Consider the following 57,671-nt stretch of genomic DNA (forward strand, 5'->3'; position numbering starts at 1 on the left):
CGGCTTCGTGCAGAACCTGACGAAGAACAACGGCATCACCGGGCAATATGTCACCGACCAGTCGTCGGGCCTGTTCACCAACATCTTCACGATCGAGCCGCGCCGCTATGGCCTCGCCGCCGGGTTCAAATTCTGATCGGTGGAAGTCTTTGGCAGCGGTGCAACCGTTTGACGGGTCTGCGCGCTTTTCGCGCACGCACCTCAACGGGAGACGGATGATGGCAGAGCTCAAGGCCGGCGACAAAGTGACGTGGAAGAGCCACGGCGGCACCGCTCATGGCAAGGTCGAGAAGAAGCAGACGAGCGACACGCATATCAAGGGCCATACGGTCAGGGCATCGAAGGACGATCCGCAATACATCGTAGAGAGTGACAACGGTGGAAAGGCGGCGCACAAGGCGGGCGCGCTCAAGAAGGCGTGATTTTCAAGCGTCCGGTATGGACCGGACGCCAGCAGGAAGGAATGCGATGGCTACGACTACCAAGACCGGCGGCATCCACGCCCCCGTTCAGCCCTCCGAGGAACTGGGCGCGATCGTCGGCAACGAGAAGCTGCCGCGCAGCCAGGTGATCAGCAAGGTGTGGGAATACATCAAGTCCAACAACCTGCAGAACCCCGAGAACAAGCGCGAAATTCTCGCCGACGAAAAGCTGAAGAAGGTTTTCGGTCGCGACAAGTGCACCATGTTCGAGATGAACAAGTACATTTCGCAGCATGTGAAGGCCTGAGCCCGATCGATATCCCATCGGGAGCATCGCGCCGTCCGGACGCCGGTGCTCCCGAAAGGATATGTCGATAAGCGTTAGATGGCGATAGCGTTCGCCAATCCGTACCGTCAGCGTCCGCGCGCACCGACAAAGGGCAGGATGACGATCGAGACCATGATCATCGTCACACCGGCGGCGACGTAGATCCAGAACGACAGCGGCTTCATGCCCGCCGCGCTTGCGACGTAACAGCCGCGCCATGATCGTTCATAACCGAACATCCCGTCGACCAACACCGACTGCATCTTAGCAGCGCTATGTTGCGGGCCTCTTTCACATTGACGGGGTGGCACGGCGGGAGCAGCGGGGGGAGACCCGGAACCGCCGTACCATCCGCTATGTGGGCTTGACCTATAGGTAAGGCAAGTGCCGCGCCGGGATAGATTTGCAGGGGCATGCCTGCGCCCGGATGTGGTGCCGCGGCGGGATCGTGTGACGAGCACGAATTTCTGTTTCCCGCCGCGACGGTTTCATAACGCATCGGCAACGCTTTTCGTCCAGTCCCAGCGGCCGCAAAATAGGACGATGAGAGAAACACCGCAGACGTACGGGCGTCGTAAGGATCATGAGACGCGTTCGGCAGGAGTGATCGTGTCCCTCCCACTCGCGCAATTCTGCCCTCGCGAAGCCGGACGCGGCCGAGAAGCTGACGGGAGAAAGGCCGGTGGTGTCCCTGATCGGAGAGCCTATCGCTGATCCGATCGACGTCAACGCGCTGCTTCACGACTGCCAACGACTTCATCGGCAGTCAGAAAACGTGGTGACCCCGGCGCGATTCGAACGCGCGACCTACAGATTAGGAATCTGGCGCTCTATCCTGCTGAGCTACGGGGCCGTCGACCCGAATGATACCGGGCGGTGCCAAGCGGGTCTAGGCCGGATCGACATTCGTCACCGGAGATCGATGCGTCGCATTCCTTAAAAGCGGCCTCGAACCTCTCTGCCCGTCACCAAACGAGGCTGCCGGCCAAACGATCTTCAGTTCGCCTTTTCGGGCGGCACCACCGGCAACGGCAATGGCGCGACCGGAACGCCATCGTCGATCAGCGCCTTCGCCTCGGCAAGGCTGGCCTGACCGTGGATCGGCTTGGTGGCCTCGTCGCCCGCATGCATAGCGCGGGCCTGGGCCGCGAAACCGGTGCCGACCCACGTCGATCCCTCCAGCGCCTTCGCCTGCCCTGCTGCAAGCATGCGCAACGCCTGCTTGACCACTGCCGGTGACGGCGGTTCGCTGCGCCGGTTGCCCTTAGCCGGTATGCCGGGCGCCATCGCCGCCTTGACGACCTCGGGGTTGCCACACATCGGGCAGGCGACCTGACCGGCGGCCGATTGCGCTTCGTAATCGGCACTCGATCCGAACCACGCCTCGAATACGTGGCCGCCGCCGCAGCGCAGGTCAAACACGATCATACGTGCGTGATCGGCGGGATCGTGCGGCGATGCGACAGGACGGGAATACGCGACCGGACATCGGCGACGCGCTCCGGATCGATCTCGGCGAATCCCAGCCCGCGCGCGTCGCCCATATCGAGCAGCACCTCGCCCCAGGGATCGACGACCAGCGAATGCCCATAGGTCAGACGGCCGTCCTCATGCGCCCCGGCCTGCGCCGCCGCCACGACGAAGCAGCCGGTTTCAACCGCGCGCGCACGCAGCAGGACGTGCCAGTGCGCCGATCCGGTCGGGCGGGTGAAGGCCGCGGGAATCGACAACACCTGTGCTCCAGCCGCCGCGAGCCCAGCGTACAACGCCGGGAACCGAAGATCGTAGCAGATCGACAATCCCGTTGCCCCGACCGGCGTATCGGCGACGATCGCCGCCTCACCGGGAGCATAGGCCGCCGATTCACGCCAGCTTTCGCCCGTGGGCAAATCGACGTCGAACAGGTGCATCTTGTCGTAACGTGCCCGGATGGCGCCTGTCGCATCGATCACGAAGCTGCGATTGGCCCAGCGCCCGTCCTCACGCCGGATCGCCAGCGATCCCAGCTGGACCCATATCCCGGCCCTGGCGGCGGCATCACGGACGCTCGCGAGCACGGGGTCATCCGCCTCTGCGTGGATCGATGCGGCGGCGCGCCCGCGATCGCGATCGATCAGGCCCGCCATCTCCGGCGCGAACGCCATGACCGCGCCATTGGCGGCGGCAGCGGCGATGCCGTGACGCAAATCCGCGGCATTGACGGCGGTATCGATCCCGCTCGTCATCTGCAGCAGCGCGATCCTCATACGGCGAGCAGCGGGTCGAGCTCCCCACGCGCGTCCAGCGCCGCAAGATCGTCGGATCCGCCGATATGCCGACCGTCGATGAACACCTGCGGCACCGTCGTGCGGCCGTCCGCCCGCTGGATCATCTCCTGCCGCTGGGCGCCGCCCATCGTGATGTCGTATTCCTGCGGCGTCACGCCCTTCGAGCCCAGCAACCGCATCGCCCGCGAGCAATAGGGACAGAACGCCTTGGTGTAGATTTCGACCTTTGCCATAACCACGAGGTGTGGGTTCGCACCCCTCTTGTCAATCGCCCGGGGTGTCGTCCGCGATGACCCGCGCCCAGCACAGGATCGTGACCGACACCGCGCCCGCTGCGATCAATGCACGGGTGCAGGCAGCTGTGGTCGAGCCGCTGGTGTACACATCGTCGACCAGACCGATCGCCTTGCCAGCGACGCGGCTACGATCCGGCACCGCGAAGGCGCCGCTGACCGCCCGACGTCGCCCGCGCCTGCCGAGACCGCGCAACACGATCGTCTGCCGCCGCCGGACGAGAGCGAAGGGATCGTGCGCCACGCCGCATCGGCGATGCAGCGCATCCCCGATCAGTCCCGCCTGATTGAACCCGCGCGACCACAGGCGCCAGCGATGCAGCGGCACCGGCACCAGCAGATCGAGTCCCGGCGGTACGACGACGGCGATCCGCGCCGCCATCGTATCCGCGATGCCGATGCGCCGACCGTATTTCAGCTGCAAGGCGAGCTGCCGCGCGACCGCACCATAAGCGACGGCGGCGCGCACGCCCGCGTGACGCGGCGGATCGGCCAGGCACGGCCCGCACATCGCACCCTGCCCCCGATCATAATCGAACGGCAGATTGCATCCGGCGCACCACGGCGGGCCGATCAGATGCAGGCCCGCCCAGCACGATGCGCAGAACCGGTGATCCGCCGCGACGGGCGTTCCGCAACCGGGGCAACGGGGTGGCAGCGCCAGCGCAACGATCGACGCCCCCGCCCGCGCGACCAATCTGCCCAGCGATGCGACGTACGGTCCCATGGCCGCTTGTCGCGCGCAGTCGCAGCGGGCACAAGCCGCCGCGTGAGCGCACCCGACATCTTCGACCGCGTGGCCCGCAGGCTGCGCCGTGACCGCGCTGCGGCGCATGACTATGCCGCGCACGCGTTCCTGCGTGACGTTATGGTCGAGGGCATTCTGGAACGGTTGGATGCCGTGAAACGCGATTTCACCGATATTCTCGATCTGGGTGCCCCCGATGCCGGGATCGCAGTACCGAATGCACGCATCGCCCGCGCCGATCCGGGTTTCCGCTTCGCGCAGCGCACGGGCGGAGTCCAGGTGGATGAGGATCGTCTGCCCTTTGCGGACGGCAGCTTCGACGGTGTTCTGAGCGCGGGCGTTTTGGATCAGGTCAACGATCTGCCCGGCGCTTTGTCGCTGATCCGCCGTACGTTGCGCCCGGATGGCCTGTTCCTGGGTGCCTTTCTGGGGGCGGGCAGCTTGCCCGCATTACGGGCGTCGCTGCGCACGGCGGAAGGCGACCGGCCGGCCGCGCGTCTTCACCCGCAGATCGACGTCCGCTCGGCTGGCGACCTGCTGGTGCGCGCCGGTTTTTCGCTGCCGGTGGCCGATATCGAAACGTTCGACGTGCGCTATGCCAGCTTCGGCCGGTTGCTCGACGATTTGCGTGGAATGGCCGCCAGCAACGTGCTGGTCGATCGTGTGGCGATGTCGCGCGAGACACTGGCGCGCGCCGCCGCCGCCTTCGCTGCGGCCGCCGCTCCGGACGGGCGAACCACCGAACGGTTCGTCATCGTGTTCCTGACCGGCTGGGCGCCCGATGCCTCCCAGCCGAAACCGGCGCGCCGGGGCAGCGCAACCGCGTCGCTCGCCGCCGCCCTGAAGCCGGGCGGCTGATCCTCAGACGATCATACCGCCATCGGCGTCACGCGCGAGAATCCGGCCCATCGCCTCGAACAGGGCATCCATCGCTACCGGCTTGAACAGCACCTCGTCGGCACCCGCAGCGATACAGCGCTCGCGCAAGTCCAGCGCCGTATCCGCGGTGATGACGATGATCGGGACGTTCGCCTTCGCATCGCCGCGCGCCCGGATGTGTTCGATCGCCGTAATGCCATCCATCCCCGGCATGCGCAGATCGACCAGCAACATGTCGAACGTTTGGGTATCGAGTGCCGCCAGCCCGGCTTCGGCACTTTCCGCCTCCGCCATCGTAGCCCCGGCGACATCGAGCATATCCCGCACGACGCGCCGGTTCATCCGGTCGTCCTCGATGAACAACACGTTCATTGCGAGGACATCAGCATGGTCGGCGGTTTGTAGGACATGGTCCTGCGTCTACGCTTCATGCCGCCTGCGACACAAGTGTTGCGTCACCCTCAGGATAAACGAATGCGACCAATGACATGCCACTGACCGGCTTGATAACGTTGGTAAATCGATGAGTTACCGTCTTCGAGCGGCGCATGCCGTCGTCGCCTGCGGGCCACAAAATCACGGTCCGCGCATCTCCCGCCAAAGCCGTCAATTCGTTCAGCCAGGCCTCGCCAACATCGCGATCCGCATCGATCGGCGGGGCGACCGACGCATCGACGACGATCCGACCAATGCCTCCACGGCCCAACGCAATCACGGCGTCGTCCCAGGTGCCAGCCAGCGCGATGGCATCTGCATGCGGCGACAGTAAGGTCTTGAGCATGTTGCGCGTGATCGGATTGCGATCGACGATCAGCAACGACGGCACGGCGGCATCGGCGCAGTCCGCCCCCGCCCCCACCATCGCATCGGTCCGAACGAGCGGCAGATCGACCACGAACCGCGACCCTTCGCCCGGCACGCTTTCGACCGCCACGTCACCGTCCATCGCCCGTGCAAGATTGCGACAGATCGCGAGACCCAGGCCGGTGCCGCCGAACCGGCGCGTGGTGCTGGTGTCGGCCTGTTTGAACGATTCGAAAATCTCGTCGCATTTGTCCGGCGCAATGCCGACGCCGGTATCAGCGATCACGATGCGCAGCCGTTCGTCCCCGGTCGCAGCGACATCCAGCACGACGCTGCCGCTGGCGGTGAACTTCAGCGCATTGGACATCAGGTTGAAGACGATCTGCCGCAGGCGTGCCGCGTCGCCGACGATCATGGCCGGACAATCATCCAGATTGCGGCGGAAGTGCAGCCCCTTCGCGTGCGCCTGATCGTCCCACAGGCGTGTCGATTCCGCCAGCATCGCACGCAGATCGAACGGTGCTGCCTCGATGACCAGATGACCGGTTTCCATCTTGGCGACGTCGAGAATATCGTCGACCAACGCCCGCATCGTCATGCCGGCGCTGTGCACCACCGTCAGCCGATCACGCGTCGAACCCGCGACATTGCCGTCGGCGAGCATCACCTGCGTCATGCCGAGGATGCCGTTCAGTGGCGTGCGGATTTCATGACTGGTCGTGGCGAGGAATTCGGTCTTTGCCGCCAGCGCCTTGCCGAGCGCGGTGTTGGTGATCGCCAGATCGGCGTTGGCGGCACGCACATGATTGCGACTGCGGCGAATGGTGATGAGGCCGAATGCCAGCAACGCGACGACGATCGCCGTGGCGACCGCGGCGCCAAGGAAGATATCGCGCTGCGTCCGTGCGCGTGCCTGTGCGAACGCGGCGTTGCGGCGGGCCTCGTCACGCTGCAAGCTCGTGATCTTCAATTCCTGATTGGCGAAGTCGAACCGCGCCGCCATCAGCGCCGCTCCGGTCGAACGTGCCAGCGCCGTCGCCTCGTCGTCGAGGCGCTTCAACGCGACGAGGTGCCGCAGCGCAAGGTCGTGCTCGCCGTTCGCGCGGTAGATCGTATAGGCGGTGCGATGCGCCTCGCGATCGATCAGCGTCGTCCTGGCAAGGTCTTCGCCTGCGAACCGCTCGCCGATCAACGTCGTCGCTCTGGCGATGTCTCCGCGCTGGAACGCGGCCTGCGCTGCGAGCGCGACAAGCAGCTTGCGGTAGCCCGCACCTTCGCCGCGCGTCGATAGCCGCAGCCCCTCGTCGATCGCCCGCTGCGCACCGGCGACATCCTTGCCCAGCAGTCGCGCCTCGGCGATGTTGCCCAGCACCAGCACGCGCAGCAACGGACTGTCCATGCGCTCGGTCAGCGTCAACGCCTGTCGGAACTGCGCCTCCGCGGCATGGAAGCGCCCCAGATCCTTCAGCGCATTGCCGCGGTTGTTGTACACCGATAGCGCAAGCTTCGGGTCCGACTTGTAAAGGGCCAGCGCCTGATCGAAATACTTCAACGCTTTCGCATAATCGTTCGCGCTGTTGTACAACGATCCGATCGATTGCAGCGCCTTGGACTGGCTGCGCAGATCGCCGAGTTTTCGAAAGATATCATAGGCGCGCTGATAGTCGTTCAGCGCAGCGGCGACGTTGGCCTGTACGGTGTTGATCCAGGCGCTCGCCAGCAGCGCATCGCCATGAAGCTGCGATCCGGGTGCCACGCGCGACGACACCTGCACCGCGCGCGTGATCAGCGGATCGGCGCCGGGCACGTCGTTCAGCCGCATCAGCGCCTCGCCCCGCAGCCATACCGCCGTCGCCTGCATGACAGCGCGATCTCTGGACTTGGGTTCGCGACTGGCAAGGCGTTCCGCAGCCAGCGCCTTGGCGACCGTCACGTGCGGATCGGTCAGCATCGCCGTCTTCGCTTCGGCCGCAAGCCGATCGAACTGGCGCTCGATCGGCGCGGCGTGAGCGGAACTGATCAACCCGGCAAGGCATAGCAGCCAGACCGCGGCGAACCGGACGAGCGGCGTCACCGGCATGCGCATTCAGGCCTGACGCCGGGACGCGGCGAAACCACCGAAACCGGCCAACGGATCGGGCGCCGGCACGCGATGCCGCCCCTCGTCGAGATACTGGATCAGCGATGGAAGCACGACCGGACGGCTGATCAGGAACCCTTGCACCATGTCGCAGCCCATGACCGTCAGCAACGCGAGTGCCGCATGGGTTTCCACACCCTCCGCGACGACCTCCATCTCCAGTGCATGCGCCAGATCGATCGTCGACCGCACGATCAACGGGTCGCGGTTCGAACTGGTCAGCTGCGTGACGAATAGCTTGTCGATTTTCAACTCGCGCGCCGGCAGCTGCTTCAGATACGCCAGCGACGACAGACCGGCACCGTAATCGTCGATGGCGATGGTGATGCCGAAATCGGCGAATATCTGAAGATTGGCGATCGCACTCGCCGGATCGCGAATGACCGATGTCTCGGTGATCTCGAAACCCAGTTTGGCATCGCTGCCACCGACGAGCGCACACGCCTCGCGCACGAAGGCGGTGTCGGCAAGCAATTGCCCCGCAATGTTGATGAACAACCGCAGGTCATGCCCACGCGCGGCCAGATCGCGCTGGTCGGCGATGGCGCGGCGGATCGTCCACAGCGTCATCCGATCGATCAGATGGCACTCCTCGGCCACCGGAATGAAGTCGTTCGGCATCACCAGTCCCCGGGTCGGATGACGCCAGCGTACCAATGCCTCGGCACTGGTTATCTCCTGCCGGCGAACATGCACCTTGGGTTGGTAATGCAGAACCAGTTCGTCTCGATCGATCGCCTGATCGAGCTCCCGCGCGAGCCGCAGCGTATCGCTGGCGGTGCGCGGCGCGACTGCATGGGTGACGGCACGATATGCCGTCCGTGCCTCTGCCAGAGCCGCCTCGGCCTGTTCGACCATCGCAACCTCGTCGACGTTCGCGGCGGGCGCGCTTGCGCCACCGAACGTGAGCAGGATCGTGACCGACTGATCGTCGAGCGTGAAGGGCCGCTCGAATGCCTTGTCGAGAGCGACGATGTGCCCGTCCATCGCATCGCCGCGCGAACCGCGGAAACCGCAGGCGATCTGCGTTCGGCCGATGATCGCGACGCTGGCGGTCGGCATCACCCTGCCGATTCGCTCCGATGCCAGTCCGGCGAGCAGATCGGCCCGCTGGCAACCGAGCTGTCGACGCAGATCCCCGAAGTTCGCGATCTCCACCAGCAGTTGGAAACGGAAGGGCTCGCCCGTGGCGACTGCAGCCGTGCCCCCGCCGAACGGGGCCAGTTTATCCACGGATTCCGGGCGATGCGCGACGGTCATGACCGGATCGAGCTACCGGACAGGGTTGAAGATTGGATTAACCGGCGGGGCTCCGGCGGCCCCATGCAATCCCGATTGTCGAATGCTTAACGACCTGTTAAGATTAACACGCATCCTCGAGATGCCAAAACAAGGGAGATAAGCATGTTGGAACTGTTCCTGGCGTTCGTCTCGGCCCTGTCGGTTGACATCAAGCCCTGGTAAATCGCTTACCCGGCTCGGGTGCCTCGGCCGACGTCAATTTGGCGTCACCGGACAGGCCCCCGAGCCGATCCTTACGGCATTTGCAGTGACATCATGCGGCGAATTCGCCGGGCGCTCGTGTCGTCTTCGGTTCGGGATTTCCGAACACCATGTCGTCGTCCACCGAACCCAGCCGTAACGCGAGCACGTCGAGCGCGTAATTCTGGTTGAGTTTCCACGGCTTGCGCGAACCCTGCCGGGGCAGCTTATGCTCGGCACGCTGGATATAGCCGGACGTGAAGTCGACGAACGGCTCCGTCGCCATCGCAACATCGCCGTTGTGCGGCATAGCCTGCCGCAGGCCACGCTTCTTCATCGTGTTGAGCAGGCGACAGACATACATTGCCACCAGATCTGCCTTCAGCGTCCACGATGCGTTGGTATAGCCGAACGTATAGGCGAGGTTCGGCACGTCCGAAAACATCATCCCCTTGTATTGTAGCGCTTTGCTGAGATCGATTGGTGCATTGTCCTTGCTGAAGCGCACGTCGCTGAGCAGCTGTAGTTCGAGCCCGGTCGCCGTCACGATGATGTCGGCGGGCAGTTCTTCACCGGAATGCAACCGGACGCCATGCTCGGTGAAGCTCTCGATCGTTCCGGTTGCGACCGACGCATCACCGGCCTTGATGCTCTTGAAGAGGTCCGCGTCCGGCACCAGACACAGCCGCTGGTCCCAGGGATTGTAGCGCGGGGTGAAGTGCGTATCGACATCGTACTCAGGCCCAAGATGTTCGCGCACCATTCCGATCAGGCGGGCCTTGAACTTTTCGGGGTGCTTTTTTGCGATGCGATAGAAGAACATGCTCATCAGCACGTTCTTCCAGCGTGTGACCCCGTAAGCGACCTTGCCGGGCAGCTTGGTCCGTAGCCAGTTGGCGATACGATCTTCCGCCGGTCGCGAAACGACATAGGTCGGCGAGCGCTGCAACATCGTCACGTGCGCCGCCGTCCTGGCCATTTCCGGCACGAGCGTCACCGCGGTCGCGCCGCTGCCGATCACGACGACGCGCTTGCCTGCATAGTCCAGGTCTTCGGGCCAGAGCTGTGGATGGACGATGCGTCCGCCGAACCGCTCCGCCCCGGTGAATTCCGGCGTGTAGCCTTTAGCGTAATTATAATAGCCCGAACACATGCACAGGAAGTTGCAGGTGAACGTCAGGGGCTCGCCGTGTTCGCCCGTCGCCCGGACGGTCCACAGCGCCTCGTCCGTCGACCAGCTCGCTTCGGTGACGTGGTGGCGAAACCGGATGTGGCGATCGATCCCATAGGTGTTCGCCGTCTCTTCGACATAGGCGCGGATCGACGGACCATCGGCGATCGACCTGGCGCTCGTCCACGGGTGGAACGAGAAGCCCAGCGTATGCATATCGCTGTCCGACCGGATACCCGGATACCGAAACAGGTCCCATGTGCCGCCGAGCGCCGCCCGCCCCTCAAGGATCACATATCTGCGTTCGGGGCAGCGGGTCTGCAGGTGATAACCTTGCCCGATCCCGGATATTCCGGCTCCCACCACGACCACATCGAAATGTTCGGCCATCAGCCTCTCCACCATACCCGTTATTCGGTTTCGTGGAGAGACCTATCCCGGTTCACATCAATAGTCTTTCGAATATTTCAGCCGCGCATCCGACCCTCCGGCCGACCCGGTCGATGTGAGCAAGCTCAATGCCCTCGTCAGGGCAATCTCCAGCTGCGTCGCGGTGAACCCACGGGCGTCGGTGACGATCTCGACATAGATGTCATCCGTGAGATACTTGCCCGCCGCGAGGCTGGTGCCGCGCCCGCTCGCCTCGTCCGCACCGAGCACCCGCAAGCGGTCGAAACCGGTGGCGGACCGCAGCTTGCCGAGCGGATTGAGCCCGCCGCCGCCGGAACCACGGAGTGAGTTGAGCGCGCTAGCCAGCTGGATCGCCTCGGTCGCCGACAGATTCTCCGGATTGGTGCCGAACAGCAGGCGGCTTAGCACCTCGTCCTGCGGCAGCGCCGGCGTCGACGTGAACGCGATCTGCGGCCGCTGCCCCGTGCCGGTGATGGCGATGACTGCGGTGATGCCGTTGACTGTGGTCGATGCCTGGATGTTGATGTCGGGATCGGTCAGGGCGCCGCCGCGGAAGCGGATGGTGCCGCGTGTGACCTCGAACCGCTTGCCGGCGAAGGAATATGTGCCGCGCACCAGATCCAGTCCGCCGGTGATGACCGGAGCCGCCGACGTCCCGCCGACCTTCAGGTTCATCTCCCATTCCGACTCCAGACCCATTCCGGAGACGAACAGCTGGTTTTCCGCGCGCACGGTAAGGTCCAGCCGAATGAGGCTTACGGGCGCCGGCTTCGGCCGATCGGTGGGACGCGGCGTGACCTGCTGGCTCTTGCGGCGGATGCCGGTGAGTTCCGGCACCTCGGCAGCACCCTGACGGATAATCTGATAGCGCGCCTCGGGGATGTTGAGGTTGCCCTGCAATAGCCCGCCTTCGCGCCCGTAGGTGAACCGAACGGTGCCAGAGGAGGTTGCCGCCAGTGCATCGCTCTTGGCGAGCTGCGCATTGTTCAGCGTCGCACGCAGGTCGATCGGGAAGCCGCTGTCGGCGGCTAGCCCGACGCTGCCCTGCGCCTGAACCGTCCCGTCGCCCGCGCGGGCGGAGAGGTTGGTCAGCTCGAGCCGATCGTTGTTGAAACGCGCCGCGATCTTCATCTGCGACAGACGCGTGCCGTAGGTTTCGTTGTCATAGGTCAGATTGTCGGCCCGGATCAGGCCATTGAGCCGCGGCGCGGCGACCCGGCCGGAGAAATCGGCCGCAACCGCGATCGGACCCGTCAACTGCTGTTCGGACAAGGCAGCAAGGCTGAAGAGCACTGCGGACGGCCCGTTGTAGCGGATACCGCCGGATAGCGGTGCCTGCATCAGCCGGGTCGCCCAAGAACCCGCACCGGGAGGCAAGGGACGCAGCGTCGCGAGCATGCGGCCGATGGTGGTCGGCCCACGCTTTACGAGCGCCCGCGCCTCGCCGCCATCGGGAACGAGGCGGCCGACGAACTGGACGTCGACGGGCTCGGACACCGCCGCAAGGCCGGTGCGCTGGAAGCCGGCGATCGTCAGCCGGGCATCGGCGGCCGGAATGGCATTGCCCTGCTGGCGATAATCGAGGCTGCCGGTGACGGCACCCGAGAGGCCGAGGTTCGGTACGAAGGCCGACAGCATCGACAGGTTGAGGCGGTCCAGCCGTGCCTGCGCTGTCGTGACGCCGCCGCCGAACGATCCGGCGATGCGTGTCGAGCCGGCGGTCGGACCCTGCCCGAAATCGATCCGCGTCGCGGCGAGCCTATAGGCGTTGCCGACGGACGTGATCCGGGCCGGGTTGACGGTGCGGAAGGCGATGTTGTTTGCCTGTCCCTGCGCGGCAACGAGGTAATTGCCCGGCGACAGTTGTGCGTTGACAGCAACCCGCAGCGGCACGCCGCTCGATCCGGTCAGCAGCGCCTGTGCGGTGCCACGTCCGCCGACGTAATTGATCTTGGCGCGCATCGTCTGGATGACGAAGGCATTGTAGCGGGTATCGGCCACCTGCACGTCCGCGACCACCTGCGGCGCCTTCGGCAGCATCACCACATTCGCGTCGACGATCGCACGACCGATGGTGAAGTCCGCATAGCCGGGGATCGTCGCGTTATACGCGCGCGCGGCAATATCGGCACGCTGATACCCGCCCTGATTGGCAAGGCGCACGGTGCCGTTGATCCCGCGACCGGCGAACTGCAAAGCGCCGGCGAACGGACCCGCCGGTGTCGCGACCACGCGGCCGCTGCCTACGATGCCGGCGAAGACGACGCGATTGATATCGACCGTCAACTGCGGGCTGGGCCGCACGAGCACATCCGCCGTGAAAGGGCCGTAGTTGGTGCCGCCACTCGCCGTCACGGCATAGGCGCCGTTGCGACCGACGACACGCGCGTTGAGGTTCACCAGTCCGATGCCGACGCCGGGCCGTGCCGCACGCAGCACCACGACGGGTGCGGTGGCGGTGCCGGTCACGCGCGCGGACAGCGGTCCGTATTGTGCGGAATAGGCGTCGGCGTTCACCAGGACGCTGCCGTTGGCCGGATCGAACCGGCCCTCGCCCCGCGTGATACGGAATTGCGGCGCATTCATCCGCAGATTGCGGAAGGTGACGATCCCTTCCGGACTATAGCCGATATCGCTGCGGACGATCGCATTGCCGCCGAGGAAATCGCGCACGCCACTGTTGAACAGCTGCTTCGTCTGCGCAACGACGCGGCCAGTGATGCCGAAACCGCCATTGGCGCCGGGCACCAGTTTGGCGTCCGTCGACAGATTGAGGATGCCGATGCTTTCCAGACGGTAGTTGTTGACCCGCCCCTTTAGCGCACCGGTGTAACGGCCGGTCTGGGTGTTCGCGACGACGATCGCGGTCGCATCGATATTGTCCGAACGGATACGCAGATTATCCGACAGGATATTCGGCATCGAGATCGCGAAATCGCCCTGGATGCGCACGTTGTTCGCCAGTCCGCCGACCGCAGCATTGAGGCCGGTGACGCGGCGCGCACGCGCGGTGACCGGCACGAGGATGCGGTCGGCGTTCACGCGGGCCAGACCTTCGGCATAGACATCCTCGACCGTCGTGGTGCCGAAGCCGATCGCCGCCGCCTTGATCTTATAGTCCACCGTCGGCGTCGCGAACGCACCGTCGAGGACGACCCGAGCGGTGACGTCGCGACCGCGCAGGTTCGGTGCGATGGCACCCGGCGTCAGCAGCTTCGCGTCGACCGCGAAATGTCCGAACGTGCTGTTGGCAAGATCGACAAGACCGCCCGCATCGACCGCCAGCGCATCGGACTTCAGCGTCAGTCGCGTGTCCGCCTTGCGATCGTTGAGAGTGGTATCGAGCGCCAGGTCCAGCCGTGGCGCGGTCAATCGCTCGACCGGACCCTGCAGGTACAGACCGGGCGTGGTGAAGCCGCGCACCTGGATATGCCCGTTGCGCGCATTGACATTGAGATTGGCCAGCTGACCACCGCCGAGCGTGGCGATCGCCTTGCCCTGCCACGCCTGCCAGCTGCCGCGGCCGTCAACGGTCGCGGTGAGTGGCGCCTTCAGCGAACCCATGGTGGCGACGACGCCGCCGACCGGAGCGTTCAGCTTGAGATCGATGTCGAGCTTGTTCTGCTCCGGCACCGCGTCGAGCTTGAGGTGCAGCGTATCGCCGCCGGCCACCCCTGCGCCACGCATTGCGGCGGCATCGGTAACGAGTTGCGCACGGCGATCGGCGATGTGCACGGCGCCGTCGATCCGCACGAGGTGCGTTTGACCGGTGACCGGCTTCGCCAGCACCAGTCGCCCGACGTGAAGCCGATTGACGTCGATGTCGAGATCGGGGAGTAGCGGCGCGTTTTCGTCGGTCGGCGGCGTCTGCTTCAGTTCGGGCCGGCGTGCGAGCGTGACGAGCTCGGTCGAAAGCGTCCGCACGTCGACGTGGTTGTCGACGAACGCAAACGGGCGCCAGTCGACATTCAGGCGGGGACTCGTGAGGAAGACGCCCTTGGGATCGGCGACACGGACGTCCGACAGGGTCATCTGACCGTATAGCGATCCGTCGATGCGGCCGACCTTGATATTGAGGCCAGACGCGGTGGTGTAGCCGCCGATCCGATTGGCGACGTAGCGGCGTCCGGGATCGGTGTTGATCCCCAGCACGACGATGCCGATCAGCACGATGAGGCCCAGGATCAGGAACAGCACCCATTTCAGGATACGCTGCCAGAGCGGGCGCTTCGTCACGACCGTTGCATCGCTGGATTCGGTAACGGGCGTATCCTCCGCCATCAGAATGCCTGACCGATCGAGATGTAAAGCGCGACCTTGCCATCGCCCGGCCGCGGATTGAGCGGGGTGGCGACATCGATGCGCATCGGGCCGAAGTTGGTGTAAAACCGCCCGCCGATGCCGGCGCCGAACTTCAGTTCCGACCCCTTGGGGAGGCTCGATTCATAGCTGTTGCCGGCGTCGACGAACGGCACGATGCCGAAATTGCCGAACCGGTAGCGGGCCTCGAGCGCGAATTCGTTGAGGCTGCGGCCACCCACCGGATCGCCGTTGGGGTCGAACGGTCCGAGCCGCTGATATCCGTAACCGCGCACGGATCCGCCGCCGCCGCCGTAATAGCGCCGGGACGGCGCGAGGTCGTCACGGGCGATGCCCTGAATCGACGCGGCGCGCGCGCGGCCTGCGATCACCAAGCTGTCCGATACCGGGTAATAATAGGTCGCCTCGATCTGCGTGCGAACGTACGGTTTGAACCCGCCGCTCACTGCGCCTTCCGGGCTGAGGTTGAGGCGTAGGCGATAGCCGCGGGTCGGGTTCAACAGACTGTCCGACGTGTCCCATTCAACCTGTCCGGGCAGCGCAGCGATGCCATAGGTGCGGCGGACGTTCCGGCCCTGCGTGAAATCATACACGCTCTCGTTGGTGCCGACGATCTCGCCACCGTAATAATAGGTGAACCGCTTTTGCCAGATCGGCGTGGAAACGTAGCTCCAGCGCGCCGAGAGGGTGCCGGTGAACGCGTCGAATGCGTCGTAACTCTGATGCACCGCACTGGCGATGGCCGTGAACGTGCGGTCACGCCTGCCGGCGTTCGAGCGGCGGAAGGTGCCCGACGCGCCCTGTTCCTGTGTACCGGCGACGACCGTGCCGATCAGCGCGCCTTCCGGCGGGAACAGGTTGCGGTGGGTCCAGCTTCCCTCCGCCTTGAAACCCTGACCGGTCGAATAACCGGCGCTGCCCGCCAGCGTCCGCGCCGGCCCCTTGCTCTGACGCACGAGCAGGTCGACCGCCTCGGTGCCGTCGGGATTGGTGCGGCCGGTGCGCTGCGGCTCCACCGCGACGCTGGAGAACAGCCCGGTTGCGACCAGCGCGTCGCGCAGGTCGTCGGTCTTGCGGCTGTCGTAAAGATCTCCGTCGTCGAAGCGCGGAAAGACGTTGAGGTGTTTCAGGTCGAACACCGGATCACCCGTGGTGACGAGATTGCCGAAAGCGGACCGCGGCCCCGTGTCGACCGGCAGCGTATACGCCCCCGTCGCCTTTTCGGACTGGTCGTCGAGCAGGATGTCACGTTCGCCGACCTTGACGAACGGATAGCCCTGCTGCGGCAGCACGAGGCTGAGGTTCGCCTCGGCACCCTGTATACGCGCCGCCTCGATCGGATCGCCGACCCGTAGCGGCAGATTGCGCGTAACGAGATCGGCCGGCACCACCGGCTGCGCCTGAATGTCGATCGACGACAGGGTATAAAGGCGCCCGGGCGTGGCGGTGACGGTCGCGCGCAGGCGGCCCGGCTTGTTGGCATCGGCCGGGTCCTGCGTCGTCTCGATCAGCGATATCGCATTGCCGTCGTAGTAACCGAGCGACGTCATCAGCCGTTTCGCGAGCGATTCGTCCTCGCGCGCACGCGCCGCGACCTGTGTCGCGTTCGCCGCCTTGCCGTCGCCTTCCTTCAGCGCCGACAGTGCATTGAACTGGCCAGCGAGGTCGAGTTCCTCAAGCCCCTTCAACACCGTATCGTAGCGGATCTGCGGCGCATCCTTGTCCTTGATGTCCGCCGCGGTCTGCAAAGGCGCGGTGTCGAACGTCGCCAGCGGTTGCAGCGGTTGCGCCAGTTCGGGGTTTTCGGGCGCGGCGGGGGGGAGACTGCCATCGGCGGTCACCAGCGGTGCAGCCGGCGTGGTCGTCGCGGGAGCCGCAGCGCTGCCGATTGGCTGCTGGGCCGGCATCGGCTCCAGCGGTGCATTGATATCGCCGGTCAGCGGCGGCAGGGCAGCATTGAATTCGGATTCGGGAACGATCGGCGCGGTTGCGGAGGCTCCGCTCTCCGTCGTTTGTGGCGCATTCGCGCGCGCGCTATCGGACTTCGGCGCATCGGGGCCACGCGCGGGCGCCGTTCCTTGCTGCTGATTGAGCTGTGCTGCCGCGGGGCTACCTGCGACCAGAGCGATGGCAAGCCAGTGATGTCGTCCGGTCGATACTCGCACGCGTGTCCCGTTCCCCTTTGCGAGAGCGTTCGCGTTCGAATCCACCCCCAAGCATTCCGATAACGTCGGCACGTCGGCTTGGTTGCGCCGCGGCATAACTTTTTCGACCTAACTCAAGCTAATAGCTTGTCATACAGCACTAAACGTCGACCGACGGAGCGTACTCAGAATTTCATCTGTCGCTTCACCGATGCGGCAAGCGCCCGGCCGTAAGGAGGCTTGAGCCCGGCGAGCTTCGCGACGTCGAGCCGCGACTGGCGAAATACCGCTTTGGCGTGGCTGAAGGTGCGGAACCCGTCGATGCCGTGGTAGCTGCCCATGCCCGACGATCCGACGCCGCCGAACGGCAGATCCTCCATGGATACGTGGAACACGATGTCGTCGAGCGTCACGCCACCGGATATCGTTCGATCGAGCACGCGCCGACGTTCCGCCTGATCCGGGCCAAAGTAATAAAGGCCGAGCGGCCGCGGGCCGCGATTTACGCGTGCGATCGCATCGTCGATCCCGTCATAGCGCACGATCGGCAGGATCGGCCCGAATATCTCCTCCTGCATCAGCGTCATCGTGTCGTTGACATCGCGGACGATGTGCAGCGGCATCTTGCGGCTGTTCGAACCAGCGAAATCCTCGCTTCCCGGATCGACCGTTTCGACCCGGGCCCCCTTGGATCGCGCATCGTCCAGCCAGTCGGTCAGCCGGCGGTGATGCCGGTCGCTGACGATCGACGTGTAGTCCGGGTTCGCCAGCACCGTCGGGTACATCGCCGTCGCCGCCGCGATCAGTCCGTCGACCACAGCCTGTTCCTGCGCGGCGGGCACCAGCACATAATCGGGCGCGAGGCAGATCTGGCCAGCATTGAGCATCTTGCCGAGCGCGATCCGCTCGCTTGCCCGGCCGATGTCCGCCCCCGCGCCGATGATCGCCGGGCTCTTGCCGCCGAGTTCCAGCGTCACCGGCGTCAGATTGTCGGCGGCGGCGTGCAGGATGTGGCGACCGATCCCGGTCGCGCCGGTAAACAGCAGATGGTCGAACGGCAGCGCGGCGAACGCCTTGCCGACCTCCGCTCCGCCGGAGACGAACGCGAGCTCGTCCGCTGCGAACCAGGCGCCGGCGATCTCCTCGAACAATGCCGCGGTGGCCGGCGTAAACTCGCTGGTCTTCACCATCACACGATTACCCGCCGCGAAGGCGCCGGCGACCGGGCCCATCACGAGATTGACCGGAAAATTCCACGGCGCGATCACGCCGACGACACCCTTCGGCTGATATTCGACCCACGCTTTCGCACCGAGCAGCCCCAGCGGGAACTGGACGCTGCGCCGTTCCGGCCTCGCCCAGCGTTCCAGATGCTTCAGCGCATGCGCGATCGGCGCGATTGATCCGGCGATATCGGTCAGCATCGACTGGTCGCGGCTGCGATGGCCGAAATCCTCGCTCAACGCGTCGCAGAAGCGGACGGCATTGTCGCGGATCATCGCCGCGGCGCGCGTCAGCCGGTCCTTGCGCGCGGCGATCGACACCGGCAGTCCGGCGTTGAAAGCGGCGCGCTGCGCATCGAGCAGCGCGTCCATCCTCATGCGCGGCAGCCGATCAGTCCGGCGACGGGCACGACGATGCCGTCCTGCCCGGCGCGGTCGATCTGAAGCGAGCCGGTCGGCACCTTTGCCCCCGCCGTCAATCCCTCCTGCTGGACGACATCCATCGTCAGGCGGGCGGTGATATCGCCGCCACGATATTCAGCGGCATCCGCGAAGCCGAGCCTCGCCGCGCCCCCGACATCGCCACCGGTGCGTGCGAGATCGACGATCTTGCCGCCGAGCGAAATGCGGATGGTCGCGGGATCAGCGGTCGCCATCGCGACCAGCTGCCGGTCGACAGCGCTCCACAGATAGGCCGCGCACCCTTTGGCGGGCAGCCGCTGCTCGCCGATCGCGCCCGGCATCGGCGTCGCAGGAACGGGAGCGGCCTGAGCCGCGACGGCGAGCAACAACGCGATCATGGCGCCAGCACTATCATGGCGATCCACGCGGGGTAAGCCGCCACCGCCAGCAACGTGCCGAACGGCAGTGCGGTGTCGCGCGAGATCCGGCGCCCGGTCGAATGCGCGAACGCCGCAACGCCCAGTCCGATCAGGCTGGCTATCACCAGCACCGCCGGTATCATGCGCCAGCCGAGCCACAGGCCGATCGCGCCGAGCAGCTTGGGATCGCCGCCGCCCATTCCCGCGCGACCCCGCGTCCGCTCATACCCCCAAGCGACCAGCGCGAGCATGCCGAAGCCGAAGCCCCCGCCGATCAGCCGATCCGTTAGCGGGGGGGCGAATCCCGCCGCGCCGGCGATCAGGCCTGCCGCCGCCAGCAGCCCGGTCAGACGGTCGGGTAGCCAGAAGGCGGTGAGGTCCAGTGCCGCCAGCGCGAGCAGCAGCCAGCCGAACACCGCGCCGCCCACCCCTTCCCAACCCGGCGCCACCAGTCCCGCCGCGCCGCCGATCGCCGCTGCCAGCAGCTCGATCCACCAATGGCGCCGGTCGATCGCCACGCCGCAGCCACGACATCGCCCGCGCTGCACCACGTAACTGACCAGCGGCACCAGTTCCGCCGGACCCAGCGTCCGCCCGCAGGCATCGCACGCCGATCGCCCGTCCATCACCGATCGTCCGGCCGGCCAGCGGACCACCAGCGCGCCGATGAAGCTGCCGAAGATCGCGCCCAATATCGTCAGGACGAGCGGCCACGCCATGGCCGCGCTCATCTCAGGCCCCGGCAGGCTCCGGATCGCGGATCAGATAGCGATAGACACCGAGCATATCGATGCCGAGCAACACGACGTTCTGCGATCCCAGCGCCCAGTCGCGCATCAGCACCGCGCCCGTGATCCATGCGATCGCAGACAGGCAGAACAGCACCATCGCCCAGCCCGTGTCGCGCCGCCCCCAGTCCAATGCAACGATGGTCGCGGCGATCATCCCGCTGATCGAGGCAAACCACCGTATCGGCTCGATAAAATCTTCCATCGCGCCCCAGCGCGCGGCGACGCGAATTGATCCTGCCGGATTTAGCATATGCAGGACAGGCGTCGGCTGGCTCGCTCATTGCCCCGCCCTGCCCCGCATCCTAGATGGCGTGCAACGAAAAACACCGGAGAGCCCATGTCCACCGATCCCGTCGTCATCCTCGGCTATGCCCGCACCCCCATGGGATCGTTCCAGGGCGCGCTGTCCGGGGCGTCCGCCACCGAACTCGGCGCGGCGGCGGTGAAGGCGGCGGTGGAGCGGTCCGGCGCGTCGGCGGCAGCGATCGAGCGCATCTACATGGGCTGCGTACTGCCCGCAGGCCTCGGTCAGGCGCCCGCGCGACAGGCGGCGATCGGCGCCGGTCTCGGCACCCATGTCGAGGCGACCACGATCAACAAGATGTGCGGTTCGGGCATGCAGGCGGCGATCCTTGCGGCCGATGCGCTGGCTGCCGGATCGGTCGAGATGCTCGTGGCGGGCGGCATGGAGAGCATGACCAACGCGCCCTATCTGTCGAAGAAGCATCGCGCCGGCGCGCGCATCGGCCACGACACGATGTACGACCATATGTATCTCGACGGGCTGGAAGATGCGTACGAACCCGGCAAACTGATGGGCAATTTCGCCGAAGATACGGCGGCCGAATACCAGTTCACGCGGCAGTCGATGGACGATTACGCGATAGAATCGCTGACCCGCGCGCAAAAGGCGCAGCGATCCGGCGCGTTCGACCGCGAGATCGTCCCGGTCGAGGTGAAGGGCCGCAAGGGCAGCACGACCGTGTCGCTCGACGAACAGCCGGCCAAGGGCGATATCGCCAAGATCCCGACGTTGAAGCCGGCCTTTTCGAAGGACGGTACGATCACCGCGGCCAACGCGTCGTCGATCTCCGACGGTGCGGCCGCGTTGGTGATGACGCGCGCCAGCGTCGCCGAACGGCTTGGCCTGACCCCGATCGCCCGCATCGTCTCGCATGCCGCTCATGCACACGATCCGGCGAAGTTCACCACGGCGCCCGTGTTCGCGATGCGCAAGGCGATGGAACGCGCCGGCTGGAGCCGCGACGATATCGACCTGTTCGAGGTGAACGAGGCGTTCGCCGCCGTGTCGATGATCGCGATCCACGATCTGGGCATTGATCCGGCGCGGCTGAACGTCCATGGCGGCGCCTGCGCGCTGGGGCATCCGATCGGCGCCAGCGGTGCGCGGATCCTCGCGACGTTGCTGTCGGCGTTGCAGACCAATGGTCAGCGTCGCGGTCTCGCCTCGCTGTGCATCGGCGGCGGCGAGGCAACGGCGATGGCGGTCGAACTTATCGACTGACAGCTGCCAATGGCATATCGCCCCCGTCATACGATAGCGCGGGGCCGCGGCGGTATAGATCGGATACGTCGGTCTTATACCCGTGTAGACTCACCACCAGCCCCGCGTCACAGATCGGTGCGGCGGTCAGGCGAAGCCAGCGGCAGACGTCGTCGAGAGGCGCGATCTGGATGTCGAGGGTGAAACCGCGGCGGTGCCGGATCGCGTGGGTTCGCAGCCGCTCCATCGCGGCCCGCGATCGTTCGGCGTACATCGACACGGTGACACCGCGATCGACCGGATTGTCCTGCGGCATGCCGAACAGGCGATAAACCGCGGAAGACCAGGTGAGCATATTGGTGGCAAGATCGCATGCCCAGCTTCCGGTAGCCCGGTCGGCGGCATGTAGCGGTGCCGGCGTGAACCTGGGCGCCGGATCGCCGTCATGGACCCGGCCTAGGTCCAGCCGCTCGCCGGCATCGCTCATCGGCCAGCTGTGATGCAGCGGCAACGGTTCGGTCGGGAGCATCGTTCGGCCTCCATCGCCGGTAAGCCATCGTGCATAACCTCTCGGTCCTAACAAGCTGTTAGGGTCGATCGCCAATTCCGTTCATGGGGCCTTGGTGGGCTCGACACCCCGCAGTCCCGGCCGTGTTCGAGGGTTATCGCCGCCGAACGTGCGCCACTTTTCTCCACGGGCAACGGAGGAGCAAGCTCGTGTTCGGGGATAGTCGCTGAGGTGCTTCGAAGGCGGTTCGGATCGTGCCCGTCGCTCCGCGTCAGGGCAGCCGCTCGCCTGCCTCGACGCCCCACAGGCTCGCCACTTCGACGAAGCCGGTCTGCCCCTTCACATCCAGCCGGCACCAGCCGCCGGCGCATTCGCTCAGCCGACCGACGACACCGGGTGCCGCACGCCACAGCAGCCTGGACACGGGCGATGGCCGCTCATGCATCTCGACGGGCTGGTCACCACGCACGATCGCGGTACGCCGCTCGTTAATCAGCGCCGCGAGCATCCAGCCCTGCGTCCCGTCCGGATCCTCGACCTTGCGCCATTGCTTGAACGTGGCGATCACCCGTACCGGCAGATCGGCACGCTGGTACAGCCAGCTCGCCGGATAGGTCTTTTCCGGCCCGGTCCGCATCCGGGCGCGCCCGGCGCTGATCGACGCATAATACGGCAGTGTCTTCTTGGCATCCGCGGCCAATGCGTGGCCATCGACGACCAGCGCTGCCGCACATCCGGCGATCGCCAAAGCCCAATGCCGCATTGTCCCTGTCCTTTTCCCCATGATGCTCTCTCTAGCGCAGCAGCCCGGAACAGCAACGATCCGTTGACGCTTGCCGTGCGCTTCGCCAAGCCGTTACGGCGATGACAGAACCCCGCCGTAATCCCCGCGTGGTCGTGACCCGCGAACTCGCTGATCCGGTCATGCAGCGGCTGGAAGCGTTGTTCGACACCACCAACAATCGCGGCGATGCCGCCATGACCCGCGACCAGCTCGCCGCGGCGATGGCCACCTGCGACGTGCTGGTGCCGACCGTCACCGACGACATCGATGCCGATCTGATCGCGGGCGCGGGCGACAGGCTGCGCCTGATCGCCAATTACGGTGCCGGCGTGAACCATATTGCGCTGAAGGCCGCCCGCGCGCGCGGGATCATCGTCACCAATACCCCGGGCGTGCTGACCGAGGACACCGCGGATATGGCGATGGCGCTGATCGTGTCGGTGCCGCGGCGGCTGGCGGAAGGCGAGAAGCTGGTGCGATCGGGCGAATGGCACGGCTGGAGTCCCGGCGGTATGCTCGGCCACCGCATCGGCGGCAAGGCACTGGGCATCGTCGGCATGGGCCGCATCGGTCAGGCGGTCGCCCGCCGCGCCCGCGCGTTCGGCCTGTCGATACATTATCACAACCGCCATCGCCTGCCCGGTGTAGTCGAAGCGGAACTGGGCGCGACCTTCCACGCCGATCTCGACGCGATGCTCGTGGCCACCGACATCGTCAGCATCCACACGCCGCTGAACGCCGACAGCCGCGACCTGATCGACCGCCGCCGGATTGGCCTGATGCGCCGCCATGTCTACGTCATCAACACGTCGCGCGGCGGCATTCTCGACGAGGCCGCACTGGTCGACGCGCTCGAGGCGGGAGAGCTGGCTGGCGCCGGCCTCGACGTGTGGGAGCACGAACCGCGTATCGACCCGCGCCTGCTCGCGCTGCCGAATGTGGTGATGACGCCGCACATGGGCAGCGCCACGCTCGAAGGGCGACAGGCGTCCGGCGAACGCGTCATCCAGAATATCCGGATGTGGGCGGATGGTCACCGTCCACCGGATCAGGTGCTCGAAGGCTGGGCCTGAGCACCAGAAAAACGTGTTGATTCATTGCTGAACGAAACCTTTGCTGCGCCGCGACATTAACGCCGCACCTCCGCAACACAGGACACGATCATGACCATCAAGCCCCTCGCCGCCGCCGCCCTGCTGCTCGGTTCGGCCCTCAGCCTCTCGGCCTGCTCGACCCTCAAGGGTGCCGGCATAGGCGCAGCCGGCGGTGCGGGTGTCGCCGCGGCGACCGGCGGCAGCGTCGAAAAGGGTGCAGCCGTCGGCGGCACCGCGGGCGCAGTCGTCGGCACCGTCGCCGACTAACGAGGTTCGGGAGCGCCGAGCCTCAACCCGGCGCTTCCGGATACTTGTACCGCTGCTAACGGACTCCTTCGCCGGTAGCCAAAGCGAGCGACAAGAGCTACGGCTACGTACGGGGCGGCACTCCTGCGGTCGGCTCAGTCCCCCGTCAGGATCCGATCGACCAGCTGTTTTACGCTCGGCACGAAGCCGTTGGAATAGAACGGATCACGCTTGAAATTATACGCCGCATGGCCGGCGAACATCAGATTCTGGTCGACGTCGCCGCCATGCGCGATGTCCTGCAACGTCTTCTGGATGCAGAAGCTGCGCGGATCGGCCAGCCGCCCGGTCGAGTTGGTCTCGGTGTCCGCCCAGCTCGAAAACGAACATTGCGACAGGCAACCCATGCAGTCCGCCTGATCCTTGCGGATGATGCCCTTCTCGGTCGGCGACACGAACACCAGGGTGTTGTCGGGCGTCTTCAACGCATCCGTATGGCCTTCGCCAAACCACTGGCGCGCGCGCAGCAGATCGTTGCGCGTCACCCAGAAATTCTTGCCCTTCACGCCGACGTCGAGCTGGAAGACATGATCACCAGCCTCCTGCGTCGAAAAGGCGATCTGGCGATCCGAACGCGCTTCCAGCGATCGCAGGAACGGGTTGCGCACCGCCGACGAATAGAAACCGGTCGGCGAGAAGCGATGCAACAGCACCTCGCCTTCCTCGATCTGCGTCAGCCGGTCCTTCCAATCCTGCGGGATCGGGCTTTCCTGCGTCAGCAATGGCCGCGTGCCGTACTGGAATGCGATGGTTCCCAGCTCGGGATTGTCGATCCAGTCGTTCCAGTCGCGCAAATACCAGACACCGCCCGCCATCACGATCGGCGTACTGTCGGGAATGCCGCCCTCGCGCATGACCGCGCGCAATTCGGCGACGCGCGGGAACGGGTCCTGCGGCTTCAACGGGTCTTCGGCGTTGGACAGGCCGTTGTGCCCGCCGGCCAGCCAAGGGTCCTCGTACACCACTGCCGCCAGCCATTCCGCCGCCTTCGAATAGGCACGCTTCCACAGCGCGCGGAATGCCCGGCCGGACGACACGATCGGCAGGTACGACACGCCATAGGACGCGGTGATCTCGGACAGCTTGTAGGGCATGCCCGCGCCGCAGGTGACGCCCGCCACCTTACCGCGGGTGCGTTCGAGCACGCCGTGCAGGATGCGCTGCGCCCCGCCCATTTCCCACAACACGTTGATGTTGATCGCGCCCTTGCCGCCCGCGATCTCGTATGCACGTTCGACCTGCTGGACCGCGCCCTCAATGGCATATTCCACCAGTTCCTCATGCCGCTGGCGACGCGTCAGCGCCGTGTAGACCTGCGGAATGATCTTGCCATCGGGATCGTAGCTGTCGGCGTTGACCGCGGACACGGTGCCGATTCCGCCCGCGGCGGCCCATGCACCGGCGGAAGCATGATTGGTCGCGGCGACGCCCTTGCCGCCTTCGACAAGCGGCCAGACCTCACGGCCATTGTACACGATCGGCTTCAGGCCCTTGAACACGGAAAACGTCACCTCATCCCGGGGGTAAATACGGCCGGCTATACAAGAAGGATGCGGTGATGCGAAGGAATTGCGATGTGGATCAGTGCAGCAACGCGCGTCCGTCCCCGATGCGTGGCGGAAAGCGCGCCTTAGCCGTCGGTTAACCTCAATCGTGCAGACAGGATCGCAGCTTTACGATGACATACGGGAAAGTATCGACGGATGGGGGTTCTCAATCACCTGATCGCACCCAGGCGTCCGGCGCGCAGGCATCTCGCCGCGACGTTGCGCTCGCCGCTCGGTGCGCTGCTGCTGCCGCAGATCGAGCGACTGGGGCTGTCGGTCGGGGAAACGCCGGGCGACGGGCCGACCGGCTCGGCATGGTCGCGTGCCTATGTGCTGGGCGCGGCCTGCGCCTCGCTCCAGCATCAGGATGCGGCGCCGGCGAGTGACCGGGATTGCTTCGCCGTGGCGCTGACGGCGTTCGCGATGACCTATGGCGAGGAGCAGGCGCGCGACATACTCGCCGCCATCGTCGCCGCCGCCGAAGCGCACGAACCAGAAGTGGAGGATGGCCTGCTGCACGGCGCCAGCGATCTGGCGCTCGTCGCGACGGGACAGGCCGATACCGCGACGCTGCAGTTCGTCGTCAGGAATGCCGCGGAGATATCGGGGACCTGATTGCGGGCGCCTATCCCAGCGCACCCGGTCGCCGCATCGCCTCTGCGTACAATGCCTTGTAGCGCGCGATCATCACGCGCTCGTCGAACTCCGCGCGCGCCTTTGCCCGGTTCGCTGCGCCGACCCGCGACCGCAGGTCCGGATCGAGCACCAGCGCCTGCAACGCGTCGCGCAGCAGCACCTCGTCGGCGCCGGTAACGAAAGGGGCGTTTTCCGCCGACACCATTCGCGGCACGTCGCCGACGGGCGTGCTCACCACCGGCAGGCCGGCCGCCATCCCCTCGACCACGCTGATCGGAAATTGCTCGCTCTTCGACGACAGCGCGATGATGTCGAACGCGCCGATGTAGCGATACGGTCGGTCGAGGAAGCCGGCCAGCACCACCTTGTCGGCAATGTCCATCGCCCGCGTCGCTTGCAGGATCTGTTCGCGCTCGGGACCCTCGCCGACGATCACCAGCCTGAACCGCCCCGACACACCGCCGCAGGCGCGGACGAGCAGCGGCAGGTCTTTCACCGCGCGCAGGCCCGCGAGCGCGCCGATCACGACCTCCTTCTCGTTGCGGACGAAGCCCGGGATCGCGCGCGGATCGGGCTTCTGGCCGTAGGCAGCGGTGTCGATGCCGTTGGCGATGCGGTGCACCCGCGCGGGCGGTTGCTTCCAGGTCTTCAGCGCGATCGCCTCCAGCACCTCGGATGGCACCACCAGGGCGTGCGCAGCGCGGAGCGCGATCCGGCGATAGACGTTGCGCTCGATCTTCAGCCCGCCGGCCTCGTCCGCGTTGAAGCCGTCCTCGTGATGGACCAGCGGCGGTGCGCCTTTGGCGAACACCCGCCGCGCCATCACGCCGTCGATCGCGCCCCAATTGTAGGTCAGCACAAGATCGAAGCGCCGCATGTAGCGCGCCAGCGCCTCGTACCGCGCCACCGACGGACGTCCGGTCAGCGACGGGGGGTCCTGCGCGATCTCGTACCGGATGCCCCGGGCGATCGAATCGCGCGCGCCGAGCTGGTCGGGCACGCCGCTGACGATCGTATGCCGTGCGGCGTCGCCGAACGCATTCATCAGCCGCACGGCCCGCGCCTCCTTGCCACCGAGGCTGAAGCTGGAATGGAGGTGGAGGATGTGGATCGGCTGCGGCATGATGCCGCCTTAACCCGCCCGGCCTGCCGGAGGAAGAATGTTGCCACACCGCATCGGCAACCATCGCAGCTCGACCAGCGAACGCCACGCCCATTCCACCGGCGCGATCCGGTAACGCCGCAGCCACGCATTCGCCGCCCATAGCAGCAGCGCGTTCACAGCCAGCGCGAGCGCCATCAGCCACGCCCAGCCGAACGCGCCATACAACCCCAGCCCGAACGGCGAGAATATCAGCCACGACACGATCAGCGTCTGCGCGACGTACAGCGTCAACGCCGTCCGGCCCGCGGCGACGAACGGGCGAAGCCCGCGCGCACCCGCGACGGTCGTCACCGCCAGAGCGATGGCCGCGACATGGCCGCAGGTCATCGCCAGTCGCGCGACATCCTCCCACATCCACGCGATCTGCGCCCGCCCGTCGAAGCGGGTCGCCTCCCAGGCGCCATAGATGCGCAGCGGCAGGCCGATGCCGTATCCTCCCGCAAGCAGCCAGCGATAGCGCCGCCGCGACCAGTCGCCCTGCAAGATCCCCCAGCGGAACAGCGCCGCGCCGACCAGCATCGTCGCGGCGGCTTCCCACACGAACACGATTTCGTCGCTGTCCAGCCGGTCCAGCCCGACGCGGCGCTGCCCTTCGACCCAGGCGCGACGATCGCCGTGACCGAATGCATCCTCCCGCCGTACCGCCGTCGCATCCGCTTCGGCCATCTGCGCCATGACCGGCCGCATCGGCTGCTGCACCGCGACCACGCCGATGACCAGGGTGAACGCCGCATAGGACAGACCGATCGTCAGCAACGCACGTGCCGGCAACGTCCGGAACGCACAGGCCAGCAATGCCGCGACCGCATAGGTGTGCAGGATATCACCGGGCCACAGCAACAGCATCATATGCGCCATCCCGAACACCCAGAGCACGACATTGCGCCAGCCGTAGCGCAGCGACACCGCCGCCGTGCCCGCCGATGCCGACGCGATCCGATCGGTGAGGATCAGCATGCCCGCACCGAACAGCATCTCCAGCAGCGCCCGCGCGGTCCCCTCGACCAGCAGCGTGCGCAGCCACCACGCCATCCTGTCCGCACCGCTCCAGCCGATGTGCCGGATATCGGACCAGTTGGCGGTCATCGACGCGCCCATCTCGCTGACGTTCATCAGCAGGATGCCGAGGATCGCGATGCCGCGCAGGATATCGAGCAACGCAATTCTCGGAGCACCATCCGGCTCTGCGCCGGGAATACTCACGCCCGCGCCTGCTCCAGCAACCGGTCGATCGGGCCGTGCAACGCGGGTTCCGCCAGTGTCGGCGCATGGCCGACGCCCGGCAGCGTCACCAGTTCGGCGCGGTCGAGCGCCGCCAGCATCCGTTCCGCCACCGGCTGTGCCAGCACGTCCGATCGTCCGCCACGCACCAGCAGGACGGGCGTGTCCCGCAACGCCGATAGCGCCGCCCACATATCCGGCCCGGCTTCGTTACCCGGCGTCCGAAACGGCTCGGCGATCTTAAGGTCGTAGTCGAGCACGATGCGTCCGCTGCTGTTCAGCCGATAGACGCGCTTGGCCATCGCCAGCCATTCCTCGATGTGCCAGTCCGGATAGACGTCGCCGTGCGCGTCGGCGAGGCTGCGCGCCGCGTGCATCCATGTCGGGCAGCTGCTGCCCTTGCCGACATAACCCCTGATCCGGCTGATACCCGCCGGGTCGATTTCCGGTCCGACGTCGTTGAGCAACGCCGCGGCGATGCCTGCGCCCGCCCCTGTCGCGGCCTGCGCGAGCAACATCGTCACGATGCCGCCCAGCGACGTCCCGATCGCGACAAGGCGGGTGATGGCCCTTTCGGCGAGCAACGCCTGCACATCGGCGACATAGGTCGCGGGCATGTAGGTCATCGGGTCCTTCGCGTATTCGCTCTTGCCGCGGCCACGAAAATCGACCGCGATCACCTGCCGTCGCCCCGCCAGCCGTGCGGCGAGCGCGTCGTAATCGCGCGCGTTGCGCGTCAGCCCTGGCAGGCACAGGACCGGTGGCAGGGCGACGTCGCCCGGATACAGCCGGTAATGCAGCTTCAGCCCGTCGGCCGACATCCAATAGCAATTCTCGTAAGCGGCCATGAACGATCCTCGGGGTTGCACCCGGCGATGGGCGACCTCCATATCCACACATGCCCACTCACCCGCAAGCATACCGCCCCGAAGCCGCGCTGCTCGACCTCGGCCCCACGATCTGGGACCCGGTGCATGCTGCCGATTTTCCTGAAACGACACTGCGCTTCCGCAACGAAACAGCGGCCGCACAGGTCGGTCTCGACACGCTGGACGATACGGAATGGACGCAAGCCTTCGGCCGCTTCGTACCCCTCCCCGGCACGCTGCCGCAGCCGCTGGCGCTACGCTATCACGGTCACCAGTTCCGCCAGTACAATCCCGACATCGGCGATGGCCGCGGCTTTACCTTCGCCCAGATGCGCGACGATCGTGGCCGGTTGATGGATCTCGGCACGAAGGGATCGGGGCAGACCCCCTATAGCCGCTTCGGCGACGGCAGGCTGACGCTGAAGGGCGGGGTGCGCGAGATCCTCGCGACCGAGATGCTGGAGGCGCTGAACGTTCCCACCAGCCGGACGCTGTCACTGATCGAGACGGGCGAGGAATTGACCCGCGGCGACGAGCCGTCGCCCACCCGGTCGGCGGTGCTGGTCCGGCTCAGCCATGGCCATATCCGCATCGGCACGTTCCAGCGGCTCGCCTATCTTCAGGACGAAGAGGGGATGCGTGCTGCCGTCCGCTATGTCCTCCATCACCTGTACGGCGAGGCATCGGACGACCCGATCCGGCTGCTGGACCATGTCGTCACACGCACCGCGACGCTGGCATCAAGATACATGGCCGCGGGGTTCGTCCACGGCGTTCTCAACAGCGACAATATCAACGTTACCGGCGAAAGCTTCGATTACGGCCCGTGGCGCTTCGCCCCGACCTGGGACCCCGCCTTTACCGCCGCCTATTTCGATCACGCCGGCCTCTACGCGTTCGGCCGCCAGCCCGAAGCGATCCATTGGGACGTGATGCAACTGGCGGCGTCGCTGCGCCTGATCGTCGACAGCGACCCGCTGATAGCGCTGCTCGAACAATTCGGGCCGCGCTATCAGCCGCGGATCACCGAATCGCTGCTCTGGCGGCTGGGCCTGCTTTCGCGGACCCCGGAAGAGGACCGGGCGCTGGTGCAGGCGATGGAACGCGGGTTGCGTACGACTGCAACGCCGATGGACCGGTTCTTCTTCGATGTGTTCGGCGGCGACCTTCCGGCCGGATATGGCGCGGAATGGGATGCCTTCCGCACCGCCGTCGCCCGCTACTCCCCCCGCAAGGACCGCAGCCATCCCTATTGGCGGGGCGAACCATGCAGCATGCTGATCGACGAGGTCGAGGCGATCTGGGCGCCGATCGCCGGGGCGGACGACTGGTCGCGGCTACACGCCAAGGTCGCGGCGATCCGGCAGATGGGGGATGCTCTCTCGTAGGATGTGCCTTCGTTCCCCCGTCTTGCCGCCAAGACACCATTCCCCTAACCCTCGCGCGCAGAGCTCAAAGGGCACGCATGGCTGACGTGATCATCTCGTACGAACCCGCGACCGGCGCGGAACTGTGGCAAGGGGCGATCGGCGATGCCGATGCCGAGGTATCGGCCGCGCGTGCCGGCTGGTCGGCCTGGGCCGCACTGCCGCTGACCGTCCGTATCGAAACCATGCGCCGCTTCGGCAACGTCGTCCGCCAGCGCCACGAACAATTCGCCGATCTGCTCGCTCGCGAAACCGGCAAGCCGCTGTGGGAAGCCCGGACCGAGGTCGATACGGTCATCGCCAAGGTCGATATCTCGGTCACCGCCTATGCCGAACGCACCGCCCAGCGTCGGCTCGATGCGCCGATGGGCAGCCGCATGGCGCTGCGCCACAAGCCGCATGGCGTGCTGGCGGTGCTCGGGCCGTATAACTTCCCGGCGCATCTGCCCAACGGCCACATCGTCCCCGCCCTGCTCGCCGGCAATGCAGTGGTGTTCAAGCCATCGGAAAAGACGCCCGCGACCGGTGCGTTCCTGGTCGACTGCTATCGCGCGGCCGGCGTTCCCGATGCGAACATCCGCCTGCTGATCGGCGGCCCGGCAGAGGGCAAGGCGCTCGCCGAACACCCGGAGATCGACGGCCTGCTGTTCACCGGATCGGCACGCACCGGTCTCGCGCTCAACCGCGCCTTCGCCGGCAAGCCCGAAAAGATCCTGGCGCTGGAGATGGGTGGCAACAACCCGATCATCGTCTGGGACACGCCCGACCTGCATTCGGCCGCGGTGCTGGTCATCCAGTCCGCCTTCACCACCGCCGGGCAGCGCTGCACCGCCGCCCGCCGCCTGATCGTCGAGGACCGGCTGTACGATCCGCTGGTCGAGACGATCAACACGATGGTCGGCCGCCTGATCGTCGGCGCTCCCCATGACGATCCGCAACCGTTCATGGGCCCGGTGATCGACAATCAGGTCGCCGATCAGCTGACCGAAAGCTTCCTCGCGCTGTTGATGCGCGGCGGCCGCCCGATCCGCCACCTCGAACGGGTGCAGGACGACCGGCCGTTCCTCGTCCCCGCGATCATCGACATGACCAACGCCACAGAGCGACCGGACATCGAGCTGTTCGGCCCGATCCTGCAGGTGTATCGCGAACAGGATTTCGACGCGGCGATCGCCACCGCCAACGACACCCGCTACGGCCTGTCCGCCGCACTCGTCAGCCAGACGCCGGCGCTCTACGATCGCTTCTGGTCCGGTATCCGCGCCGGCATCGTCAACTGGAACCGGCCGACCAACGGCGCGTCGTCCTCCGCACCGTTCGGCGGTGTCGGCTGGAGCGGCAACCATCGCCCCAGCGCCTATTACGCCGCCGATTATTGCGCCTATCCGGTGGTCAGCAACGAAGCCGAGGCGGCACGGGCGAATATCGGCATCGGCCTGCGCGACGCCTGATCGCCGCGCTTGCCGGTCGGGCTATTCGGCCAGCGCCATCGCGGCGGCGGCGAGCGCTGCCGCTGCCGCCAGTTGCTCCCATCCCGATGACGGCTGCGGCCCCGGCCGTCGTCGCGGTTCCCCCGGTTGCGCCACCCAGCTGCGGATCGCCGCCAGTCCGGCCGATGCCTCCGCACCTTCCCACCAGCGCCGCAGCAACGTCGCCAGCGAACGACGACGCACCAGCAGGCAATCGACCAGCACCGGACCCGCCACCGCGCCCAGATCCTGCTTGTAGCCGCTGTCGCCGGCACCGAGGTCGACCGTGTCGATCCCCTCGGCCCGCGCCCGGCGCAACTGGTGTGCGGTCACGATCCGCCCGACGCGCCAGGCGGCGAACGCCTCGTCATAGCTGCTGGCGATCGCATATTGCCGCGATCCTGCGGCCAGGTCGAAGCTGAACGCCACCGCGACGCCATCCACCGACAGGATGGTCGCGCTCAGCGCCTCCGCCAGCACCGGATCGGCCAGCACGCGCAGCCAGCGGTCGCGTCGTGCCGCATCGATGAACTTGGCTCCGCTGCCGTCCGTCCGCCGCGCGATCCAGCTCGCCGACTCGATCCGGCCGAGCGCTTCCAGCACCGCCGGCGTCCAATCCGGGCCGCGTATCGTCGCGACCGCGACGGCACCTTGCGATGCCAGCTTGCGCTCATAGGCCGCCGTGCGTTTCGACCCCTTCGGATCGCCCGCGCAGAGGTCGAGGATGAAGGCGCGGCCGACGCTGCGCTTCATCACCGACCAGCCGGCACGCAACGCGCCGGTTTCCACCACCGCCATGGTGGCGTCGTCATAGGCGGGGCCGATCCGCAACACTGACGGCAAGGCGCGCGTCAGTCCCCGGCTGGCGAATAAGTCGGACAGCGCGACCGGACAGGCGTCGTCCGCCACCGCCATCCCGCGGAACGGCCAATAGCATCCGGGCACCGCGCGCGCGCCGATCACCGCCGGCCCGACCGGTACGAACGGCAAGGCCGCGATGGGGACGCCGGATCGGTCGCGCAGCAACGCGGTGCTCAACCGCGCGCCGGCAAATCCCGCGAACCATCCTGCCCGCAGGAACCGCCGGTCTGCCGCCGCGGCGTCCGACACCAGATCGAGCGACGCCGGCACCCCGTCGTACAGCTGCACGGGATGCACGTCATGCCTGTCTCGGATACCGGTTCGCGTCACGTCATTCCCTTGCCCGGATCGGACCTACCGCCGAAACGTGACCAGAGGGTAACCGCGGCAAAAGCTCGCCTAAGCCGCGCCAAAGCAACGCTGGCTTGTTCGATGCGGCCATGGGGGCCATCTCCGCATCATGGCCACGCTTCTCGATCCGAACGCCCGCGGGCGCGTCATCCTGGTGGGTGCAGGTCCCGGCGATCCGGGCCTGCTGACCGTCCGCGCCGTCGCCGCGCTGAAGAGCGCCGACGTCGTCGTCCACGACGGACTGATCGATCCCCGCGTGCTCGATATCGCGCCGCCCTCGGCACAGCGCATCTCGGTGGCCAAGCAGCGCGCCCGGCACACGCTGCCGCAGGAGGCGATCAACGCGCTGATCGTCGCGCATGTGAAGACCGGCGCGATCGTCGTCCGGCTGAAGGGCGGCGATCCGTTCATCTTCGGCCGCGGCGGTGAGGAGGTCGAGTCGGTGCGCGCCGCCGGTCTGCCGGTCGAGGTCATTCCCGGCGTGTCGGCTGCACTGGGCTGCGCGGCGGAGGCGATGCTGCCGCTGACGCATCGCGACCATTCGAGTGCGGTGAGCTTCGTCGCCGGCCAGTGCAAGGGTTTGAGCGAACAGGACTGGTCCGGCCTCGCCGGACAGGGTCGGACATTGGTGATCTACATGGGCGTCGCCACGGCGAGCGACATCGCCGACAAGCTGATGGCGGACGGCGTCGCGCCCGACATGCCGGTCGCAGTGCTGGAACGCGGTACGCTGGCAGGATCGCGGGCGTTGCGCACCCTGCTCGCGGATCTCGGCCCGATGGTGACGCGGGAGGCGGTGCAGAGCCCGGCGATCATCGTCGTCGGCGAGGTCGTCGAACTGTCCGATGCGCAGGACAAGCTCGCGCGCTGGGCGCGGATCGCGGAGGAGACTGCGGCATGAGGCTGCTGACGGGCAATGACCTGCCGACCGGCGACGTCGTCTGGTGGACCGGATCCGGCTGGTCGCGCCATGTCGAGGATGCCGTCGACGTCGGCACCGAAGGCGAAAGCATCCTCCAGGCGGAGGAAGGCGCGCGCCGCGTCAACGTGCCGTATCTGATCGATGCGGTGGCGACGGCGGATGGCCCCCGGCCCGCGCACATCAAGGATCGTATCCGCGCGCTCGGTCCGACCGTGCGACCCGATCTGACGCTGAAGCCGGCGGACCCCGGTGCGGGAAGCTGGGTCATATGATCCACGCGAAGGCACTAAGGCGCGAAGAGAAGAAGACCCTTTCGTCCGTCATCCCGGCGAATGCCGGGACTCATGGTTTCAATCGGCTCGTCGCAGCGCGGACCAGCAGCCACTTGCGTCCATGGGTCCCGGCGTTCGCGGAGATGACGGATTGGGGTGAACGAAGCGCACGGTCTCCTTACTCTCCGCGTCCTCCGCGCCTCTGCGCGAACACCGCTGCCATATTCTCCTTCCCGTCTTTGCGCCTTTGCGTGAACCACATCGCCTTCGCCAGACACGAAGGCCGGAAAGCCGATCATGTATAAATACGACCAATACGACCAGGCCATCGTCGACGCCCGCGTCGATGAATTCCGCGATCAGGTCGAACGCCGCCTGTCGGGGCAGCTGACCGAGGATCAGTTCAAGCCGCTCCGGCTGATGAACGGGCTGTATCTTCAGCTGCACGCCTACATGCTGCGCGTCGCCATCCCCTATGGCACGCTCGACAGCCGCCAGATGCGGATGCTCGGCAGCATCGCGCGCGATTACGACCGTGGCTACGGCCATTTCACGACGCGTCAGAATCTCCAGTTCAACTGGATCAAGCTCGCCGACACGCCCGACATTCTCGCCAAGCTGGCGACGGTCGAAATGCATGCGATCCAGACCAGCGGCAATTGCATCCGCAACATCAGCGCCGATCAATATGCGGGCGCCGCCGCGGACGAGGTCGCCGATCCACGCCCTTGGGCCGAGCTGCTGCGCCAGTGGAGCACCTTCCACCCCGAATTCAGCTATCTGCCACGCAAGTTCAAGATCGCGGTGATCGCCGCGGACGAGGATCGCGCAGCGATGCGGCTGCACGATATCGGCATTCAGCTGGTGACACGCGACGGCGAACTGGGTGGCAGGATCTACGTCGGCGGCGGCATGGGCCGGACGCCGATGATCAGCCACCTGATCCGCGACTTCGTCACCGCCGACGACCTGATGAGCTATCTCGAGGCGTGTCTGCGGGTCTACAATCGCTACGGTCGCCGCGACAACATCTACAAGGCGCGGATCAAGATCCTGCTGCACGAGATCGGCCCGGACGAATACCGCCGCCAGGTCGAGGAGGAGTTCGCCGCGGTGAAGCTGCTCGGCCTCGATCCGCCTCGCGCGGAACTGGCGCGGATCACCGCGATGTTCGCGCCGCCGGCATTCGACGCGTATGCGCCTACCGATATCGACCGCAGCGATCCCGACTTCGCCGTCTGGCTCGACCAGAACGTCGTCGCGCACAAACAGCCGGGCTATGCCATCGTCAACGTCAGTCTGAAGCCGGCTGGCGGTATTCCCGGCGACGCATCGGCGGACCAGATCGATCTGCTCGCCGATCTCGGCCAGCGCTTTTCGTTCGACGAACTGCGGGTCACCCATGCCCAGAACATCGTCCTGCCGCATGTCGCGATCCGCGATCTGAAAGCGGTCTGGAATGCGCTGACCAAAGCCGGGCTGGCCGAAGCGAACCTCGACCTCATCACCGATATCATCGCCTGCCCCGGCCTCGATTATTGCAGCCTCGCCAACGCCCGCTCGATCCCGCTGGCGCAGAAGATCGCCGCACGGTTCGCCGACCGCGACCGCCAGCGCGATCTGGGCGAATTGAAGCTCAAGATCAGCGGCTGCATCAACGCCTGCGGCCATCATCACGCTGGCCACATCGGCATCCTCGGCGTCGACAAGAAAGGCACCGAAAACTACCAGCTGTCGCTTGGCGGTTCGGGCGCGGAAGACGTCAGCCTCGCCAAGATCACCGGCCCCGGTTTTTCCGAAGACGGTGTCGTCGACGCGATCGAGCGCGTGACCGAGAAATACGTCGCGGTGCGCGACGATGGCGAACGCTTTCTCGACACCTATCGCCGCGTCGGCTTCGAACCGTTCAAGGAGGCGATCTATGGTTGATGCCCTGCTTCGCTTCCGCGACGACGAACCGCATGACGAGCCCGCCGTGACGCTCGACGCCTTTCTGGGCCAGAGCAACGCCACCGCCGTCCGGCTCGAGGCGGGGGAGGATGCGCGTGCGCTGCTGCCGCAACTCGGCCAGCTGGCATTGGTAGAGGTCAGCTTCCCCACTTTCCGCGACGGTCGCGGGTACAGCGCCGCGCGCGTGCTGCGCGAGGCGGGCTATACCGGCGAACTGCGTGCGGCGGGCGACGTGCTGGTCGATCAATTGCCGCTGATGCGCCGTTGCGGGTTCGACAGCTTCTCGCCGCAAGCGCCGATCGACGGCGACGCACTGCAACGCAGCCTCGACCGTTACGACTATCGCTATCAAGCCGCCGCCGATCCGGCCGTGCCGGTATGGAAACTACGCCATGGGTGAACCCGCCCGCCAGCTCGACACCATCGACGTCGCCCCGCCCTTTACCACCCGTGATGCCGCGGCGATGCAGATCCGCTTCGGCGGGGTTGCGGCGCAGGACATGCTGCACGAGCTGCTGACCGGCGAGCTTGCCGGCCGGATCGCCTCGGTATCGTCCTATGGCGCCGAATCGGCGGTGCTGCTGCACATGGTGGCGCAGATCGACAAGGATGTGCCGGTCGTCTTCACCAACACCCAGAAGATGTTCGGCGAAACCCTCGCCTATCGCGATGAACTGTCGGAGCGACTGGGCCTGACCGATCTGCGCGTTTTTCGTCCCGATCCGCGTATGCTGGCGCTGAAGGATGCGACCGGTATGCGCTGGTCCTACGATCCCGACGGTTGCTGCGAGATTCGCAAGGTCGAACCGCTGCGCCGGGCGCTCGCACCGTTCGACGCGTGGATTTCGGGTCGCAAGGGCTTTCAGGCCGGTACCCGCACCGCCCTGCCGCGATTCGAGGAGGACGAGGGGCGGCTGAAGATCAATCCGCTGGCGGATTGGAACAAGGCGCAGCTCGACGGCTATTTCGAGGAACACGACCTGCCCCGTCACCCGCTGGAGGCGCAGGGGTATCTGTCGATCGGCTGCGCACCCTGCACCAGCAAGGTGAAGCCCGGCGAAGACCCCCGTGCCGGACGCTGGCGTGGCTGGGACAAGGTCGAATGCGGCATCCACGTCTCTCCGCTGCCGACGGAAGACCCGATCTTCTGACGTCCACCGGGCCGCATCGACGGATGCCCCGTCGATAGACTATACCCGCGTTCCGAAGGCAGCGGAGCGGGCGACATGACACGACGCGGCAGATATGGATTGGCGGGCGTATCGGCGATCGCGCTCGCCGCCGGTGGCGCGACACTGTACGCGCTCCCGCTGGCCGCCGACCCCCAGGGGGCAAAGGATTGTGCGGACGTCCTGCCCAGCCTGCCCGGACAACGCGCCGCGCCGGCGACCGTGGCCGAACCACGCTGGTCGCAACGCGGCGGCACCGTCAACGACGCGAGCTGCCTCAGCCGGACGGCGGTGGCGGGTGTCGTCCGCCCGCGGACGGACGCCGATGTCGCGACCGCGCTCGCCTACGCCCGCGCACACGACCTGTCGGTGTCAGCCGCCGGCGTGAAGCATTCGATGGGCGGGCAGGCGTTCCGCAAGGGCGGCGTGGTCCTCGACATGCGCGGCATGCGTGCGATCCGGCTGGACGAGGCGGCGCGGACGGTCACCGTCGGCGCCGGGGCGACGTGGCACGACATCCAGCTGGCGGTGCATCCCGGGTTCGCGGTGAAGGCGATGCAATCGACCGACATCTTCTCGGTCGGCGGATCGATCTCGGTCAACGCACACGGAATGGATCACCAGGCCGGCGCCGTGATGGGATCATTGCGCAGCATCCGCCTGATGCTGGCCGACGGGCGGATCGTCACCGCCTCGCGGGACGAGAACAGCGTCCTGTTCCGCCACGTCGTCGGCGGCTACGGCCTGTTCGGCGTGATTCTGTCCGCGACGCTGGATGTCGTGCCGAACGACATCTACCGCTCGGAACGCGCGTTGATCGACTATCGCGAGTTCCCGGCGACGTTCGCCCGCATCGCCGCCGATCCGTCCGTCGGCCTCAGCTACGTCCATCTGTCGACCGCGCCGGGCAGCCTGTTGCAGGAGGCACTGGTCTACCAATACCGCCGCTTCCCCGAAGATCAGGCGCTGCTCCGCACGCCGCTGGCAGAGGTCGCATCGACCAAGGTGCGGCGCCTGACCGTCAATCTCGCCAAGAAGAACGACCTGTTCAAATCGTGGAAATGGTGGAGCGAGAAGAACCTCGAACACCGCCTCGAATCCTGCACCGTGACGCGGGCACAGGCGCAGGGATCGGGCGAGGCCTGCCTCGTCGCGCGTAACGATCCGATGCACGATTCCGTCGCGTACCTGTTCAACAACCTCCCCGGCGAAACCGACATCCTGCACGAATATTTCGTGCCGCGTGCCAATATCGTACCGTTCATCGACGGCATGCGGACGATCTTTCAGGACGAGAAGGCCAATCTGGTCAACGCGTCGATCCGCGCGGTCGGCGTCGAGGACAACGCCCTGTCCTACGCCCCCGCCCCCGCCTTTTCCGTCGTCCTCTATCTCAACCAACCGACCACCGACGATGGCAATGCGCGGATGCGCAAGCTGACCGGCGACCTCATTGACCTGACGCTGGCGCATGGCGGGCGGTTCTTCCTGCCGTACCAGCTGCATTATTCGCCCGAACAGCTGGCGCGATCCTATCCCGACATCGGCGAGTTCTTCGCCGCCAAGCGTCAGTGGGACCCGACCGGCACCTTCAGCAACACGTGGTACGCTCGCTATGCCCCCTATTTCGCGAAGCAACCGGCGGCGATGCGCCCCTCGATCACCAGCGGCGCTCCGGCGGTATAAAGCGCCCTCATGAAGCCCGGACGTGGCCCGGCGCGCGCGAGGGTCGCGCCGCGGCGCACCTCCACCACGACACCCCCAGCGGCGGCGATCGCCCGTACCGCAGACGCGCCGTCGCCGATCACCGCGACCTGACGCCCCGCCGGCCCGACGAACGGCATCGCCACCAGTATCGCGGTCCACAGCCCCAGTACGAGCGCGACCAGCGCTACTGCCCGGAGGATCCGCTCAATAATCGTAGACATGCTCGACGACGCCGCCGGTCCGCCGCGTATCGCGCAGCAACGCGGGCACCTCCGGCACCGCAACGGCGACGCCGATCCGTTGCCAGCCGTCGCGATCCGCGGGCATCGCGAATATCGCAGGAGCATGCGCCGCACCATCGGGCAGCAGCAGCGTCGCGAATATCGTCCGGTTGCCCGCAATCTCGACCAGCGGCACATTCGCCACCGCCAGCTTCCCAAGCAGCGCGTTGAATTGCTGGTAACGCGGCGCCTCCACCACCAGTCCGCCGCCAGCGAGAGCACGTACCGGCTTCAGACGCGGATCGATCGCCCGGATCGTCGCCGCATCCGCCGTGGTCACGAACCGCAACGTCGTATCGTCGCGTCCGACCGTCGCCCCCGTGGCGGCGTCGATGGCCTTCGCATAGCCCGCCTTGGCCGCATATTCGGCGGTCAGCGCAGCCCGCCTTTCCCAATGCCGCGCGATCCGATCCGGCTCGCGCGTCCGCCAGAGCCCGCGCAGGGCATCGCCGAACGGAAAGCGATACCACGGCGTTTCGTGCAGGAAGGCGCCATAGCGGACCTGCACCTGCGCCGCATGACGATCGTCGGCGCTCCGCCACCCGCTCGCCCATTCGAAGACGCGGCCGATCGTGCGTTCATAGGCCGCCTTGACCGCCAGTTCGACGGTATAGCTGATGCCGATCGTATAGATCGTGACCTTCGCATCGCCGGCGGCCTCGCTGCCCCGCGTCGCGCGATTGACCGCGCAATAGGACGTCCAGAAGCTGCCGATCCATCGACCATAGGCAAAGCCGCTCGGCGGCGCTCCGCCGGCGAGATACCGGCCGAACGCATCCGCCTCATAGACGATATGCCATTCGGGATAGGTCAGGAACGTGCGCGGTCCGGGCCGCCGCTCGGCGGCTGACAGCGGGGAACCGCCGTTAAACGGTTTCGGCAGCACATCCGGCGCGAGCGGCGATCGACACCCCAGTTCGATATAGGCCAGCGGCGTCAACACCAGCGCCGCCGCCACGCCGCCGATCGCCGCGGCGATACGCCAGCGCCGCTTCACGCCGGCACGGGATCGCGGCCCGGCGGCCGTGCGGCAAGCCGATAGCCCACCCAGGTCGCCAGTCCGCCGATCAGCAGATGCGGCAGGTTCGCGAAGACATGGGCGTAAAGCGACTGCCGGATCGGTCCGTACAGGAAGATGCCGCCATCCAGATAGCCGCTCCCCAGAAACAATCCCATCACCCCGTCGGCGAAATACAGTGGCCCGAATAGACGAAAGTACGTCCGCGAAGCGCCATACGACCACCAGGCGGCGACGCCGGCCCATACGCCGGAAAAGAAATGGAGGCTGTCGTCGTACAGATCGAGCTTGAACAGGCCGAACAGATTGCCGTCCGCGTCATGGAAGCCGGGAACATAGCCGATCGCGACGACCGCCATGAACCCGGCGAAATAGAACCATCCGAACCGCCGAACCCTGTCCATCGCGCTCTCCCGTCGTCAGCCCAGTCCCGGGCAGGGTGCCAGCCGCAACGCGGCAACGCAATCGCCCCGCGTCAAGTCGCCCCGCGTCAGGTCAACAGGCATCCCGACAGGATCGTGGTGCCACCCAGGCCACGCACGTCGTCGCAGGCGATGGTGATATACTGCCCCTTCGCCAGTGGTGCGAGTTGCTGGCGATACCCCGCGGGGAAGTTGACGACCATGTAGTTGAAGCGCGTCCGGCCCTCCATCGACAGCGCGGGCGTCGAACCCGGCTGCACCATCGATGCGATCGTGCCCGATACGCGGATCGGACCGGCATAGCGGATCGCCGCGCCATCGGGATCGCGGAAGAACGCCGCGTCGAGTGCCGACGCCGGCACGGCGGACCCCGACGAGCGGACACCTTCGGATGCGATCGCCGCAGCATCGGACGCACGATCGACCGCCCGCTCTTCATAACGAGCACCGCCCGATCCGGCCGACCCGATCGCGTCGGGTCGATCGTCGCCGGTTGCCGCAACCTCGGTATCGGTGACGCCCTGTTTCGTCCTGCTCTGGGCGAACACCAGATAACCGATGGCGAGGATCGCGATCAGGATCAGCACCGGCAGCACCGCCCCCATGCCCGCCCTGCCCGATCCGCTTGCCGGAGCTGGGCGATAGGGTGGTACGCCGGGCGTATCGCCCGACAAAACCGGTCGCTCCACGCTCTTCGTTTCGGCCTGCACGGCAGCGCCGCACTGCCCGCAAAACCGTGCACCCTCGTTCAGCGAAGCCCCGCATTGGTGGCAAAATGCCATGGCATTTCTCCCGTTTAGCCGGACGACGCACGGGCCTGACGATCGTTCCCTTCCCGTATCGACCGCACGGCAAATAAAATGAACGCCGTTCATTTTGCATTAATTGAGCATTGCATATTTAACGGGTGCGGCAGGAATGATGCCGCGGGCGATCTCCACCCGAGATCGATACGAGGAGACAGATCATGACGCTCAAGACCCTCATCACCGGCGCGATCCTTGCCGGCGCGGTGCTCTCCAGCCAGCCGGCCGCCGCCTACGAACTGACGACGACTGGGCGCACCCTCGCCAGCCCGCAGCTGACGATGGACGTGCTTCGCGACATCGCACGCTATTCGAAGGCCACGGGCGGCTGTTCGTTCCTGTTCTCCGCCGACATGCGGATCATGCCGCGCGGCCTCACCCCGGCGCGTCCGACCATCGCCGCGGATCGCCGCGGCGGCCATTTCGAACAATGGACGGTGAACGCCTGCGGCGCGAAGCAGCGGTTCCAGATCGCGATGTGGCCCTCGCCCCGCGGCGGCAGCGATTATGCGATCACGCCGCTGACGGGTCGCATGCCGCTATACGTCCGGTGATGCCCGGCGGCACGGTTGCGACTTGCCGAAACCCGCCTGGAGACATAGCCAGCCGCCATGGGCAGACGTTCCGACCACAGCCGCACCGAATTGCGTGCCCTGATCCTCGACGCCGGCATCGCGCTGATGGCGGAGGTCGGCTTCGCCGGCTTCTCCGCGCGCGAAGTGGCGAAGCGGGTCGGGTACACGATCGGCACGATCCACAACGTTTTCGGTAACGTCGACGGGCTGGTTACGGCGATCAACACGCAGGCCTTCGCGGACTGGGCGGATGCGCTCGAACACAGCCTTGCCGAAGCGGACACCGACCGGATCGCCGCGTTGACCGAGGGGTATTTCCGTTTCGCCCGCGAAAACCCGCGACGCTGGGCCGCGATCTACGATCACCGTCCGGCCTGCGAGACGCTGACCCCGGAACAGGAGGAGGTCCGCGGGCGGCCGATGCGGATCGTCGCGGCAGAGGTGGCGACCGCGCTCGACCGGCCGCTGGACGAAACGCTCGGCACCTTTGCCCGCTCCCTCGTCGCGATCGTCCATGGCCATTGCAGCTTCGCGATCACCGGATCTTGGGCGGCGATGGGTCAGAGCGACGTCGGGCAGGTCGCGCTCGCCCGCGTGCGGGAGAGCCTGGCGGCTTTTCAGATCCATTAATTGAGACGAACTAACGCATTGCGGAATTGCCGTGGCTAACGCAGACTGCCCGAAAAGATCGGGAGAGCGGAATGCACTGGGCGAAGATCATTGCGGCGGCATGCGTGCTGCTGGGCCTGGCGTCGGGATCGGCCGTCGCGCAACCCATCGGAACACAGGCGTTCGATCACGACTGGCGCTTCAACCGGGGAGACGTGAACGGCGCGGAGCAGCCGGCGTTCGTCGATAGCCGCTGGCAGGCCGTCGACCTGCCCCACGACTGGGCGATCGCCGGCCCATTCGACGAGCATGCGGCCGCGACCGGTTCGGGCGCCTTTCTGCCGACCGGCGTCGCCTGGTATCGCAAGCATTTCACGTCACCGTCGGGCGCAGCCGGCAAGCGTGTGTTTGTCGAATTCGACGGCGTGATGGAACGGTCCGGCGTCTGGATCAATGGCCATCACGTCGGCCATCGCCCCAACGGCTATGCCAGCTTCCGCTACGAGATCACGCCCCACCTCGCCGCGGCCGGCGGCGCCAACGTGATCGCCGTCCGTGCCGACACCAGCGCGCAGCCTGCCTCGCGCTGGTATGCCGGCGGCGGTATCTATCGCCATGTTCGCCTGATCGTCACCGGCGACGTCCATGCCGAAGCATGGGGCACGCAGGTTCGCGTGACGACACCCGACGCACGCAACGCCGGCTTCACCATCGTCAGCGACGTCATCAACCAGTCCGCCGCACCGGCGCAGGCCCGGCTCGAGGCGATCGTCAGCACGCCGGACGGGCGCGAACTCCCGCTGGTTTCCGGATCGACGGTCACGCTGCCTGCCGGTCGTACGATCGCGTTGTCGCTGACCGGATCGATCGCCGATCCCCGGCGATGGGACATCCGCGACCCGGCGATGCACAGCGCGCTGGTCCGCGTGCGCGCTGCCGACGGGACGATCCTGTACGAGGAGCGCGTGCCGTTCGGCGTCCGCGATGCCCGTTTCGTGCCGGCCAGCGGCTTCTGGCTGAACGGACGCAATATCAAGCTGAAGGGGGTCGCGATCCACGCCGATGGCGGGCCGTTCGGCATGGCGGTGCCGCTCGCCGTCTACGAACGTCGGTTGCGCGGATTGCAGGCGCTCGGCGTCAATGCGATCCGCACCGCGCACCATCCCTTCTCGCCGGAATTCCTCGACCTGTGCGACCGGCTGGGACTGGTCGTCATGGACGAGGCGCTCGATATGTGGACGGTCGCGAAGAACCCGCAGGATTATCACCTGTTCTTCACCGACTGGTCGTCGATCGACGCGCGCGATTTCGTCCGTCGCGATCGCAATCATCCCAGCGTGGTGATCTGGTCGATCGGCAACGAGATCCACGACACGCCCTATCCGCTGGTCGCGCAATCGATCATCACCCGGCTGAAGACGATCTTCCATGCCGAAGATCCGACGCGGCCGGTGACGATGGCGCTGTTTCGCCCCAACACGACGCGTGATTACCAGAACGGCACCGCCGACCTGCTCGACGTGGTCGGCCAGAACTACCGCGAGACCGAACTGGCCAAAGCACATGCGGACAAGCCGTCGCGCGCGATCGTCGGAACCGAGAACAGCAAGAACCGCGGCAGCTGGCTCGTGGTGCGCGACGACCCTGCCTATGCGGGCATGTTCCTATGGACCGGCGTCGACTACCTCGGCGAGGCGGACCGGATCGGCTGGCCCGCGATCAGCAATCCCTCGGGCCTTGTCGACCGGGTCGACGGCGTCAAGCCGATCGGCTGGGAACGCGCCAGCTGGTGGGCGGAGACGCCGATGGTCAAGCTCGCGCGGCGGGTGACCGAGGTGATCGACGTCAGCGAGATGCCGACGATGGTCGGAATCGCCGTGCCGCAGCCCAGGGGGCCGGGCGCGCTCGCCGACTGGTCGCCGACCGATCGCCAGCCGCATGCCGAGACGGTCGAGGTCTATGCGAACGTCGATACGGTCGACCTGTTGCTCAACGGCCGATCGCTGGGCCGCAAGCCGCGCAACGCAGACGATTCCGCCATCACCTGGTCGGTGCCGTTCGCGTCCGGGGAACTTCGCGCGATCGGCTATCGCGGCGGGCGCAAGGTCGCCGAAGACGTGCTGCGCACCGCCGGGCCGGCGACCGCGCTGCGGCTGGTCGCGGAACGCGGCGACGTCGGGTCGGGCTTCGACGACGTCGCGGCGGTACGCATCGAGGTGGTCGACGCGCGCGGCGTGATCGTGCCGACCGCGACCGATGCGGTGTCGCTGGCGGTGACCGGCGCGGGCACGCTGGCGGCCTTCGACAACGGCAGCATCACCGATCACACCCCCTTCTCCGCCACCACGCGACAGGTGGTGGGTGGCAAGGCCGTCGCGTTCCTGCGCGGTCGTGGTGCCGGCGCGCTGACGCTGACCGCCCGGGCGGAAGGCCTGACGACGGCGACACTCGTCAGGACGAGCCGGCGCTAGGCCTGAAATGGACGTTTCGCATGGGATGTTGCGCGATGGTCACACTCGCCGACAAACCATGTGCGAAACGATCTGGATACCGTGCGCATCCCATATCGTGGTAGACCGCGGCAAATGATGGCTTGACCCTGCCCGTCCGGTGCCTAGCGTCGCTTGCGAACACGCCAAGAAGTCGGACCTGATCCGATCGGCAGCACAGGAGAGGCAAGGCTATGCACGTCAATCGTCTGGGACGTATCTGCGGCACCACATCGTTCATCGCGTTGACGATCGGCCTGACGGCGACGCCCGCCGTCGCGCAGACCGCAACCGCGCCCGAACAGCAGCAGAGCCAGACGCCGTCCGCCGATTCCACCGCGACCGCAACGCCCGCCGCGACCACCGCGGCCGACCAGACGCCGGCGGTCCAGACCGAAGGCGACGACATCGTCGTCACCGGGTTCCGCGCATCGCTCAACAGCGCGCTCAACCAGAAGCGCAGCGAAACCGCGGCGATCGACAGCATCGTCGCCGAGGATGTCGGCAAATTCCCCGATTCCAATCTGGCGGAATCGATGCAGCGCGTGCCCGGCGTGTCGCTGGCACGCGGCGACGGCGGCGAAGGGCGCAACATCTCGGTCCGCGGCCTCGGCGCCGCCTTCACCCGCGTCCGCATCAACGGGATGGAGGGATCGGCACAGACCGGCTCGTCCGACATCTACGGCGCACAGAACGCCGGCCGCAGCTTCGACTTCAACGTCTTCCCGTCCGAGATCTTTTCGGCACTGACCGTGCGCAAGACGCCGTCGGCCGATCTCGAGGAAGGGTCGCTCGGCGCGACCGTCGACCTGCGCGCGCCCCGCCCGCTCGACTATAAGCAGGATCTCGTCGTCGCGGCGACGCTGCGCGGCACCTACGGCGAACTGGCGAAGAAGGTGAACCCGCGCGCCTCGCTGCTGATCTCCAAACAGTTCGGCGACGGCAAGTTCGGCATCCTCGCCTCCGGGTCGTACCAGAAGCGCGAGACCCGCGAGGTCGGCTATTCCGCGGTCGACATCCTGTCCGCCAACACCAACGGCCTGACCACCGCGGGCGTCAACGCGCCCTTCTGTACCCCGGTCGGCTTCACGCCGGTCAGCCCGCCGCTCGGCACCAAGGGCGCGACCGCGTCGCTGTGCAGCACCGGCAACCCGCGCACCAGCACCGCGGCCGCCTATAACACCGTCATCGGCCTGCGCCGGCCCGACCTGCCCAACGTTCAGGGCAGCGGCGCCTTCCTGCCGCGCCTGCCGCGCTATCTGAATTCCGAACAGAAGCAGGAGCGGATCGGCGGATCGGTCACGCTGCAATGGGCGCCGGACGACGCCACCAATATGTGGATCGACACGCTCTACTCGCGCCTCGACGTCACCCGCCGCGACAATTACATCGCCGCCATCTCGTTCGGCCGCAGCGTCACCAACAACGGCCAGCCGATGACGTCGGTGCGCGACATCAGCTTCGATCCGCTCGGCAGCCTGACCTACGGCCTGTTCGACGGCGTCGACGTCCGGTCGGAGGGGCTGGTCGACCGCTACGTCTCCAGCTTCGGCCAGGTGAACTGGAACCTGGAGCACGACTTCACCGACACGTTCCGCGTGACGATGATGGCCGGCGTCAACAAGTCGATCCTCGACGGCAAGAAGCGGCTCCAGACCTTCATCGATGCGATCGACACCGACAATTTCACGATCGACTATCGTGACGGTGGCAGCACGCCGACGCTCGGCTTCGGCTTCGATGTCGCCAATCCCGCCAACTTCGCCTACGCGCCCGCGCTGTCGGACGGCACCGTGCTCGGCGGATTCAGCTTCCAGGGCCGTCCCCTGAAGCAGACGACCGTCAACCAGACCTACGAAGCCAATTTCGAATGGAAGGCGACGCCGGGCTTCAAGGTTCGCGCCGGCGGCCAGTATCGCGAATCCGACTTCCAGTCGAAGGGGACGCTGCCCTTTCTGGCGCAGACGGTCGTCACCGCGTTGCCCGCAGGCACCAGCCTGTCGAGCATCACGCGCCAGATCAGCGGTGTCGACAAGCTGTTCGGCACCGGCGCGCCCGCCAGCTGGGTCGCGATCGACAGCGAGGCGTGGGAAAAGACGTTCAACTTCGATGGCGTGCGCTATTGCGGTGCCGAATGCGGTGCGGGCGTGTCGCAGATCCGCGAACAGGTGACGAGCGCCTATGCCATGGGCCAGTTCGACACGGGGTCGGCTCTGCCCCTGCCCGTGCGCGGTGACTTCGGTATCCGCTATGTCCGCACCAACCAGCATTCGGTCGGCTTCATCCCGGTCGCCGATGCGACCACGCCCACCGGCCTGCGCGGCCAGCGTGCGGTGGTCGATCGCAGCTACAACGACTGGCTGCCGTCCGCCAACGTGGTGTTCGAGCTGCAGCCCGAACTGCTGCTTCGCGTATCAGGCGCAAAGGTGATGTCGCGTCCCGACCTGCCCTCGCTGGCACCCAACAGCGGCGTCACCGCCACCACCCGCACCGGCACGCTGAACAATCCGCTGCTCGATCCCATCCGCGCGAACACCGCCGATCTGGGCCTCGAATGGTATTTCAAGCCCGGCTCGCTGTTGTCGATCGCTGGCTATTACAAGGACATCGGCACCTACGTTCAGCGCGTGTCGAGCCAGATCCCGTTCAACGAACTGGGCCTGCCGGACGCGCTGCTGGCGAACACCAACACGGCGCCGACCGAAATCTTCAACGTCAGCCGCCCGCTCAACACGCCCGGCGGCAAGCTGAAGGGGTTCGAGGTCAATGCGCAGGTGCAACTCGACTTCCTGCCCGGCTTCCTCAGCAACTTCGGCGTCCTCGCCAACTACAATCGCGTGACGTCGAAAATCACCTATGTCCTCGCCTCCGTGAACGGGGTGGCGACGGTGACCAGCACCGCCGACCTCGTCGGCCTGTCGAAGAACTCCGCCAGCGGCACGCTGTACTACGAGGACAAGCGCTTCAGCATCCGCGGCACGGCGAGCTATCGCGACCGCTACATCCGCGGCATCCCGGCCTCGCCGGGCAGCGACCTGCAAGGCAATCGCCCGAACACGTTCGTGGATGCCTCTGCCTCGTTCAACATCACCGACCAGTTCAAGCTGATCGCCGAGGTGCAGAACCTCACCGACGAACGCAACTCGCTGTATATCGACAGCAAGCGTCAGGACACGTTGTTCGAGACGCGCATCGGTCGCACGTTCACGCTCGGCGCGACCGCGCGCTTCTGACGCACCCCTGCCCTCCGCCTGTCCGGATGATCACCGGACGGGCGGAGCCGACATCCTTCTGAACGACCGATCGAGAGCTGATGCTGACCATTTTGTCCCTCGCCGCCGCCGCCACGCTTTCCGCTCCGGCATCGTGGGTCGACCCGACGACCGGGCGCCAGATCGTCCGCATCGATTCAACGCCGGGCAATTACGCCCTCTATTTCAACTACAATCCGTTCACGCCGCAGGGCGACCTGATGATCTACCTGACGCCGGAGGGTATCCGCGTCGTCCATCTGAAAACGTGGGCGACGCGACTGGTACTGCGGGCGAAGGTCGACCGGCTGCTGTTCGCCGGCCCGCGCAGCCGCAGCGCATATTACACCGTGCGCGACGTCGCGGTCGACGACGGCGGACCGTTCCAGGTATGGCGGGTGGACCTCGATAGCGGTGCGACGCGCAAGGTCGCCGACGTGCCGGGCGGACGGATCGAGGCGATCAACGCCGACGAGACGCTGCTGGCTGGCGAACGCGAATTGCAACCGCCGCCGCCGGCGATCGCCGCGCAGGGCCGCCGCGATCCGAAGACGGGCGCGCCGGGCTATGCCGGCACCGGCCCCGACGGCAAGCCGCTGTCGTTCGGTGCGGCCAAGGCGCAGTGGATGGAGGCGCGGCTGGCGGCGCGGGTGCCGATGGAGATGTACAGCATCGCGATCGCCGATGGTCGCCGGCGGACGATCCATCGCGCGACCGACTGGCTCAACCACGTCCAGTTCTCGCCGACCGATCCCAAACTGCTGATGTTCTGCCACGAAGGGCCGTGGAGCAAGGTCGACCGCATCTGGACGATCCGCGCCGACGGCAAGGGCCTGACCCGGGTGCATACCCGTACGATCGCGGGCGAGATCGCCGGCCATGAATTCTGGAGCAGCGACGGCAAGACGATCTGGTACGACCTGCGTACCCCGGCGAAGGGCGCAGGCTGGCTGGCGAGCTACGACGTCACCACCGGCGCGCGGTCGCGCTATGCGCTGGCCGACGATCAGGGCTCCTATCACTTCACCCTGTCGCCGGATCGCAGCGTGTTCGCCGGCGACGGCAGCAACGCGGGCAAATGGATCAGCCTGTTCAAACCGCGCGCGACTGCGACGCCGCAGCCGGGGCTGATCTCGCCCGGCGTGCTGGAAACGACCCGCCTCGCCAGCCTCGCGACGCACGATTATACGCTGGAACCCAACGAACATTTCACGCCGGACGGGAAATGGATCGTCTATCGCACCAACATGGAAGGTGCGCCGGCGATCTACGCCGTGTCGACCGAACCCTATGTCGCGCCGCCGGCCGGATGATGTTGGACAAATAGCCCCCGCACCTGCTTAACTCACGGCATGCGCACCTTAATCCTGATCGCCTTGTCGCTATCGACCGCCGCCGTGGGGCAGAGCGTTCCCGCCCCGATCGATGCGGTCGATCCGATGATCGGCACCGGTGGAGAGGGCCATACCTTTCCCGGCGCGACCGCGCCGTTCGGCATGGTCCAGCTATCGCCGGACACCGATACGACGTGCGAGATCCGCGCCTGCTACGGTCATGCCGCCGGCTATCGCTACGATGACCCGACGATCCAGGGGTTCAGCCACACCCATTTTTCGGGTGCCGGCCATTCGGATCTCGGCGACCTGCTGGTGATGCCGCAGGCGGGCGATACGGTGCGGCTCGACCCCGGCGATCCGAAGCGGCCGGGTTCCGGCTATCGATCGCGGTTCGACCACCGCGACGAGATCGCGCACCCCGGCTATTATGCGGTGACGTTGCGCGACGGCGGCATTCGCGCTGAAATGACGGCGGGCACCCGTGTCGGCGTGCATCGCTACACCTTCCCTGCCGGACAGGCGGCACACCTCGTCCTCGACCTGCGGTCATCGCTCTACGATTACCCCGGCAAGATCCTGTGGTCCGGCCTGCACTGGCGGCCCGACGGCACGCTGACCGGATTCCGCGAGACGCGCGGGTGGGCGCCGGGCCGCAAGCTGTATTTCGCGATGCGCTTTTCCACGCCGGCCACCGCGCACAGCTTCGTCGATCGCGACATGGCGGTGACCTACAAGGGCTTTCAGGGACCGGGGCGCGGCAGCACCGCTGTCGCGGAAAAGCTGGGTCGCGCGCTGGAAGCACAGATCGACTTCGGCCGTCTCGCTGCCCCGCTGGAGGTGAAGGTGGCGCTGTCGGGGGTCGACGAGAACGGCGCGATCGCCAATCTCGATGCGGAAACCGGCGGCTTCGACACCGTCCGCACCCGCACCGCCGCCGCGTGGAGCGATGCGCTGGGCGCGGTGCAGATCGATGCCGCCGCGCCGATGCGCACCAGCGTCTACACGGCGCTCTATCATACGCTGCTCGCGCCCGGCGTGTGGAGCGACGCGGACGGGCGCTACCGTGGGCCGGACGATCAGGTCCACCGGGCCGACGGCTTCACCTTCCGCTCCACCTTTTCGCTCTGGGATACGTTCCGCGCCGAACATCCGCTGCTGACGCTGGTCCAGCCGGAACGGACCACCACCGACATCGTGCGCTCGCTGATCGAAAGTCGCCGCCACAGCCCCGACGGCATCCTGCCCGTCTGGCAGTTCGCCGGGCGCGAGACATGGACGATGATCGGCTATCACGCTGCGCCGGTGATCGCCGATGCCTATATGAAGGGCATTCGCGGTTTCGATGCCGATGCCGCGCTCGACGCCATGATCGCCAGCGCGACCTACGCCCCCTATGGCGGCCTCGGCGCCTATATGCAGCGCGGCTACGTCCCGATCGACCAGGAACCCGAAGCGGCGTCGAAGACGGTCGAATATGCCTATGACGACTGGACGATCGCCCGGATGGCGCGCGCGATGGGCCGTACCGAGGTCGCGGACCGGTTCGATCGACGTGCCGGCAACTGGCGCAACAGCTTCGATATCAAGAGCGGCTGGCTGCGCGCACGGCTGGCGAACGGTGCCTTCCGCACCCCCTTCGATCCGACCGCGATCAACTACGGCTCGGATTATACCGAAGGCAATGCGTGGCAATACAGCTGGTTCATGCCGCAGGATCAGGCCGGGCTGATCCGCCTGCTCGGCGGCGACGCCAAGACGATCGCCAGGCTTGACGCGATGTTCGACTACGACACCTCGAAGCTCGACTACAGCCATGCCGAGGATATCGCTGGACTGATCGGCCAGTACATCCACGGCAACGAACCGAGCCATCACGTCGCCTATCTGTACGGCTACGCCGGCGCGCCGTGGCGGACGCAGGAGCGGCTCGGCCAGATCGTCGCCTCGCAATACAAGCCGACGCCTGATGGCCTGTCGGGCAACGACGATCTCGGCCAGATGTCGGCCTGGCTGGTGTTCACCGCACTCGGTTTCTACCCGGTCGCGCCGGGCTCGAACGAATATGTCATCGGCCGTCCGTTCGTGGATCGTGCGGTGTTGAAGCTGCCGGCGGGCAAACGCTTCGCCGTGGTCGCGGATGGCCTGTCCGACACCAACCGATACGTCGCCGCGGTGACACTCAACGGCAGGCCGCTGACGCGCAGCTTCGTTCGCGACGCAGAGATTCGGGCGGGCGGCGAACTCCGCTTCACGATGGCGGCGACCCCCAACCGTGGATGGGGCAGCGCCGCCGCGGCACGGCCGTATTCCATGTCGACCGCGCGATAGCGGGAAGGCTGCACCGCCAGCCTTCCTTTCGGTCTCCGGCGAAGGCCGGGGAACATGGTCGGCGAACACGGATGCCGGGCTTGGGACCGCCTCCCTCCACTCACTTCGGCGCATCGCTTCCGCACGCCCGGCCTCGCTTCGCCGCATCGCACACAGAAACGGATTGATACATTATATTGTACCTCCTAAGCGGATGCCTCGTTCAGAAAGGGCAGCTATGAAGACGTTTTTGATCGGGGTCAGCCTCGTGTCCCTGCTGGCCATGCCGGCCGCATATGCGCAGACCGCGACGCAGGGCAGCGACACCGCACCCGCTCCCCGGTCCAACGACATCATCGTCACCGGCGTCTTGCAGCAGAGCGAGCGCGACGTGTTGCAAGGCACGTCCGTACTCAGTGGCGAGGCGTTGAGCCGCGCGCTGCGTCCCACGATCGGCGAAACGCTCGCGCGCCTGCCAGGCGTGTCGGCGACATCGTTCGGACCGACCGCGTCGCGCCCGATCCTGCGCGGCTTTCAGGGCGAGCGTATCCGCGTGCTGACCGACGGCATCGGATCGATCGACGTGTCGAACACCTCGGTCGATCACGCCGTGGTGATCGATCCGCTGCTCGCCGAGCGCATCGAGGTGCTGCGCGGACCCTCGGCATTGCTCTTCGGATCGTCCGCGGTCGGCGGCGTTGTCAACGTCGTCGACACCCGCATTCCTCGCACGGTGCCGGCCAACGGCTATCGCCTGAACGGTATCGCCAACTACGGTTCGGCCGCGAACGAGCGTTCGCTGCAAGGCGCCGGCGACGTCGCGGTCGGCGATCATCTGGTGCTGCACGCCGATGGATCGTACCTCAAGACCGGCGATCTGCGGATCGGCGGCAATGCGCTGTCGCGTGGCGCCCGGACTGCGGCGCTCGGTCAGGTCGGACTGCCGCAGGATCCTGCGGACGAGCCGATCGACTTCGCGGGCTCCGCCGCCATCCGCGGCAAGCTGCCCAATTCCGCCGCAGAGACCTGGACCGCCGGCGTCGGCGCCAGCATCGTCACCGACACCGGCTCGCTCGGCGTGTCGTACAGCCATTACGACAGCCTGTACGGCATCCCGATCCGCTACGCGACCGCCGTGGGACAGGAACAGGAGGCGCCGCGGCTCGACCTCGTGCAGAACCGCGTCGACCTGCGCGGCGAAGTCCGGACCGGCGGCGACGTCATCGGCGCCATCCGTGTGCGGATCGGCCACGCGACCTATCGCCATTACGAACTGGAGGAGGACGGCTCGATCGGAACCGCCTTTTTCAACAACGGCACCGAAGGCCGCGTAGAAATAGTTCAAGCCCGCCGAGGCCCCTGGAGCGGGGCATCTGGCGTCCAGTATTTCAATCGCTTGTTCGATGTCGCCGGGGAAGAGGCCTTCCTGCCGCGCAACGAAACCAACCAGACCGGCCTGTTCACCGTCCAGCAGTTCGACTTCGGCCGCTTCCGCGCCGAGGGCGGGCTGCGCTACGAATGGAGCGACCTGACGGCGAAGACCGATCCTGACAATCGCTTTTTCGTTGGCAATCGCAGCTTCAACGCGCTGTCCGGTTCGCTCGGCGCTTCCTATGGTGTCAGCGATGCCGTCCGTTTCGGCGTCAACCTGTCACGCACCGAACGTGCGCCGTCGGCAGAGGAATTGTTCGCCAACGGCGGCCATGCCGGTACGCAGGCGTACGAACTCGGCAGTCCCGATTTCCGGCTCGAGAAGAGCTGGGGCGTCGAGGCGACGCTGCACGCGCATACCGATCTCGTAAACTTCGACGCATCCGCCTATTACAACTGGTTTTCTAATTACATCTCGGAAAATCAGGTCGATCCTGCGGTCTGCCAGGCCGCGGCGGACCCGCGCGAGGTCGACCTTCCCTGCTTCCAGTACCAGCAGGCAGACGCGCGCTATTATGGGTTCGAGGCCGACCTGTCGGCGTCCCTGTTCACGATCGGATCGACCAGGATCAACGCCGACGTGCTGGGCGATTACGTCCACGCCAATATCGTCGATGTCGGACCGGTACCGCGCATTCCGGCGCCGCGCGTGCTCGGCGGGCTGGAAGCGCAGACCGATTTACTGACCGCTCGCGCCGAGGTCGAGCACGCCTTCCGGCAGAACCGAACCGCCGATTTCGAAACCCGGACGAACGACTATACGATGGTCAACGCCAGCATCGCCCTGTCGCCGTTCGGGCGCGACAACAAGACGCAGCTGCTCCTCAGCGCAAACAATATCTTCGATGTCACGGCGCGGCGCGCATCCAGCTTCCTGAAGGATTTCGCGCCGCTCGCCGGTCGCGATCTTCGCGCCACGCTTCGGTTCGGCCTGTAGGATCGCCTCAGATCAGTTTGCCGTTGGCGACGGGCTGCCCAAAATCGGGTGTCCCGTCGGCGCGGTAACGGATCGGCTGAACGCGAGTGTGACGGTTTGGATCGAGCAACGGATCACCCTCGATCCTGTCGTAATCGCGCGCGTGATAGACGAGTATGTCGCGGCCGCGTTCGTCGACGGTGAAACTGTTGTGTCCCGGTCCGTACACATGGGTGATGGGCGATGACCGGAACACCGGCGTTTGCGACTTTGTCCATGCGGCCGGGTCCATGATGTCGGCATCGTCGCGGACCGTCAGCATCCCCATGCAATAGCGTGCATCGGTGGCACTCGCCGAATAGGTCATGAACAGGTGGCCGTTGCGCGCGAGCAGTGCGGGCGCTTCGTTGACCTTATACCCACGCCGTTCCCATTCGAGCGTCGGCACCGAAAGCCTGGCAGGCTGCGCGGCAAGCGTCAGCGGTGTCGCCAGCGGCGCAAGGTAGAGGTTGGAATTGGTAGCGATCCCCGGCTCCTTTTGCGCCCACGCAAGATAGCGGCGGCCGCGGTGGACGAAGCTGGTCGAGTCGAGCGTGAAACTGTCCCATGGGGTCTCGAGCTGGCCCAACACCGACCAGGTGCCGGTCATCGGGTTCGTGGCGGTGCAGGCGAGCGCATAGGTCCGGATGCGGAACACGTCCGCACCGCCGCCACTTGGCCCGGCGGCGAAATACATGATCCATCTCCCGTCGATCCGGTGCAACTCGGGCCCCCACACGTATCCCGACATCGGCCCTGTCGCGGGGTGCCGCCATAAGACCGCTTCAGGCGCCGCCGACAGGCCGACGATCGTCTTCGCACGGCGCAGTACCAGTCGATCGTATTCCGGAACCGATCCGGTCATGTAATACCAGCCGTCGCTGTGGCGGAACACCTGCGCATCGGCACGCTGGCGGACGATCGGGTTCACGATCGGGTCGCGGGTTCGCGCGACGGCCCCCGGCGCAGCGGCGATGGCGAGAGCGCCGGCGACGACACCGCGGCGGGTGATCAACTCCAGGTCGGACATCTCATTCCTCTGCGGTTGCGCTTGCAGGAAGCGCCTTGTCGGGCATCGTGCCCTCGCCGGCAAAGGGCGTGAGGCGTACGGTGAAGCGGGTGGGCGTCAGGGTGGTGCGATAGTGCGGCAGCGGCTTGCCAAACTCGCTCCATTGGGTGTCGCCGCCGACGCCCCATTGCGCGCTGTCGACCAGCAACGTCACCTGCCCGTGCGGCACGACATCGGTCGACTTCCACGTACCGGGCTTGTGCCGATCAAGGTCTGCATAGGGGAACGCGAGCGCGTTCATCATCAGCGGACGGTCGCCGGCGATACGCAACCCGCCGCCCGCGCCGGACAGCTCCATCCAGCGGACGTCGACCTTGTTGCCCGTCTCCTGCGGCCGGATGTAATCGTGATTCTGCTCGGCGATCGCTCCACGCCACAGGCCGATCGGTGCCGACGTCTTGCGATCGGTATAGCTTTCATGCGGTCCGCGCCCGTACCATGCGACCGTCTTCAGATCGGTCGGCAGCACGAACGCCAGCCCGACGCGGAACGGCGGCGGCAGGTCGGTCTTGACCGGCGTGAGCAGACCCGTGACCGCGACGCTGCCGTCCCCCGCCATCGCATAGGTAGTCGTAAAGGTCGCCGCGCCATCGCCCAGCGCAAATTCCACGGTCACCTCGCCACCCACTGCGGTGCGGCGGCTGCGCAGACCGGTAACGCGGCGGGTGTCGCTCATACCCTTCCACGCCGCGAGTTGCCTGTCGGTGCCGATGCCGATGTCGTTGTCGGTCACCGCGCGCCAGAAATGCGGAGCCCCCCCGGACGCGAGCGCACGCCCGTCACGAGCATAGCGGCGGATCAGACCGGTCGTCCGGTCTATCTCCAGCGTCGTGGACTGGACCGACATCACGATCACGCCGCTACCGTTCGCGACGCGCACTTCGCCGCGATCCGTGCCAGACGCAGGCGCTGCCCGCTCCGCCACTCGATCCAGCGCAAATTGCTCGAAGCCGACCAGCGTGCCCGCCGGCACCAGCGGCACCGCCTCGCTCCGGGTCCTGACCCGGACCGTCACGAAATATTCCGCACCCGATTTGCGAGGCAGTGCGGCGACCGGCAGCGTGACCAACGCCGCAGCATGCGGCGCGACTGAAGGTGTTGCCAGCGCGCCGCTC

Annotated in this window: 50 protein-coding genes, 1 tRNA gene and 1 pseudogene (2 of these 52 only partly in view); 23 read left to right on the forward strand and 29 right to left on the reverse strand. The window is 66.4% G+C overall.

Translation table 11 applies throughout. The features are described from left to right. The 3 genes from NF699_05755 to NF699_05765 form a co-directional block, all read left to right on the forward strand. Positions 1-136, forward strand: the 3' end of a protein-coding gene (locus NF699_05755; protein USU06175.1) for a TonB-dependent receptor. 2,996 nt of this gene lie to the left of the window's left edge; the window shows 136 of its 3,132 coding nt (coding positions 2,997-3,132); the start codon falls outside the window, past its left edge; the stop codon is at positions 134-136. Between the two features lie 82 nt (positions 137-218). After that, positions 219-422 (forward strand): DUF2945 domain-containing protein, encoded by a 204-nt coding sequence (locus NF699_05760; protein ID USU06176.1) that lies wholly within the window; start codon positions 219-221, stop codon positions 420-422. A gap of 46 nt (positions 423-468) precedes the next feature. Beyond that, a complete protein-coding gene (locus NF699_05765; GenBank protein USU06177.1) occupies positions 469-729 on the forward strand; it encodes an SWIB/MDM2 domain-containing protein in 261 nt (86 codons plus the stop codon). A gap of 107 nt (positions 730-836) precedes the next feature. Here NF699_05765 and NF699_05770 read toward each other — a convergent pair whose 3' ends face one another. The 6 genes from NF699_05770 to NF699_05795 all read right to left on the reverse strand — a co-directional run bounded on the left by NF699_05770 (position 837) and on the right by NF699_05795 (position 4,037). Beyond that, positions 837-1,013 carry a hypothetical protein gene (locus NF699_05770; GenBank protein USU06178.1) on the reverse strand — a complete coding sequence of 59 codons (177 nt, stop codon included), beginning with the start codon at positions 1,011-1,013 and terminating at the stop codon, positions 837-839. 513 nt (positions 1,014-1,526) lie between these two features. Beyond that, positions 1,527-1,603, reverse strand: a tRNA-Arg gene (locus tag NF699_05775). 143 nt (positions 1,604-1,746) lie between these two features. Further along, positions 1,747-2,178: a DUF1178 family protein gene (locus tag NF699_05780; GenBank protein USU06179.1), complete on the reverse strand. Its 432-nt coding sequence runs from the start codon at positions 2,176-2,178 to the stop codon at positions 1,747-1,749. Then, positions 2,175-2,996 (reverse strand): carbon-nitrogen hydrolase family protein, encoded by an 822-nt coding sequence (locus NF699_05785; protein ID USU06180.1) that lies wholly within the window; start codon positions 2,994-2,996, stop codon positions 2,175-2,177. Before NF699_05785 ends, NF699_05780 begins: the two co-directional genes overlap by 4 nt. Continuing rightward, positions 2,993-3,250 (reverse strand): glutaredoxin 3, encoded by a 258-nt coding sequence (gene grxC / locus NF699_05790; protein ID USU06181.1) that lies wholly within the window; start codon positions 3,248-3,250, stop codon positions 2,993-2,995. The genes NF699_05785 and grxC overlap by 4 nt, the downstream gene beginning before the upstream one ends. Before the next feature lie 31 nt (positions 3,251-3,281). Beyond that, positions 3,282-4,037 (reverse strand): ComF family protein, encoded by a 756-nt coding sequence (locus NF699_05795; protein ID USU06182.1) that lies wholly within the window; start codon positions 4,035-4,037, stop codon positions 3,282-3,284. 42 nt (positions 4,038-4,079) lie between these two features. Here NF699_05795 and NF699_05800 point away from each other — a divergent pair, with 42 nt between their 5' ends. Next, positions 4,080-4,916, forward strand: a complete 837-nt coding sequence (locus NF699_05800) for a class I SAM-dependent methyltransferase (protein USU06183.1) — start codon at positions 4,080-4,082, stop codon at positions 4,914-4,916. A gap of 3 nt (positions 4,917-4,919) precedes the next feature. Here the strand turns inward: NF699_05800 and NF699_05805 are convergent, their stop codons facing one another. The 10 genes from NF699_05805 to NF699_05850 form a co-directional block, all read right to left on the reverse strand. Beyond that, entirely contained in the window at positions 4,920-5,309 is a 390-nt protein-coding gene (locus tag NF699_05805; protein ID USU06184.1) for a response regulator, read from the reverse strand. A gap of 55 nt (positions 5,310-5,364) precedes the next feature. Next, entirely contained in the window at positions 5,365-7,815 is a 2,451-nt protein-coding gene (locus tag NF699_05810) for an ATP-binding protein (GenBank protein USU06185.1), read from the reverse strand. Positions 7,816-7,827: 12 nt separating this feature from the next. Beyond that, a complete protein-coding gene (locus NF699_05815) occupies positions 7,828-9,114 on the reverse strand; it encodes an EAL domain-containing protein (GenBank protein ID USU06186.1) in 1,287 nt (428 codons plus the stop codon). Between the two features lie 322 nt (positions 9,115-9,436). Continuing rightward, the gene (locus NF699_05820) at positions 9,437-10,924 is read right to left on the reverse strand and encodes an NAD(P)/FAD-dependent oxidoreductase (protein USU06187.1); all 1,488 of its coding nucleotides are present in this window, start codon (positions 10,922-10,924) and stop codon (positions 9,437-9,439) included. Between the two features lie 57 nt (positions 10,925-10,981). After that, positions 10,982-15,226, reverse strand: coding sequence for a translocation/assembly module TamB domain-containing protein (locus tag NF699_05825; GenBank protein USU06188.1), 4,245 nt, complete (start codon positions 15,224-15,226; stop codon positions 10,982-10,984). Beyond that, a complete protein-coding gene (locus tag NF699_05830) occupies positions 15,226-17,430 on the reverse strand; it encodes a BamA/TamA family outer membrane protein (protein ID USU06189.1) in 2,205 nt (734 codons plus the stop codon). Before NF699_05830 ends, NF699_05825 begins: the two co-directional genes overlap by 1 nt. 164 nt (positions 17,431-17,594) lie before the next feature. Continuing rightward, positions 17,595-19,010: a coniferyl aldehyde dehydrogenase gene (locus NF699_05835; protein ID USU06190.1), complete on the reverse strand. Its 1,416-nt coding sequence runs from the start codon at positions 19,008-19,010 to the stop codon at positions 17,595-17,597. Then, complete coding sequence (locus NF699_05840; GenBank protein ID USU06191.1) at positions 19,007-19,432, reverse strand: hypothetical protein; 426 nt, start codon at positions 19,430-19,432, stop codon at positions 19,007-19,009. Before NF699_05840 ends, NF699_05835 begins: the two co-directional genes overlap by 4 nt. Continuing rightward, positions 19,429-20,172 (reverse strand): A24 family peptidase, encoded by a 744-nt coding sequence (locus NF699_05845; GenBank protein ID USU06192.1) that lies wholly within the window; start codon positions 20,170-20,172, stop codon positions 19,429-19,431. The genes NF699_05840 and NF699_05845 overlap by 4 nt, the downstream gene beginning before the upstream one ends. A 13-nt stretch (positions 20,173-20,185) precedes the next feature. Beyond that, a complete protein-coding gene (locus NF699_05850) occupies positions 20,186-20,494 on the reverse strand; it encodes a hypothetical protein (GenBank protein ID USU06193.1) in 309 nt (102 codons plus the stop codon). An 87-nt stretch (positions 20,495-20,581) separates the two neighbouring features. Here NF699_05850 and NF699_05855 point away from each other — a divergent pair, with 87 nt between their 5' ends. Then, complete coding sequence (locus NF699_05855; GenBank protein USU06194.1) at positions 20,582-21,769, forward strand: acetyl-CoA C-acyltransferase; 1,188 nt, start codon at positions 20,582-20,584, stop codon at positions 21,767-21,769. Here NF699_05855 and NF699_05860 read toward each other — a convergent pair. Together NF699_05860 and NF699_05865 are read right to left on the reverse strand one after the other, a co-directional pair. Beyond that, complete coding sequence (locus NF699_05860; GenBank protein USU06195.1) at positions 21,759-22,277, reverse strand: hypothetical protein; 519 nt, start codon at positions 22,275-22,277, stop codon at positions 21,759-21,761. The genes NF699_05855 and NF699_05860 overlap by 11 nt on opposite strands. Before the next feature lie 250 nt (positions 22,278-22,527). Continuing rightward, the gene (locus tag NF699_05865) at positions 22,528-23,019 is read right to left on the reverse strand and encodes an SH3 domain-containing protein (GenBank protein ID USU06196.1); all 492 of its coding nucleotides are present in this window, start codon (positions 23,017-23,019) and stop codon (positions 22,528-22,530) included. A 101-nt stretch (positions 23,020-23,120) separates the two neighbouring features. Between NF699_05865 and NF699_05870 the strand changes: the two genes are divergently transcribed. Together NF699_05870 and NF699_05875 are read left to right on the forward strand one after the other, a co-directional pair. Beyond that, positions 23,121-24,113, forward strand: coding sequence for a D-glycerate dehydrogenase (locus NF699_05870; GenBank protein USU06197.1), 993 nt, complete (start codon positions 23,121-23,123; stop codon positions 24,111-24,113). Between the two features lie 90 nt (positions 24,114-24,203). Beyond that, positions 24,204-24,401: a hypothetical protein gene (locus NF699_05875; protein ID USU06198.1), complete on the forward strand. Its 198-nt coding sequence runs from the start codon at positions 24,204-24,206 to the stop codon at positions 24,399-24,401. Positions 24,402-24,535: 134 nt separating this feature from the next. Here NF699_05875 and NF699_05880 read toward each other — a convergent pair whose 3' ends face one another. Beyond that, entirely contained in the window at positions 24,536-25,939 is a 1,404-nt protein-coding gene (locus NF699_05880) for a nitronate monooxygenase (protein USU07015.1), read from the reverse strand. A gap of 204 nt (positions 25,940-26,143) precedes the next feature. Here NF699_05880 and NF699_05885 point away from each other — a divergent pair, with 204 nt between their 5' ends. Then, positions 26,144-26,602, forward strand: coding sequence for a hypothetical protein (locus tag NF699_05885; protein USU06199.1), 459 nt, complete (start codon positions 26,144-26,146; stop codon positions 26,600-26,602). Positions 26,603-26,612: 10 nt separating this feature from the next. On the opposite strand, the gene NF699_05890 is transcribed toward NF699_05885, so the two are convergent. The 3 genes from NF699_05890 to NF699_05900 are packed head-to-tail and all read right to left on the reverse strand — an operon-like array spanning position 26,613 to position 29,857. Next, on the reverse strand, positions 26,613-27,746 hold the full coding sequence (locus NF699_05890) for a glycosyltransferase family 4 protein (GenBank protein ID USU06200.1): 1,134 nt from the start codon (positions 27,744-27,746) through the stop codon (positions 26,613-26,615). Between the two features lie 9 nt (positions 27,747-27,755). Then, positions 27,756-28,991 carry a DUF418 domain-containing protein gene (locus NF699_05895; protein ID USU06201.1) on the reverse strand — a complete coding sequence of 412 codons (1,236 nt, stop codon included), beginning with the start codon at positions 28,989-28,991 and terminating at the stop codon, positions 27,756-27,758. Beyond that, positions 28,988-29,857 carry an alpha/beta hydrolase gene (locus NF699_05900; GenBank protein ID USU06202.1) on the reverse strand — a complete coding sequence of 290 codons (870 nt, stop codon included), beginning with the start codon at positions 29,855-29,857 and terminating at the stop codon, positions 28,988-28,990. Before NF699_05900 ends, NF699_05895 begins: the two co-directional genes overlap by 4 nt. A gap of 50 nt (positions 29,858-29,907) precedes the next feature. On the opposite strand from NF699_05900, the gene NF699_05905 reads away from it, so the two are divergent. Both NF699_05905 and astD read left to right on the forward strand, forming a co-directional pair. Continuing rightward, positions 29,908-31,266, forward strand: coding sequence for a YdiU family protein (locus NF699_05905; protein USU06203.1), 1,359 nt, complete (start codon positions 29,908-29,910; stop codon positions 31,264-31,266). A gap of 77 nt (positions 31,267-31,343) precedes the next feature. Further along, entirely contained in the window at positions 31,344-32,756 is a 1,413-nt protein-coding gene (gene astD / locus NF699_05910; protein ID USU06204.1) for a succinylglutamate-semialdehyde dehydrogenase, read from the forward strand. Between the two features lie 21 nt (positions 32,757-32,777). On the opposite strand, the gene NF699_05915 is transcribed toward astD, so the two are convergent. Beyond that, positions 32,778-33,932: a GNAT family N-acetyltransferase gene (locus NF699_05915; GenBank protein USU06205.1), complete on the reverse strand. Its 1,155-nt coding sequence runs from the start codon at positions 33,930-33,932 to the stop codon at positions 32,778-32,780. A gap of 163 nt (positions 33,933-34,095) precedes the next feature. On the opposite strand from NF699_05915, the gene cobA reads away from it, so the two are divergent. The 6 genes from cobA (at position 34,096) to NF699_05945 (ending at position 39,985) form a co-directional block, all read left to right on the forward strand. Beyond that, positions 34,096-34,887, forward strand: coding sequence for a uroporphyrinogen-III C-methyltransferase (gene cobA / locus NF699_05920; protein ID USU06206.1), 792 nt, complete (start codon positions 34,096-34,098; stop codon positions 34,885-34,887). Next, entirely contained in the window at positions 34,884-35,180 is a 297-nt protein-coding gene (locus NF699_05925; GenBank protein USU06207.1) for a DUF2849 domain-containing protein, read from the forward strand. The genes cobA and NF699_05925 overlap by 4 nt, the downstream gene beginning before the upstream one ends. A gap of 297 nt (positions 35,181-35,477) precedes the next feature. Then, positions 35,478-37,109, forward strand: a complete 1,632-nt coding sequence (locus NF699_05930) for a nitrite/sulfite reductase (GenBank protein USU06208.1) — start codon at positions 35,478-35,480, stop codon at positions 37,107-37,109. Beyond that, on the forward strand, positions 37,102-37,530 hold the full coding sequence (locus tag NF699_05935) for a DUF934 domain-containing protein (GenBank protein USU06209.1): 429 nt from the start codon (positions 37,102-37,104) through the stop codon (positions 37,528-37,530). Before NF699_05930 ends, NF699_05935 begins: the two co-directional genes overlap by 8 nt. Further along, positions 37,523-38,281 (forward strand): phosphoadenylyl-sulfate reductase, encoded by a 759-nt coding sequence (locus NF699_05940; protein USU06210.1) that lies wholly within the window; start codon positions 37,523-37,525, stop codon positions 38,279-38,281. The genes NF699_05935 and NF699_05940 overlap by 8 nt, the downstream gene beginning before the upstream one ends. A 75-nt stretch (positions 38,282-38,356) precedes the next feature. Beyond that, the gene (locus NF699_05945; protein ID USU06211.1) at positions 38,357-39,985 is read left to right on the forward strand and encodes an FAD-binding oxidoreductase; all 1,629 of its coding nucleotides are present in this window, start codon (positions 38,357-38,359) and stop codon (positions 39,983-39,985) included. On the opposite strand, the gene NF699_05950 is transcribed toward NF699_05945, so the two are convergent. From NF699_05950 to NF699_05965, 4 genes are all read right to left on the reverse strand, one after another. Continuing rightward, positions 39,922-40,227, reverse strand: coding sequence for a hypothetical protein (locus NF699_05950; GenBank protein ID USU06212.1), 306 nt, complete (start codon positions 40,225-40,227; stop codon positions 39,922-39,924). The genes NF699_05945 and NF699_05950 overlap by 64 nt on opposite strands. Further along, positions 40,211-41,284, reverse strand: a complete 1,074-nt coding sequence (locus tag NF699_05955) for a hypothetical protein (protein USU06213.1) — start codon at positions 41,282-41,284, stop codon at positions 40,211-40,213. Before NF699_05955 ends, NF699_05950 begins: the two co-directional genes overlap by 17 nt. Continuing rightward, positions 41,281-41,709 carry a DUF4383 domain-containing protein gene (locus tag NF699_05960; protein ID USU06214.1) on the reverse strand — a complete coding sequence of 143 codons (429 nt, stop codon included), beginning with the start codon at positions 41,707-41,709 and terminating at the stop codon, positions 41,281-41,283. The genes NF699_05955 and NF699_05960 overlap by 4 nt, the downstream gene beginning before the upstream one ends. 86 nt (positions 41,710-41,795) lie before the next feature. Continuing rightward, complete coding sequence (locus tag NF699_05965) at positions 41,796-42,416, reverse strand: hypothetical protein (protein ID USU06215.1); 621 nt, start codon at positions 42,414-42,416, stop codon at positions 41,796-41,798. 278 nt (positions 42,417-42,694) lie between these two features. Between NF699_05965 and NF699_05970 the strand changes: the two genes are divergently transcribed. The 7 genes from NF699_05970 (at position 42,695) to NF699_06000 (ending at position 55,469) form a co-directional block, all read left to right on the forward strand. Next, the gene (locus NF699_05970; protein ID USU06216.1) at positions 42,695-43,087 is read left to right on the forward strand and encodes a hypothetical protein; all 393 of its coding nucleotides are present in this window, start codon (positions 42,695-42,697) and stop codon (positions 43,085-43,087) included. Between the two features lie 57 nt (positions 43,088-43,144). Beyond that, entirely contained in the window at positions 43,145-43,738 is a 594-nt protein-coding gene (locus tag NF699_05975; GenBank protein ID USU06217.1) for a TetR/AcrR family transcriptional regulator, read from the forward strand. 71 nt (positions 43,739-43,809) lie between these two features. Further along, a complete protein-coding gene (locus tag NF699_05980; GenBank protein ID USU06218.1) occupies positions 43,810-46,188 on the forward strand; it encodes a DUF4982 domain-containing protein in 2,379 nt (792 codons plus the stop codon). Positions 46,189-46,400: 212 nt separating this feature from the next. Next, on the forward strand, positions 46,401-49,439 hold the full coding sequence (locus tag NF699_05985) for a TonB-dependent receptor (protein USU06219.1): 3,039 nt from the start codon (positions 46,401-46,403) through the stop codon (positions 49,437-49,439). An 80-nt stretch (positions 49,440-49,519) separates the two neighbouring features. Next, on the forward strand, positions 49,520-50,770 hold the full coding sequence (locus tag NF699_05990; protein ID USU06220.1) for an oligogalacturonate lyase: 1,251 nt from the start codon (positions 49,520-49,522) through the stop codon (positions 50,768-50,770). A 39-nt stretch (positions 50,771-50,809) separates the two neighbouring features. After that, positions 50,810-53,122 carry a GH92 family glycosyl hydrolase gene (locus tag NF699_05995; protein ID USU06221.1) on the forward strand — a complete coding sequence of 771 codons (2,313 nt, stop codon included), beginning with the start codon at positions 50,810-50,812 and terminating at the stop codon, positions 53,120-53,122. A 217-nt stretch (positions 53,123-53,339) separates the two neighbouring features. Next, positions 53,340-55,469 carry a TonB-dependent receptor gene (locus tag NF699_06000; protein ID USU06222.1) on the forward strand — a complete coding sequence of 710 codons (2,130 nt, stop codon included), beginning with the start codon at positions 53,340-53,342 and terminating at the stop codon, positions 55,467-55,469. A gap of 13 nt (positions 55,470-55,482) precedes the next feature. On the opposite strand, the pseudogene NF699_06005 reads toward NF699_06000, so the two are convergent. Together NF699_06005 and NF699_06010 are read right to left on the reverse strand one after the other, a co-directional pair. Further along, positions 55,483-56,517, reverse strand: a pseudogene (locus NF699_06005) (glycoside hydrolase family 43 protein). A gap of 1 nt (position 56,518) precedes the next feature. Beyond that, positions 56,519-57,671, reverse strand: the final stretch of a protein-coding gene (locus NF699_06010) for a DUF4981 domain-containing protein (protein USU06223.1). The gene runs 2,078 nt beyond the window's last position; only the last 1,153 of its 3,231 coding nucleotides appear in the window; its start codon lies beyond the right edge, outside the window; its stop codon occupies positions 56,519-56,521.

The sequence above is a fragment of the Sphingomonadaceae bacterium OTU29LAMAA1 genome (genome assembly GCA_024072375.1).
Classification (GTDB): Bacteria; Pseudomonadota; Alphaproteobacteria; order Sphingomonadales; family Sphingomonadaceae; genus Sphingomonas.

Excerpts from the sequence above, each read along its gene's own strand:
- NF699_05760 (USU06176.1), top strand. The coding sequence starts at position 219 with ATGGCAGAGCTCAAGGCCGGCGACAAAGTGACGTGGAAGAGCCACGGC.
- NF699_05765 (USU06177.1), top strand. The coding sequence starts at position 469 with ATGGCTACGACTACCAAGACCGGCGGCATCCACGCCCCCGTTCAGCCC.
- NF699_05770 (USU06178.1), bottom strand. The coding sequence starts at position 1,013 with ATGCAGTCGGTGTTGGTCGACGGGATGTTCGGTTATGAACGATCATGG.
- NF699_05780 (USU06179.1), bottom strand. The coding sequence starts at position 2,178 with ATGATCGTGTTTGACCTGCGCTGCGGCGGCGGCCACGTATTCGAGGCG.
- NF699_05785 (USU06180.1), bottom strand. The coding sequence starts at position 2,996 with ATGAGGATCGCGCTGCTGCAGATGACGAGCGGGATCGATACCGCCGTC.
- grxC (USU06181.1), bottom strand. The coding sequence starts at position 3,250 with ATGGCAAAGGTCGAAATCTACACCAAGGCGTTCTGTCCCTATTGCTCG.
- NF699_05795 (USU06182.1), bottom strand. The coding sequence starts at position 4,037 with ATGGGACCGTACGTCGCATCGCTGGGCAGATTGGTCGCGCGGGCGGGG.
- NF699_05805 (USU06184.1), bottom strand. The coding sequence starts at position 5,309 with ATGAACGTGTTGTTCATCGAGGACGACCGGATGAACCGGCGCGTCGTG.
- NF699_05820 (USU06187.1), bottom strand. The coding sequence starts at position 10,924 with ATGGCCGAACATTTCGATGTGGTCGTGGTGGGAGCCGGAATATCCGGG.
- NF699_05825 (USU06188.1), bottom strand. The coding sequence starts at position 15,226 with ATGGCGGAGGATACGCCCGTTACCGAATCCAGCGATGCAACGGTCGTG.
- NF699_05835 (USU06190.1), bottom strand. The coding sequence starts at position 19,010 with ATGAGGATGGACGCGCTGCTCGATGCGCAGCGCGCCGCTTTCAACGCC.
- NF699_05840 (USU06191.1), bottom strand. The coding sequence starts at position 19,432 with ATGATCGCGTTGTTGCTCGCCGTCGCGGCTCAGGCCGCTCCCGTTCCT.
- NF699_05845 (USU06192.1), bottom strand. The coding sequence starts at position 20,172 with ATGGCGTGGCCGCTCGTCCTGACGATATTGGGCGCGATCTTCGGCAGC.
- NF699_05850 (USU06193.1), bottom strand. The coding sequence starts at position 20,494 with ATGCTAAATCCGGCAGGATCAATTCGCGTCGCCGCGCGCTGGGGCGCG.
- NF699_05855 (USU06194.1), top strand. The coding sequence starts at position 20,582 with ATGTCCACCGATCCCGTCGTCATCCTCGGCTATGCCCGCACCCCCATG.
- NF699_05860 (USU06195.1), bottom strand. The coding sequence starts at position 22,277 with ATGCTCCCGACCGAACCGTTGCCGCTGCATCACAGCTGGCCGATGAGC.
- NF699_05865 (USU06196.1), bottom strand. The coding sequence starts at position 23,019 with ATGCGGCATTGGGCTTTGGCGATCGCCGGATGTGCGGCAGCGCTGGTC.
- NF699_05870 (USU06197.1), top strand. The coding sequence starts at position 23,121 with ATGACAGAACCCCGCCGTAATCCCCGCGTGGTCGTGACCCGCGAACTC.
- NF699_05875 (USU06198.1), top strand. The coding sequence starts at position 24,204 with ATGACCATCAAGCCCCTCGCCGCCGCCGCCCTGCTGCTCGGTTCGGCC.
- NF699_05885 (USU06199.1), top strand. The coding sequence starts at position 26,144 with ATGGGGGTTCTCAATCACCTGATCGCACCCAGGCGTCCGGCGCGCAGG.
- NF699_05890 (USU06200.1), bottom strand. The coding sequence starts at position 27,746 with ATGCCGCAGCCGATCCACATCCTCCACCTCCATTCCAGCTTCAGCCTC.
- NF699_05900 (USU06202.1), bottom strand. The coding sequence starts at position 29,857 with ATGGCCGCTTACGAGAATTGCTATTGGATGTCGGCCGACGGGCTGAAG.
- NF699_05905 (USU06203.1), top strand. The coding sequence starts at position 29,908 with ATGCCCACTCACCCGCAAGCATACCGCCCCGAAGCCGCGCTGCTCGAC.
- astD (USU06204.1), top strand. The coding sequence starts at position 31,344 with ATGGCTGACGTGATCATCTCGTACGAACCCGCGACCGGCGCGGAACTG.
- cobA (USU06206.1), top strand. The coding sequence starts at position 34,096 with ATGGCCACGCTTCTCGATCCGAACGCCCGCGGGCGCGTCATCCTGGTG.
- NF699_05925 (USU06207.1), top strand. The coding sequence starts at position 34,884 with ATGAGGCTGCTGACGGGCAATGACCTGCCGACCGGCGACGTCGTCTGG.
- NF699_05930 (USU06208.1), top strand. The coding sequence starts at position 35,478 with ATGTATAAATACGACCAATACGACCAGGCCATCGTCGACGCCCGCGTC.
- NF699_05935 (USU06209.1), top strand. The coding sequence starts at position 37,102 with ATGGTTGATGCCCTGCTTCGCTTCCGCGACGACGAACCGCATGACGAG.
- NF699_05940 (USU06210.1), top strand. The coding sequence starts at position 37,523 with ATGGGTGAACCCGCCCGCCAGCTCGACACCATCGACGTCGCCCCGCCC.
- NF699_05945 (USU06211.1), top strand. The coding sequence starts at position 38,357 with ATGACACGACGCGGCAGATATGGATTGGCGGGCGTATCGGCGATCGCG.
- NF699_05950 (USU06212.1), bottom strand. The coding sequence starts at position 40,227 with ATGTCTACGATTATTGAGCGGATCCTCCGGGCAGTAGCGCTGGTCGCG.
- NF699_05960 (USU06214.1), bottom strand. The coding sequence starts at position 41,709 with ATGGACAGGGTTCGGCGGTTCGGATGGTTCTATTTCGCCGGGTTCATG.
- NF699_05970 (USU06216.1), top strand. The coding sequence starts at position 42,695 with ATGACGCTCAAGACCCTCATCACCGGCGCGATCCTTGCCGGCGCGGTG.
- NF699_05975 (USU06217.1), top strand. The coding sequence starts at position 43,145 with ATGGGCAGACGTTCCGACCACAGCCGCACCGAATTGCGTGCCCTGATC.
- NF699_05980 (USU06218.1), top strand. The coding sequence starts at position 43,810 with ATGCACTGGGCGAAGATCATTGCGGCGGCATGCGTGCTGCTGGGCCTG.
- NF699_05985 (USU06219.1), top strand. The coding sequence starts at position 46,401 with ATGCACGTCAATCGTCTGGGACGTATCTGCGGCACCACATCGTTCATC.
- NF699_05990 (USU06220.1), top strand. The coding sequence starts at position 49,520 with ATGCTGACCATTTTGTCCCTCGCCGCCGCCGCCACGCTTTCCGCTCCG.
- NF699_05995 (USU06221.1), top strand. The coding sequence starts at position 50,810 with ATGCGCACCTTAATCCTGATCGCCTTGTCGCTATCGACCGCCGCCGTG.
- NF699_06000 (USU06222.1), top strand. The coding sequence starts at position 53,340 with ATGAAGACGTTTTTGATCGGGGTCAGCCTCGTGTCCCTGCTGGCCATG.